We start from the raw sequence: 57,671 nt of genomic DNA, 5'->3' as shown, positions 1-57,671 counted from the left end.
AACCCAGCGGCGATGGAAGATCCAAATAGCCCAATCGCGGGAATGCCAGTGTTGGAAGTATGGAAAGCACAAAATGTGATAGTGTTCAAACGTTCAATGGCAGTGGGTTACGCTGGCGTACAAAACCCATTATTCTTCAAAGAGAATACGCAAATGCTCTTTGGTGATGCAAAAGATCGCGTTGAAGATATCTTAAAAGCATTATAAAAAACACGCATAAAAATAACCGCACTTTGGGTTGCTTAAGTGCGGTATTTTTATTTATAGCATTTAAATATTATCTTCATGATTTTCCAAAATTTCTGAACACAAGCCCAATCCAGATAAAAATTCAATAAATGCCCGTACTTTTATTGGTAAATGTCTTCTGTTTGGATAGACCACATGAATTTCTAATTTTTGTTGTTTATATTCTGGCAATATTTCAATAAGCTCGCCTTTTTCAAAGGCTCTACCTAAAATAAATTTTGGTAAATTAGCAATACCGAGTCCCGCTTTTGCCATATTTAATAAGGCAAAACCGCTATTACTTACCACTTTGGATTGGATTTTGAAACGTTGGGTTTGATTTATACGTGAACCAACCCAATTTACCTGATTCATTGCATTTTTATAAAGTAAGCCATTGTGATGTTCTAAATCATCAGGCGTTTGTGGAATACCATTCGTTTCAAGATAATTAGGCGACGCTGCAAAATGAACAGTAGTAGTTCCTATTTTACGTGAAACCAACGAGCTATCTTCCATATAACCAATACGAAGAGCAAGATCATAGCCTTCGGATAATAAATCGATTTTCTTATCATTAAATTCAACTTCAATATGCAAATGAGGATGCTTAGCCATAAAAGTGGGTAAATTTGGTGCAATAAAAAGTAAACCAAAATCACGAGGAACGGAAATCAGTAAATTTCCTTGTAATGAACTGGTAAGCTGAGTAATGCTGGAATCTGCTTCATCTAAATCAAGCAAAATGCCTTGACAGCGTTGGTAATACATCATTCCAGCTTCAGTAGGCATAATTTTTCTGGTGGTACGTTGTAACAATCGTGTTTTTAAATGTTCTTCTAATTGTGAAACTAATTTGCTTGCCATCGCCACAGAAATATTTTGTTGCTTTGCTGCCAATGTAAAACTTTGGGTTTCAATGACTTTGCAGAAAATAGAAATCGCGTTGAGTTTATCCATTTATAGACCTTTTTTGAAAAAATGCTTGATTTTGCCAACATAACTTTGCACTATACCGCCAATTTTACAAAATTCTAGTAATATTAGGTAATCAAATGAGTAAATCCTTGGTGATTGTGGAGTCGCCAGCAAAAGCAAAAACTATTAATAAGTATTTAGGTAGCCAATATGTCGTGAAATCGAGCGTGGGACATATTCGTGATTTGCCGACGGTTGGTTCTAGTACAGGTGAAAAAGCTAAACCAATTTCAACCAAAGGTATGGATGCCGAAGAAAAAGCAAAAATTAAGGCAGAAAAGGAACGTAACGCCTTAGTTAAACGTATGGGGATTGATCCTTATCACGATTGGAAAGCAAATTATCAGATTCTGCCTGGTAAAGAAAAAGTGGTTTCCGAATTAAAGTCGCTTGCTAAAAAAGCAGATCACATTTATCTCGCAACCGACTTGGATAGAGAAGGGGAAGCGATTGCGTGGCATTTACGTGAAGTGATTGGTGGTAACGATGATCGTTTTAGTCGCGTGGTGTTTAACGAAATCACTAAAAATGCCATTAAACAGGCTTTTGAAAAGCCTGAACAATTAAATATGGATCGTGTTAATGCTCAACAAACTCGTCGTTTTTTAGATAGAGTAGTGGGCTTTATGGTGTCGCCATTACTTTGGAAAAAAGTGGCACGCGGGCTTTCTGCTGGTCGAGTTCAATCAGTTGCGGTTAAATTATTAGTCGAACGCGAGCGTGAAATTAAAGCTTTCCAGCCTGAAGAATATTGGGAAGTTGCCGTCCTTACGAATAATCAAAATAAACAAGCTATACGCTTGGATGTTACGGATTATAAAGGCAAGAAATTTGATCCAAAAAATCAAAAAGAAGCACAAAGTGCGGTAGATTTTCTGAATGTTTCAGATTACGTTGTCACAGATTTAGAAACTAAGCCAACAAGTTCTCGCCCTCGCGCACCATTTATTACATCAACACTTCAACAAACTGCAAGTACTCGTTTGGGATTTGGCGTTAAGAAGACAATGATGTTAGCCCAACGTTTATATGAAGCGGGTTACATTACTTATATGCGTACGGATTCAACCAATTTGAGTCAAGATGCGCTTAATATGGCGCGTAGCTATATTGAAAATCATTTTGGTGCACAATATTTACCAGAAAAACCAAATTTCTATTCTAGTAAAGAAAATGCGCAAGAGGCTCATGAGGCTATTCGTCCATCAGATATTCGAGCATTGCCTGAATCCTTAGAGGGAATGGAAAAAGACGCAGTACGCCTTTATGATTTAATTTGGCGTCAATTTTTAGCATGTCAAATGCCGCCAGCACAATATGATAGTAGTACATTGACAGTTACCGCTGGCGATTATACCTTGAAAGCAAAGGGAAGAATTTTACGTTTTGATGGTTGGACAAAAGTATTGCCACAGATAGGTAAAAATCCTGAAGATCAAGAATTGCCTTCAGTTACTGTGTCAGAAAAACTTGCTTTAAAAGAAGTGCAACCAACACAACACTTTACCAAACCACCTGCTCGTTTTACTGAAGCGGCTTTAGTAAAAGAATTGGAAAAACGTGGTATTGGCAGACCTTCCACTTATGCGGCAATTATTTCCACCATTCAAGAACGTGGTTATGTTCGTACTGAAAATCGTCGTTTCTATGCAGAAAAGATGGGCGAAATTGTGACTGATCGCCTCAATGAGTCTTTTGGCGAATTAATGAATTACGATTTCACCGCGAATATGGAAGATACTTTAGATAAAATTGCCTCTGGTTCAGTAAATTGGAAAACTGAATTGAATCAATTCTTTAAGGATTTTTCTAGCCAGCTTTCTAAAGCTGAATTAGATGAACTTGAAGGCGGTATGCGTCCGAATAATCTCGTGGAAACCGATATTAAATGCCCAACCTGTGACAGAAATATGGCCATTCGTACGGCAAGTACGGGGGTATTTTTAGGATGCTCGGGTTATGCATTGCCGCCAAAAGAGCGGTGCAAAACAACGATTAATTTAATTCCTGAAGCGGAATTATTAAATGTTTTAGATGAATCTTCAGAAACTAAAGCATTAATGGATCGTAAACGTTGCACAAAATGTGGAACGGCAATGGACAGCTATGTAATCGATGCACATCGTAAAATCCATATTTGCGGTAATAATCCAAATTGTGATGGATATTTAATTGAAGAAGGCTCATTCAAAATTAAAGGTTATGATGGCCCTGTTGTTGAGTGTGATAAATGCGGTGCGGATATGCATTTAAAACTTGGTCGTTTTGGCAAGTATATGGGATGTACAAATTGTGATAACACGCGCAAAATTTTGAAAAGTGGCGAGGTCGCACCACCGAAAGAAGAGCCAGTACATTTCCCTGAGTTAAAATGCGAAAAATCTGATGCATATTTTGTATTGCGTGATGGTGCGAGTGGGGTATTTATGTCAGCACATAACTTCCCAAAATCCCGCGAAACACGCCCAGTTAAAATCGCTGAACTTGTGCAATATCGCGAGCGTTTACCTGAAAAATTAGCTTATTTAGCCGATGCTCCACAAAAAGACCCAGAAGAGAATGAAGCGATTGTTCGTTTTAGTCGCAAAGAGAAAAAACAATATGTCACTTCTGAAAAAGAGGGAAAAGCGACTAAATGGATTGTTGATTTCACCAATGGAAAATGGGTTGAACGAAAGAAATAAGAAGAAAAGTGCGGTAAAATCACCGCACTTTTTTGTTTTTAATACATTTTCTTATATTTTTTAGATTATCTGAGGATTAAAGGGCTGCTACAATTTCATTAATTTTATTTTTTGCGGACGCTTGGGCTTTTTCAATCGCCTCTGGCCCGAATCCAATGCCTTGTGCATAAACAAATTGCACATCTGTGATACCGATAAAACCTAAAATTGATTTCATATATTGTGTTACTAAATTTTCTTCATCATACAACCCACCAAATGCACATAACACAATGACTTTTTTGCCTTTCAACAAACCTTCAGGACCCTTTGCTGTATATTGGAAAGTAACGCGCGGACGTGCGATAAAATCAAAATAGCTTTTTAATTGTGTTGGAATGTTTAAATTATACATTGGCGCACCAATTATTAATGTCTGTGCGTTTTTTAATTCTTCGATTAATTCATCAGACAACGCCAGAAGTTGTTTTTCTTCTATTGTTTTTGGTTCCCCACGCACAGCAATTGCAGCTGCGGTATCAAAATATGGAAGCGGTTGTTGAGATAAATCGCGTACGATAATGTTATTACCTTGTAATTTTTCGACAGCATAATCAACTAATTGATTAGTCTGAGAGTTATTTCCTGAAATGCTAGATTTTAATACTAATACGTTGCTCATTTTTATTCCTTAACAGTGTATCTAAAAGTGCGGTTATTCTAGCCTTTATTTTTAGAATATAAAGCCCCTAGTCAGAAAAACATTATTTCCTTTCTGTAAAATATGGGCATTTATTTAACAATACTTCAAGAAAGTGATAGAATTCGCCACGCATTTTTTGCCTAATTTCGCTCGTTCAATGGTAGGAATGAAGCCAAGTAGGGCAAAAGTGCGGTTAATTTTTATAGAATTTTAAATGAACACGTCACCTTTCGTATGGGTGACCACTGTATAAGGAAAAAACAATGCCAATTATTACTTTACCTGACGGTTCCCAACGTCAATTCGATCGTCCTGTTTCTGTTCTTGAAGTCGCACAAGATATTGGTGCGGGTCTTGCTAAAGCCACTATCGCAGGTCGTGTAAACGGAGAACGTCGCGATGCGTGCGATGTTATCGAGCAAGATGCAACGTTAGAAATTATTACTGCAAAAGATGAAGATGGTTTAGAGATTATCCGCCATTCTTGCGCTCACTTGCTCGGACACGCTATTAAACAATTATTCCCAGATGTAAAAATGGCAATTGGTCCAACTATTGAAAACGGCTTCTATTATGATGTAGATTTAGATCGCTCTTTAACCCAAGAAGATATTGATGCAATCGAAAAACGTATGTTGGAATTGGCAAAAACAAATTATGACGTCGTGAAAAAACGTGTTACTTGGCAAGAAGCGCGTGATACCTTTGAAAAACGCGGCGAGCCATATAAAATGGCAATTTTAGATGAAAACATTGAACGTACTGCAACGCCTGCGTTATATCATCACTTAGAATATATTGATATGTGCCGTGGACCACATGTGCCAAATATGCGTTTCTGTCAGCATTTCAAATTACAAAAAGTCGCTGGTGCGTACTGGCGTGGCGACAGCAAAAACAAAATGTTACAACGTATCTATGGTACGGCTTGGGCGGATAAAAAACAACTTGCTGAATATTTAACACGCTTAGAAGAAGCGGCAAAACGTGACCACCGTAAAATTGGTAAAGCATTAGATTTATATCATATGCAAGAAGAAGCACCAGGTATGGTGTTCTGGCACAATGATGGCTGGACAATTTTCCGTGAGCTTGAAACCTTCGTGCGTACTAAATTAAAACAATACGATTATCAAGAAGTAAAAGGCCCATTTATGATGGATCGCGTATTGTGGGAAAAAACAGGTCACTGGCAAAATTACGCAGATTTAATGTTCACAACTCAATCTGAAAACCGTGAATATGCAATTAAACCGATGAACTGCCCAGGCCACGTTCAAATTTTTAATCAAGGTTTAAAATCTTACCGTGACTTACCAATCCGTATGGCGGAATTTGGTTCTTGCCATCGTAATGAACCATCAGGTTCTTTACACGGTTTAATGCGTGTTCGTGGCTTTACTCAAGATGATGCTCACATTTTCTGTACTGAAGATCAAATTGAGAGCGAAGTAACTAGCTGTATCAAAATGGTGTACGACATTTATAGCACCTTTGGTTTCACTAATATCGCAGTAAAACTTTCTACTCGCCCTGAAAATCGTATCGGTTCAGATGAAATGTGGGATCGTGCGGAAGCAGGTCTTGCAGCAGCATTAGCACACAACGGTCTTGAATATGAAATTCAAGAAGGTGAAGGCGCATTCTATGGTCCGAAAATTGAATTTGCATTACGTGATAGCATTGGCCGTGAATGGCAATGTGGTACCGTGCAATTAGACTTCGCATTACCAGGTCGTTTAGATGCAACTTATGTGGCAGAAGATAATAGCCGTAAAACCCCTGTCATGATTCATCGTGCAATTTTAGGTTCTATTGAGCGCTTTATTGGTATCATTACCGAAGAATATGCAGGTTTCTTCCCTGCATGGTTAGCCCCAACCCAAGCAGTTGTAATGAATATCACTGATAGCCAAGCAGACTATGTACAGAAAGTCGCAAAACAGCTTTCTGATGTAGGTTTACGCGTGAAAACTGATTTACGTAACGAAAAAGTGGGCTTCAAAATTCGCGAGCATACTTTACGCCGTGTGCCTTATATGCTTGTTTGTGGTGATAAAGAAATCGCAGAAGGTAAAGTGGCAGTACGTACCCGTAAAGGTGCTGATTTAGGCACATTTACTGTGGAAGAATTTGCGGAAATCTTAAAAAATCAAGTAAGAAGCCGTGAATTAAAGTTATTGAATGAAGAATAATACTTCTCGAAAATAACCAATATAATTTACTGTTTAGACAGTAATTTCAATTTAACGGTGATCGTTTAAGCAATCACCGTTATTTTTATCTGTTTCAGATCTGTTGAGATTTCATTTATTTTCTAATAAGCAGCTGCTTTTAATACGCTGACAAATCTGCCTGATTTTTTTAGAGCTTTTTGCGCCAACGCATCTATTGTGGCTTTTGTCGCTAACTGATCTAAATGTTGATAGGTATAAATGGCATCTGGATTATCTTGTTGCCAGTAACTTTCTTCAATAATTGAAGCAATTGAAACTAAAGAATCAAATTCACGTCGAATCTGAGTATGTTGTTCCGCTAGTTTTTTACGTAATAAGTTTTCATCAATGCCATTTTTTACAATGTCATCTAGTACCTGATTTGTAAGATGCGTAAGTTCCTCCACGCGCTTAGGGTCGCAACTAAATTCAATTTTCCCCTCAATTTGTGGTGCATAAACATCTTGCATAAACCAACTATTTACAGAATAAATACCAGAAACTTTTTCACGTAGAATTAAGCGTAATTTTTCTTGCACAATATCCGCAAGAATATTGAATAAATATTTTTGTTCTGTTCGCCAAGTATTATCTGCGGTAAGGTATATTTCTACATCAGCTCTCGGTTCTTTCAAACCATTCATAATAAATGATTGAGTTGGTGTATGAATAATAGTCGGGACAAAATGGCGGATCTGAGTTTTTGATTCAATAGAAGCTAAATAACGTTCTGCCAATTTCTTTACTTGATTAAGTTCAATATCGCCAATAATAAAATAGGTAAAATCTGTTTTATCTAAAATATAATGTTGATAAGCGTTACTTAATTGGTTTTTATCAAATGCTAATTGCTGTGCTTGTTTTTGAGTATAGACAGTTTCAATATTTGGAAAACGTAGTTTTGAAACGGCTTGCATAAATTGTGTTTCTAAATCAATCTGTTTGAAATAATCACGGGTTTCACGTCGATATTTTTCTAAGGCAAGATCGGATATAGGAGAAGAACGTAATTTTAAGCGGAACAATGTCAGTAAATTTTCCAAATCCTTAGGTTTAGATACACCAGTAAAACCTTGTTTATCATCATCAATCACAGTTGCAATCACCAATGGATCGCGCGAAAAAATTTGATTAACCGCAGAAAGAGAAAGTTCTCCAACACCTGTTTCATCAACTACACTAACGGCAGCACGTAATAAGTGATAGTCCTTATTTGGGATAGAACGTAAACCACCTTGAGTAACAGCACGAAAATGTACTTGATTTGGAGTTTTGTCACTATAGTGATAGATCAATTTACTTCCATTACTTAAACGAAATTCATAAATATCGCCTCGATCCCAATATTTTTCTTGAGAAAGTGAGCCTGTATTAAATGTTAAGTGCGGTAATTTTTCGATTTGTTTTTTTTCATCCCATTGGTGTTGTTGCATTTCCATTGCATTGTTCCAACGAGTTTCTATTTCTGCTACATCAAAAGGCAAGGCTTTTTGTGGCAAAGGTTGAGTGATTAATAATAATTTTGCTTTTAATGCTAAGGTTTGATTTAACGTGCGTTGTAAATCAGCTAATGTAATTTGAGATAAAAAACGTTTATTGAGTTCATAACGATCATTTACGCTCAATACCACTTGCTTATTTGCCACATAAGTAATGAGATCATCGGCAATTTTTAAGCTACCAGAACGAATATTTAATTGTTTTTCATTGAGTTGAGTTAAGCGTTTAATTTCGCCGTTTAATTCATTTTGAGTAAAACCTTGTTGTTTTATACTGGCAATAAAGGCAAATAATTTATCTATCGTTTTTGAATATTGTGTATCTATAAGCTGGAGAGAAAAAATGCTTTGCAGTGTTTCTTTACCTAAATGAGTGCGATAAAAATTTGCAGAATCTACGCCATTTTCTGTTTCCTTTTCCCATTGCTGTAAACGTAAGTTAAGCAATCGAGTGGTAATTTGCTGAATTAATTCCTGTTTATAACTCGCTAATGTATTGGTTTCAATTGTATTTTCAAAAAAACTTAATTCAATACTCGGAATTGTTGTGCCTTGTTCTGAAATAGAATCTAATCGCCATTTGTTGATAAGAGGAATATTAAAATCAATTTTTTCCAATGTTGTTTTAGTAATTGGGTTTTCTTGAGATAGGTTTTGTTTTAATAGTTTTACTACTTGTTTTGTATCAATATCGCCTACAATAATTACTGACATATTATCTGGTCGATACCATTTGTGGTAAAAATCAGCGACGCGTTTAGCTGAAATTGTTTTAATAATATCCATATCTCCAATAGGATCACGCAACACATAACGAGAACCCGCCATTTCAATAGCACTTTTCTTATTGCCAATACGTAGCATTGGGCTTAAACGTCTCCGCCATTCTTCTTGTACTACGCCACGTTCGCCATCCACATCTTTAGGCAAAAAAGTAATATTATTCATCCATTCATTGATGACATCAAACGCCAATTCTAATTTTTGCTGATTGTTGCTATCTAAATTTAAAGTATAGACTGTATTTTCAAAATCGGTGAAAGCATTAATATCTCGTGCAAACTTCATTCCAAGTTTTTCTAACGCATTAATAATTTGATTTTCTGGATATTTCTTTGAGCCATTAAATGCCATATGTTCAACTAAATGAGCAATGCCTTTTTGATCGTCATCTTCGTGCATAGATCCAGCATTGATCACTAATCGAATATAAACGCGTTCTTTGGGTTCAGTATTTTTTAATACAAAATATTGCAGACCATTTGATAGTTTACCGTGCTGAATATTTGGATCAAAAGGTAAATTATTATTGGGCGATAGTTCCAATGATTGACAAGCAATTAGTGAAAAGATAAGCAAAAAAAGTGCGGTTGTTTTTTTCATTATTTTACCTAGAAAAAAGAAAACGCTACGCTAAGTAAAAATAAGCGTAGAGTAGGGCTAGTGGATGTTTCAAAAGCCCACAAGCCCTATACATTGAAGAATATTAGAATTGATAGCCAACTTCTAGCCAAAATTCACGCCCAGGCGTATAAACACCGTATTCATCGCTAGTGGAAATAGTAGTGACTTTATTTTTACGTGTTTTATTGAGCACATTTAAAATATCTACTTGCATATAAACGCTATGTTTACCGCGAATGGTGGGTTGCCAACGGATACTACTGTCCCATTGTGTATGTCTGCCATAGTGATAGCTACGGAAGCGTGAAATGCCATCACCGTTATCGCCATCAAGTTCCTCATAGCTACGAATTGGGGCTTTCATATACACTTTATTAGACCAAGTGATATTGTAATCTGGTATCGTCATATCAATACCTAAACGAGCAATCCAATCTTCTGTACTGCTATTAACTTGTTGTAGCATTTGACTACGAGTCATTAATTTTCCGTCTAAATAGACGGGTTCATTTGGATTAAATTCATTACTTACATCTGCTCGTTTTGTATTTAACCAATCAAAACCAAGTGACGTAGTCCAATAAGTTTTACCTAATTTCCAAGGTTCAATATTATTGAGTTGGAAAGTATAAATATCAACACCAAAGTTATGACCATTAATATAGAAACTTTTTGCCCTTTCTTTCTTCAACATAATGCGATTCTTATTATCACGATGAATATAACCGAGTTTAAGTGCGAAATTACCCATATTTTGATCAAAACTTAAACTTAATTCATCTGCATAAGGGCTTTTTAGGGATGAAAAATTTTGATGCTGACGTGTTGAATCATTATTGAGCTTTAAAATACCATTCGCTAATTTTAACGAAGCAAAAGAACGACCGTAATAACGATTTAAACCTACTGTAAATCCTGTATTATCCCAAGGGTGATAACGTGCAACAAAACGCGGAGCAATATTATTGTTTTTTAAATAATCATCACGTTCAATACGAATACCAGGACGCAATTCAAATTTACGCCATTTAATTAAATCTTCAGCATAAATAGCGATATTTTGATAACTGGTTTTAACACGACCTTTTGATGTTGTGCTATCCGACAATTCTGTTGGCTTACTTCCATTTGCACCTAAAATCACTTGAACCACTTTTGAATGAACATCTTGTGGACGATAGAATTGATATTTAGTTGCCTGATAAATTCCACCAATAGAAATAGAATGCTCCGTAGAAGCTAAATAAAAAGGATCCATTACATATTCAGTTGAAAAATGCAAATTATCTTGGGTTAAATGGCTATTACCATAGCCACCTTTTTCGAAATTATAAAGTGAATCATAATCTTCATTTAACACCGATGTTGTTTCAACACTATTAGAGGATGATTTACGCTTATCCTGAAAACGATCGTATGCTAAGGTATTTGTCCAAACGCCAGAGTTGAATGAATGTACCCAAGCAAGCGTTGATCCCAATGCTTGATGATAATCGCTTACGTTGTTATTTATATTTTCCTTGAAATATTTCAATTCCTTATAATTTGAATAACGTAAACCAAATTCAATTCGTTCTTTTTCTTGCGGTGTCCAATTGAAATTTAATAAAAGATTATCGGAAAGTCGTTGATGATTTTGTTTGTCTAACTGTGCTTTATTATTGGCATCTTTATCAAAGCCAATTAAACGATTTTGTTCAATAGATGATGTTCTACGGCTATAGCCAAAAACCATTCCTAAATTATCATTTAGCCTTTTTTCAGCCAAAATATTGAATGTTTGTTTATTGTATTTAGGTTGTAACTCTGCCACTCCGACATCATCTGGACGTACCAACTTCAGTATTTTTTGTACTGAGTCTCCAGCTTCCATTTTTGCCCAAGAGGAATTTGTCGTGCGATATTTAAGTTTTATGCTATCAGTGCCACTATATTGTTTCGTTTTAGCGATAACTGCCCCTCCCATAAATCCCCCTAAGCTAGCAGAAATATTACTATCTTGTACTTCCACTTTAGAAAGCATAGTTGCATCAAAAAAATAAGCTTGAGTGTGACTAATTCCTGGCACAACTTGCATAGCACCGTCAAAAATACTGCTATCAATAGCAAGATCATTATTTATATTGACATTATCAACAAAGTAGGCGGTTTGATTTGGATCGGCGCCGTTAATTGAAATATTTTCAGGCTTGATTTCACCACGTTGAAAACCATTTTGGTCGCTATTTTCATAACGAATATGGGGATTGGAACGAAGATAATCAGTGATGTTACCGTTTGATGTTGGTGTTTTACTTATCTCATCAGAAGAAAGCGTTTTAACAGAAGAAAGCGATTTATTATTGTCACCATAAACAACAATTTCGGGCAATATATTTTTATTGGTTGTTTCAATAGTTTTCCCCATAACAAATGGACTGACAAATGTTGAGCAGAATAACAACATTAATGGCTTTTTTTGATACATAGTATAGTTCCCTAAAATAAAAATACAAATAAGAATGATTATCATTGTATTTTTAAAATTTATGAATGCAAGGGGAATTCGACTTAAAATAGGTATCAAATAAATAAAAACCGCACTTTAAAAGTGCGGTTATATTCAATTCTGTTTGTATGGAAGAAATTATTCTACGCCAACCATTACAGAAGTTGCTTTGATGATTGCGTATGCTTCTTTACCAACTTCTAAGTTTAATTCTTTAACTGCTGCTAAAGATACAGTAGAAGAAAGCACGTTACCGCCACCGATATCAATGTGAACGATTGCATTTACTGAACCGTTTTCGATTGAAACAACTTTACCTTTTAATTGGTTTCTAGCACTAATTTTCATAACATTTCCTTGTTAGTTAGGGTTTAACAGAGCCTGTATTTTATCTTACAAAAAACAAGTCGTAAATAAACTAAGCGTTTAAAACTTTTAAAAAATTGACCGCACTTTTATAGGCATTTTGCAGGTTTCGGCAAACCTGCTAATTTTGTGGCTTGTTTTGCAGGGCCTTCAGGAAATAAGCGTTGCAAATAACGACTGTTACCTTTATCTGCACCCAGTTTTTCAGCCATGGCTTTTACCAACATACGGATGGCTGGGGAGGTGTTATATTCTTGATAAAAGTCTCGTACAAAGTAAATCACTTCCCAATGGGCATCTGTTAATTCGATACTTTCCAGCTGTGCAATAGAGCGAGCGACATCTTCGTTCCATTGTTGGCTATTAAGCAAATAACCGTCTTTGTCAGTTTCAACTTCAATTCCATTGATATTCAACATATTAATTCACTTCTTTAAAGTTAATCATTTCGTTGTTTGAAAAATCAGTTTGATCTTCCTCCTCAAATTGCATTGGCGTGATTTGTTCTTCATCAAATGCGGTATCGCCTTCAATCCCATTAATCATTTGTCCGTGTTTGATTCCTTTGAAATCAAATAATTTTGGATCACACATATGTGACAATGTAATGTTTTGCATTGCGCTGAACATAGTTTCTAAGCGTCCTGGGTATTGGCGATCCCAAGTATTGAGCATTTCTTTTACAACTTGGCGTTGAAGATTTGGTTGTGAGCCACATAGGTTACAAGGAATAATCGGAAATTCTTTCGCGATAGCATATTTTTCAATGTCTTTTTCTTTGCAGTAAGCAAGCGGACGAATCACAATTTGTTTACCATCATCAGAAATTAATTTAGGTGGCATTGATTTCATTTTGCCGCCATAAAACATATTTAAAAATAGTGTCGCTAACATGTCGTCTCGGTGGTGCCCTAAAGCGATTTTGGTTGCACCAAGTTCTGTGGCAGTACGATATAAAATTCCACGGCGTAGGCGAGAGCAGAGCGAACAAGTGGTTTTTCCCTCTGGAATTTTTTCTTTCACAATGCCGTAAGTATTTTCTTGTACAATTTTGTAATCTACGCCAATACTTTCCAAATATTCAGGCAATACGTGTTCTGGAAACCCTGGTTGTTTTTGATCAAGGTTCACCGCAACAATATCAAATTTAATCGGCGCACTTTGCTGTAAATTCAACAAAATATCGAGAAGCGTATAACTGTCTTTGCCTCCGGATAAACACACCATGACTTTATCGCCATCTTCAATCATCCCAAAATCCGAAATAGCGTTGCCTACGTTACGGCGAAGACGTTTTTGTAATTTATTGAAATTATAGCTTTGTTTTTTCTCTTGTTGGGCTAACTGGGTTAATTCGCTCATTCTGTTATCTTTGGTTATTCATGAAAGGCGCACATTATACGTGAAAAATAGGAAAAGTGCGGTCAATTCAAAAGAAGATTTTTAAGATCCGTAAAAAATCCTGTATAATCTTTCCAATTTTTTGTTCAATTTTAACGCTTTGCAATTCAATGATTGAAACATCCCAAACTATTCCTGAACTCGTCTCTTGGGCAAAAGATCGCGAGTTTTCTTTGAATTTACCTACCGAGCGCTTGGTTTTCCTGCTGGCGATTGCAATTTATAACAACGAACGTTTAGACGGCGAAATGTTAGAAGCCGATCTTGTGGATATTTTCCGCCACACGATGAATGCTTTTGAGCAATCCACGGATGCCATTGCAACACGAGCGAATAATGCAATTAATGAATTAGTGAAACAACGTTTGTTAAACCGTTTTAGTAGCGAATTTACTGAGGGCTTGGCGATTTATCGTTTAACGCCATTAGGTGTTGGCGTATCTGATTATTACATTCGTCAGCGTGAATTTTCCGCATTGCGTCTTTCTGTACAACTTTCCATTGTGGCAGATGAAATTCAACGCGCTTCTGATTCAGCAGAAGAGGGCGTGGAGAATAACGAAAGCGAACATTTTTGGCGTCGTAATGTGTTTGCACCATTAAAATATTCCGTTGCAGAGATTTTTGATAGCATCGATCTTTCACAACGCATTATGGATGAAAACCAGCAAAGTATTAAAGATGAAATTGCAGAGCTTCTTACTAAAGATTGGCAAGCGGCAATTTCAAGCTGTGAACGTTTATTAGATGAAACATCTGGGAATTTGCGCGAATTGCAAGATACGCTAAATGCGGCAGGGGATAAACTTCAAGCGCAATTATTGCGTATTCAAGATTGTGTGATTGGGCGTGATGACTTGTACTTTATCGATCAGTTGATTACGGATTTACAATCTAAACTTGACCGTATTATCAGCTGGGGGCAACAAGCCATTGATTTATGGATTGGTTATGACCGCCATGTGCATAAATTTATTCGTACTGCCATTGATATGGATAAAAATCGCGTGTTCTCACAACGTTTACGTAATTCTATTCATCATTATTTTGATCATCCTTGGTTCTTGTGGACGGCGCAAGCCGAGCGTTTAGTTGATCTGCGCGATGAAGAAATGGTGTTGCGTGAAGATGATGCTTTAGGTGAATTACCAGAAGAATTGCAATACGAATCCCTTTCTGATTTACACGATCAAATTGTAGAGCATATGCAAGGCTTACTGATTGCTTATCGTGAAAATAACCGTCCGATTGATTTGAGTTTAGTGTTAAAAGAACAACTGGAAAATTATCCACTTTCTCGTCATTTTGATGTGGCTCGAATCATTGTTGATCAAGCAGTACGCCTTGGTATGGCGAATGATGATTTATCGGGTATTTATCCAGATTGGCAAGCAATTAATAAACGTGGTGCTGAAGTGCAAGCGCATGTGATTGATAAGTATTAATTAGTAATAAGTATGAAAGAATATAAAACAATAGATTTGTTTGCTGGAATTGGTGGCATTCGTCTAGGTTTTGAAGCATTTGGATGTAAAAACGTATTTTCATCAGAATGGGATAAGTATGCTCAAAGTATGTATGAAGTAAATTTTGGCGAAAAACCTTTTGGAGATATTAATGATATATCTCCTAGCGATATACCAGATCATGATATTTTACTTGCTGGATTTCCTTGCCAACCATTTAGTATTGCTGGTAAAGGATTGGGCTTTGCTGATACTAGAGGAACATTATTTTTTAATATAGAAGCAATTTTGAAAGCTAAAAAACCAAAAGCTTTTTTGCTGGAAAATGTAAAAAGATTAACAACACATGATAATGGTAATACATTTAAAGTTATTAACGATAAATTAAATAAGTTAGGATATACGGTATATCATAAAGTATTAAATACCCTTGATTTTGGATTACCACAAAAAAGAGAGCGAATTTACATTGTGGGTTTTTTAGATAAATTGCATTTTGAATTTCCAAAGCCTATAGGAAAGTATGAAGAACTTTCTAATATATTAGAGAGTGATGATGTTGTTCCTAATAATTATTTTCTTTCAGATGAACTAAAACGGAAAAGATTAAGTTCAATTACTAAAGATGTGCCTTATCCTTCAATTTGGCATGAAAATATTTCAGGAAATGTTTCTGCTCTTCCATACTCTTGTGCATTAAGAGCTGGGGGAAGTTATAATTATCTAGTTGTAAATGGGGTACGTCGATTAACTGGGCGAGAAATGCTAAGATTGCAAGGATTTCCAGATACTTTTGAAATTAATATACCTTATTCTCAGGTACGTAAAGTTGCTGGCAATTCAGTTAGTATTCCTGTAATTAGGGCTATTGCTGGTTCAATGATTAATAGTTTAAATATGGCAACGCCTAAAATAAATCAAGCAATTCAACTTTCATTATTGGACTAAAAATGAACGATATTCAAGTAGCAAAAGAATCTTTAGATAAAATTATAAAGAAAGCAAGAGTACATTTATACAAGCCTATACAAATTGCTGAAATTCTTTATCAAGATAGAGTTAATAAAAATATTAATTTATTAGATAAAGAAACATATCGAAATATTTCTAAAAAATGGCGGGATGTTATTTGTATCCGTTTTTTAGGAAGAGTATCAACATCGTCAGCTAAATATCAAGACGATTTATTTAATGATAACGCTATGCCTCCCAAACATTTAAATATATTAGGAGAAATGAATAGAAAAACAAATGGTGGAGTAGAAAGTTATATTTATAAAAAGTTTTTTGAACGCTTTAATCAGATGTCATCAGCCTTAGAGTATAGTTATTCTCGTACTCCAGATAATTTTCATCTAAGTGAATTTCTTGCTCTTTTTTGGTTAGAACCCGGTTTAAAACGAAGTATTGATAAAGTTTATGAAATAGTTGTTTATGCGTTGTTTTCATCTTTAATAGAGGCTTTAGGCGTTAAAGTAAAAATTGATTTAGATTTATCGAATATTGATTTGTTAAAGGAGTTTGAAGATTTTACTCGTCAAATTATTTCTCTTGATAGTGAGAATACTAGTTTGGAACTTAATGCAAAAATTAATAGAGTTGGTGTAACAAATGCTTCAGATCGGGGTTTGGATATGTGGGCTAATTTTGGTATGGCAATTCAAATAAAACATTTATCATTAACTGAAGAATTAGCTGAAAACATTGTATCTTCAGTTTCATCTGACCGAATAGTTATTGTATGTAAAGAGAGTGAAGAAAAACTTATTTTGTCTTTATTAAATCAAATTGGTTGGCGTTCTAAGATTCAGAGTATTATCACTGAGGCAGATCTAATAAAATGGTACGATAAAGCATTGCGCGGGAAATCTGCATATTTAGTGGGAAGCAAGATATTAGAACATATCAGAAATGAAATAAGTTTAGAATTTCCTGCAACCGATATAGTAGATTTCAATCACTTTTTTCATGAATGTGAATACAATAAAGCATTAGATATTGAGAAATAACCTATGACAGACAACCTTCAAGATGTAATTTCCCCAAAACTCGCTGTGGCGATTGCAAATCCAATATTTCCAGCGGTAGATAGTCTATTGCGCTCGGGTCGCCATATCAGCACGGAGCATTTAGATAATCACGCATTTTTAATGGATTTCCAAAATGAATTAGACGGATTTTATCGTCGCTATAACGTGGAACTAATTCGTGCGCCAGAAGGATTCTTCTATCTTCGCCCGAAAGCAACGACATTAATTGCACGTTCAGTACTTTCTGAGTTGGAAATGCTTGTTGGTAAAGTGCTTTGTTATCTTTATTTAAGCCCAGAACGTTTAGCCCAACAAGGTATTTTTAGCACGCAAGAAGTGTATGATGAATTATTAAATCTTGCTGATGAAGGAAAATTATTAAAAGCAGTTAATCAGCGTTCAAGTGGTTCTGACTTAGATAAACAAAAATTGGCAGAAAAAGTGCGAGCTGCAATTGGTCGTTTACGTCGTTTAGGTATGATTCAAACCGTTGGCGAACAAAATAGTGGGAAATTTACTATTTCTGAATCTGTATTTCGTTTTGGGGCGGAAGTGCGTAGCGGAGATGATCCATTAGAGGCCCAAGCTAGACTCATTCGTGATGGGGAAGCGGCAACACCTGAATCCTTATCGTTGGAAAAACAAGCACAATTAGTGGAAAACGATACAGAAAGTGCGGATGAAATTGACGAAGAATTTGACGGAGAACAAGAATAATGTCTGATGTTTTTGAATTAGAAAATGAAATCGAATTAGAGAGCGATGAAGTCATTATGGAAAATGAAAACGTCGAAGAAATCGTTGACGCACCTATGCCTTTTAGCATGACGACAAATAATGGTGTAGAGCGTGGTAAATTCCGTTCTTTAACCTTAATTAACTGGAATGGTTTTTTTGCCCGTACTTTCGATTTAGATGAATTAGTTACCACGCTTTCTGGTGGTAACGGTGCAGGTAAATCAACCACAATGGCTGGATTTGTGACCGCATTAATTCCCGATTTAACCCTTTTACATTTCCGTAATACAACAGAGGCTGGCTCCACAGGCGGTTCTCGCGATAAAGGTTTACATGGTAAATTGCGTCCAGGTGTTTGTTACGCGGTATTAGATACCATTAACTCACGTCATCAACGTATTCTTGTCGGTGTGCGTCTGCAGCAAATTGCGGGTCGTGATAAAAAGGTTGATTTAAAAACGTTTTCAATTCAAGGTGTAGAATTATCTCAAAATCCGACCGCACTTTTCACAGAAACCGTGGGCGAACGTCAAGCTCGCGTCCTTAATTTAAACGAACTCAAAGATAAAATTGAAAATATCGGTGCACAATTTAAACAATATCATTCCATCACCGATTATCACGGCATGATGTTCGATTTAGGTATTATTCCGAAACGTTTACGTTCAGCATCAGACCGAAGCAAATTCTATAAACTTATCGAAGCATCTTTATACGGCGGTATTTCCAGTGCAATCACACGCTCTTTACGTGACTATTTATTGCCAGAAAATTTAGGTGTGCGCAAAGCTTTCCAAGATATGGAAAGTGCATTGCGTGAGAACCGTATGACTTTAGAGGCGATTAAGGTCACGCAATCAGATCGCAATTTATTTAAACATTTAATTACTGAAACCACTAATTATGTTGCTTCGGATTATATGCGTAATGCGAATGAACGCCGTGGCAATATTGAGGCTGCATTAGAATCTCGTCGCGAGTGGTATAAAGCAAAAGCAGAGCAGAATTTATCTCAACATCGTTTAGTTGATTTAAGTCGAGAAGCGGCTGAATTGGCAGAAAATGAACGTACTTTAGAAGTTGATCACCAAAGTGCGGTTGATCATCTTAACTTAGTGTTAAACGCTTTGCGTCACCAAGAAAAAATCACGCGCTATCAAGAAGATATTGCAGAACTCACCGAGCGTTTAGAAGAACAAAAAATAGTGGTTGAAGATGCGAATGATGCGTTAGAAGAAAGCCAAGCCCAATTTGAGCAAACTGAAATTGAAATTGACGCTGTACGAGCGCAATTAGCAGATTATCAACAAGCATTAGATGCCCAACAAACTCGCGCACTTCAATATCAACAAGCCATTACTGCACTCGAAAAGGCTAAAACCTTGTGTGGCTTAGCTGATTTAAGTGTTAAAAATGTAGAAGATTATCACGCAGAATTTGAAGCCCATGCTGAAAGTTTAACGGAAACTGTGCTTGAACTTGAGCACAAAATGTCTATTTCTGAAGCGGCAAAATCTCAGTTCGATAAAGCGTACCAATTAGTATGCAAAATTGCCGGCGAAATTCCACGCTCGAGCGCGTGGGAAAGTGCGAAAGAATTATTACGTGAATATCCAAGCCAAAAATTGCAGGCACAACAAACGCCACAACTTCGCACAAAATTACATGAACTTGAGCAACGTTATGCACAACAACAAAGTGCGGTCAAATTACTTAATGATTTTAATCAACGTGCTAATTTAAGTTTACAAACGGCAGAAGAATTAGAGGATTATCACGCAGAGCAAGAAGCGTTGATTGAAGATATTTCAGCAAGACTTTCAGAACAAGTGGAAAACCGTTCTACGCTTCGTCAAAAACGTGAAAATTTAACCGCACTTTATGATGAAAATGCGCGTAAAGCACCAGCATGGCTGACAGCTCAAGCTGCATTAGAACGTTTAGAGCAACAAAGTGGCGAGACGTTTGAACATAGCCAAGATGTGATGAACTTTATGCAATCACAACTTGTGAAAGAACGTGAACTCACGATGCAACGTGATCAACTTGAACAAAAACGTTTGCAATTAGATGAGCAAATTTCTCGTTTAAGTCAGCCAGATGGTTCAGAAGATCCGCGTTTAAATATGCTGGCAGAACGTTTTGGTGGTGTACTGCTTTCAGAGCTTTACGATGACGTAACCATTGAAGATGCGCCTTATTTCTCCGCACTTTACGGACCTGCACGTCATGCTATTGTTGTGCGTGATCTCAATGCAGTGCGTGAACAACTTGCGCAATTAGAAGATTGCCCTGATGATTTATATTTAATTGAAGGCGATCCTACCGCATTTGACGACAGCGTATTATCCGCACAAGAACTTGAGCTAGGTGTTGTCGTGCAAGTTTCAGATCGTGAATTACGCTATTCAAGATTCCCTGAAATCCCGTTATTTGGACGCGCAGCACGTGAAAAACGTTTAGAAGAATTACAAATTGAACGTGATGAAGTGGCAGAACAACATGCCCAAATTGCATTTGATGTACAAAAATGCCAACGTTTACACGAACATTTCAGCCAATTTGTTGGGTTGCATTTGTCACTTGCGTTCCAGCCAAATCCAGAAGCGTTAATGTCTGAAATTAATCGCGAACGCAATGAAATTGATCGTGAATTAAATCAATTCAATAACGGCGAACAACAATTACGCATTCAATTAGATAATGCAAAAGAAAAACTACAGTTACTCAACAAGTTAATTCCACAGCTCAATGTATTGACTGATGAAGATTTAATTGATCGTATTGAAGAATGTCGCGAGCAATTAGATATTGCAGAGCAAGATGAATATTTTATTCGTCAGTATGGCGTAACGTTGTCACAATTAGAGCCGATTGCCAATAGTTTACAAAGTGATCCAGAAAATTACGAAGGCTTAAAAAATGAATTAACTCAAGCGATTGAGCGTCAAAAACAAGTTCAACAACGTGTATTTGCGTTAGCTGATGTTGTACAACGTAAACCGCATTTTGGTTATGAAGATGCAGGGCAGGCTGAAACTTCTGAACTTAACGAAAAACTTCGCCAACGTTTAGAACAAATGCAGGCTCAGCGAGATATGCAACGTGAGCAAGTTCGCCAAAAACAAAGCCAATTTGCTGAATATAACCGCATATTAATTCAGTTACAAAGTTCTTACGATAGTAAATATCAGCTTTTAAATGAATTGATTGGTGAGATTAGCGATCTTGGCGTGAGAGCTGATGATGGTGCTGAAGAACGCGCGCGTATCCGTCGTGATGAATTACATCAACAACTTTCAACGAGCCGTCAGCGTCGGTCTTATGTAGAAAAACAACTGACATTAATTGAAAGCGAAGCGGACAACTTAAATCGTCTAATCCGCAAAACTGAACGCGATTATAAGACTCAACGTGAATTAGTGGTGGCAACGAAAGTGAGTTGGTGTGTAGTTTTACGTCTATCACGTAATTCTGATATGGAAAAACGCCTCAATCGTCGAGAGCTCGCTTATTTATCTGCAGATGAATTACGTTCAATGTCGGATAAAGCCTTAGGGGCATTGCGTACAGCGGTGGCAGATAATGAATATCTACGTGATAGTCTAAGAGTGTCTGAAGATAGTCGTAAACCTGAAAATAAAGTGCGGTTCTTTATTGCGGTGTATCAGCATCTACGTGAACGTATTCGTCAAGACATCATTAAAACCGATGATCCAATTGATGCCATTGAACAAATGGAAATTGAGCTTTCTCGTTTAACGGCTGAATTAACTGGCCGTGAGAAAAAATTGGCTATCAGTTCTGAAAGTGTTGCAAATATTATGCGTAAAACGATTCAGCGTGAACAAAATCGTATTCGTATGCTCAATCAAGGTTTGCAAAACATCTCGTTTGGTCAAGTAAAATCTGTTCGTTTGGTAGTGAATATTCGTGATACCCATGCCATGTTGTTGGACGCACTTTCTGGTCAGCAAGATGAATATCAAGACTTATTTAACGACAACTGCATCACCTTTTCTGAAGCTATGGCGAAGCTCTATCAACGTATCAATCCACATATTGATATGGGACAACGCACAGCACAAACAATCGGCGAAGAATTGTTAGATTACCGTAATTATCTTGAACTTGAAGTGGAAGTATTCCGTGGCGCTGATGGTTGGTTACGCGCTGAAAGTGGCGCTCTTTCTACTGGTGAAGCTATCGGTACAGGTATGTCAATTCTCTTAATGGTTGTTCAAAGCTGGGAAGAAGAAAGTCGTCGAATTCGAGGCAAAGATATTGTGCCTTGTCGCTTGTTGTTCTTAGATGAAGCAGCGCGTTTAGACGGTAAATCTATTTCTACCTTATTCGAACTTTGCGAACGTTTGGATATGCAGTTGCTTATTGCTGCGCCAGAAAACATTAGCCCGGAAAAAGGAACAACCTATAAACTCGTGCGTAAAATCGCAGGCAACCAAGAGCATGTACACGTTGTTGGTTTACGAGGATTCGGTGCGACAGAATAAAAAATAGAAGGGAAGTGCGGTTAAAATTTTAAGATTTTTGACCGCACTTAAGCCTTTAAGGAAGGAATAATGAAAATCTTTACATCAAAAAAAGGACAATTATCACAGCTGAAGCAGCAAAAATTTAAGCTGGAAAAGGATATTCAGCGTTTATTTGAAGAAAATCTTACCTTATTAAGTGGCTATATTTTTATTCGCTCAGAATTTTCTATTAAAAATTCGCGTATTGATACCTTAGCTTTTGATCCTGAAACTCAAGCCTTTGTCATTATTGAATATAAAAGACAACAAAATTCTAGTGTGGTTGATCAAGGGATTTCTTATCTTAATTTGATGCTTGAATATAAAGCTGATTTTATTGTGGAATATAATGAAAAGCAAAAAGCCCCACTTAAAAGAAATGATGTGGATTGGTCACAATCTAAGGTGATTTTTGTTTCACCTACTTTTAATGATTTCCAAATTCAAGCCACAAATTTTAAAGATTTACCTATTGAATTATGGGAAGTTAATCGCTTTGATAATGATATTATTACGCTCAATATTATTAATAAATCAAAATCAGCACCGAATATTAAAGCTGTTTCTATTGAAAAAAATGAAGAATTTTCTACATTAAAAGAAATAAAAGTTTATCAAGAATCTGATCACTTAAGTGATAAATCAGATTTTATTCAAGAACTATACGAAGATTTTAAACAAGGCATTTTAAATTTAGATCCTAATATCGAAATTAATACTAGAAAACTTTACATTGCATTCAAAAAAGATCGAAATATTGCAGATATTCGTATCCAACAAAAGAATTTAAAAATTTGGATTAATCTTCCTTATGGAGAGTTAGACGATCCTAAAAATTTAGCAAAAAATGTATCTAATACTGGTCACTGGGGGAATGGAGATTATGAAATCACCATTGAAAGCACCCAATATCTTGAATACATTATGAGTTTAATTAAACAAGCTATTAAGGATTAATAAATGCACAATCTTATTTTTGCCATTCTTTGCAGCGTAGCAGTTTCAGTTTTACTGAAAATTGCCCGTAAAAAAAATATCATTATTGAACAAGCTATCGCATTCAACTACATTACAGCCATCACTTTCAGTTATTTCTTACTTAAACCTGATTTTAAAGGCTTAGAGTTTACTGATTACATTGCACAAAGCGAAAATTCACCCATTTTTTTAGCACTAGGTTTATTGCTACCTAGCGTATTTATTATTATGTCAAAAGCAGTGGAGTTTGCTGGAATTGTACGTTCAGATGCAGCGCAACGTCTTTCGTTATTTCTTCCCATTTTAGCAGCGTTTTTAATTTTTCATGAAACACTAAGCCAATCTAAAATCATTGGCGTTGTATTAGCCTTTATTGGTTTATTTTGTTTATTAACTAAGCCAACTCAAGGGCAAAGTGCGGTCAATTTTAAAGGTGTTTTAGGATTAATCGGCGTCTGGTTTGGTTACGGCATCATTGATATTTTATTCAAACAAGTAGCGAAAAGCGGTGGTGCATTTCCTGCAACATTGTTTATTTCTTTCTCGCTTGCAGCTTGCGTTATGTTTATCTATTTATTCTTAAAACGTGCGCAATGGACATCATCAAGTGTAATTGGCGGCATCGTTTTAGGTGTATTGAATTTCTTTAATATTTTATTCTATATAAAAGCACATCAAAGTTTTGCTGGAAATCCGACGCTTGTTTTCGCGGGAATGAATATCGGGGTAATTTGCCTAGGTACGATAACTGGCGCATTAGTTTTTAAAGAAAAAATCAGTAAGCTAAATTGGCTAGGTATTATTTTTAGTTTATCGGCTATTTTCTGCCTATATTATTTAGATAAACTTATCGCGTAAAAGAGAGTAGTCATGGCAAAAGATTTCAGCTTTTTTATTTACGATTATGAAAGTTTTGGTGTAAATCCAGCAACAGATCGCCCTGCGCAATTTGCGGGTATTCGTACAGATGCTGATTTTAATATCATTGGTAAACCAATAATGTTTTATTGTAAACAAACCAACGATTATTTACCGGCTCCTGAAGCCGTAATGGTCACAGGAATTACGCCTCAAGAATGTAATGAAAAGGGGCTTTCAGAGCCTGAATTCGCCGCAAATATCTTAGCAGAATTTTCCCAACCCAATACTTGTGTCATGGGTTATAACAATATTCGCTATGATGATGAAATGACGCGTTATACGTTTTATCGTAATTTTATTGATCCTTATGAATACAGCTGGAAAAATGGGAATTCACGCTGGGATTTGTTAGATTTAGTGCGAGCCTGTTATGCCTTGCGTCCAGAAGGAATTAATTGGGCTTATGACGATGATGGAATGCCAAGTTTCCGCTTAGAAAAACTCACTAAAGCAAATGGTATTGAGCATGAAAATGCTCACGATGCCATGGCGGATGTATATGCAACTATTGCTATGGCGAAATTAATTAAAGAAAAACAGCCTAAATTATTCCAATATTTCTTTGAAAATCGCGGTAAAAAAGAAATCGAAAAATTAGTTGATACAGGCGCAATGACACCTTTAGTGCATGTTTCTGGAATGCTAGGGAATTATCGTGGAAATTGCACTTGGGTTGCACCTTTAGCTTGGCATCCGACAAATCAAAATGCACTCATTGTTTGTGATTTAACTGGCGATATCGATAATTTATTAGCCAAAAGTGCGGATGAATTACGGACAGATTTATATACCAAAAAATCTAAATTAGAAGAAAGAGGAGTTTCATCTGTTCCGTTAAAGCTTGTGCATATCAATAAATGTCCTATTTTAGCACCAGCTAAAACTTTGTTACCAGAAACAGCAAATCGATTGGGTATTGATCGACAATTATGCTTGGATAATCTTGCAAAATTACGAGCATCTTTTGATATTCGTGAAAAAGTGGCGGATATTTTTAATGAAGAACGTCAATTTGCATCGAATGATAATGTAGAAACTGAGTTATACAATGGCTTTTTTAGCAATGCTGATAAAAATAATATGGCTATTTTACGTAGTTTACCTGCAGAAAAATTATCTGAACATGGTTTAGCTTTTGAAGATAAACGTATCCTTGAATTATTATTCCATTATCGCGCTCGTCATTTTTATAAAACCCTCACACGCGCTGAACAAATTAAATGGAAAAAATACCGACAGAATAAACTTGAAAAAAGTGCGGTAGAGTTTGAATCAAGTTTACAACGTTTAGCTGAGGAACATTCAGATAATTCTGAAAAACTATCTTTGCTACAACAAGTATATGAATATGGTATAAAATTACTAGGTTAGTCGATACGTTGTCACATTTTGTCAAAAAGCACGTTTTAATAAAAACGTGCTTTTTTTTGTTGTTTTTCAGGGAAGAAAATATCCAAGAAATTCTCCAGATTTCACTTTACATTTTCTTTACATTTAAATTCATCCGTTCAATAACTCTATAAAATGACTCGTTACAACGTGTTATCTAGCCTTATTTTGTCTTGTTTTGCTAGTGCCTGTGACTTGTGTATAACTCTGTGATTTATTTAGTCCGTAGTTTTTGCTAACCCGATAACTAATTTCGCATAATGTATATTATGTTAAATTGTAAAAATGCAAAGTAACTTTAATTATAGGTTATAAAGAGATTATTTCTCCTCTCTTAATTAGTTATACTTAATCAAATAAGATGAACGAGTAAATTAATTTAGAGCCATACTATGATGTTTATTTACAGTGTTCGATTCATGGGTGTGAAAGTACTGCAGCATTTAAAGATTTATGCTTGATTGATAAAGATTTAGGTGATTTAGCAACTGCTACATAATCTAAATAATATAAGTTTAGATGGGTGAAAAACTACCAAGCTGTGTTTTTTATGTATCTAAGCTCTCCACTAGCCCGCTATTTTCGATTTTCTGATGTGTTATTTACTACCGTGTCAGCTAATACTTGCAACGCGTATTATCATTGAATTTCTTTATTATTTTTTGATATGACAAAGCGTTTAGGTATGATAAACGAAAAACTACTCCCCTTCGTTTCAGTACTTTCAATATTTAAATGAGAATGATATTGTAATAAAGTATGCTTCACAATAGCTAGTCCTAAACCACTTCCACCAGTTAAATGGCTACGAGATTCATCAACTCTATAAAAACGTTCTGTTAAATGTGGAATATGCTGTGGTGATATGCCAACACCATTATCTATCACGTTAAATTTAATACCCTGTTCACAAGTTTCCCATTGAATTTGAATATGACACTGTTTACCAGAATGCTTAATAGCATTATAAATTAAATTTGAAACGGCACTTCTTAGTTGAGATTCATTTCCAAAAATAATGATATTAGGCTGAATAATAAATTCAATATGATGATTATAAGTATTTAATATATCTGTATCTTTTCTTAAAGAATTTATCATGGCTGACATATCAAATTTACGAAAATCCTTATCTGAAGTTGTTTCTATTTTTGCTAAAAAATTAAATTGTTGTAATAGATGTTCCATTCGTTGGCTTTGCTCTTGCATTGCAAAAATAGCCTTTTTTTGTAGAGGGTTCTGAATATTATTATCTGCAAGAATTTCTAAGTAACCTTGTAATACGGTTAATGGAGTACGTAGCTCGTGATTAATATTACTCAAGAATTTTTGGCGTGAATTAAGTAAATGAATCATATCTGTAATATCTCGAGCGATAACTAAAATCATATGAGAATTATAAGCGTGCGACTGCACCTCAATATAACGTTGATTATAAGTTAATAGTACTAACGGTCGTCTTTTTTTTTGACTGAAAAAATAATGTTTAAATTGTTCATAAAAAATAACATCAAAAATATTTTTCTGGACTTTTTTATTCCAACAAAAATCAAACATCTGTTGCGCAATTGAATTACACCAAGAAATATTACCATTATGCTGACAGATAATAATTGCATCTGGTAAATACTTAATATTTTTATTTATTTGAGATAACAAACGTAAACTTGCACATTTTTCTTTGTAAATTTGATGACGATGGTAGGCTTCAGTTTGAGAGAATGTTCCTAATTGTAATAAAGAGAATTTATTATCTTGCTTTAAATTGAGATATTTGAGTAAACGATATTCATTAATATGATGCCAAGCTAAAATTAATAAAAGTATTATTGCAAACCAAAGAATAAAATCAGAAGTAAATAAGGAAATAATGATTGCCAAATTTATTTCAACAATAAAATTCAATATTTTTTTCATTGTTTATCTCGTAAATAACTAGAAAATCGATAACCAGATCCTCGAACTGTTTGGATATAATGTTCACATTGAAAAGGAGCTAAATTACGGCGTAAACGGCGAATATAGCTATCAACAGTGCGATATTCAACTTCTAGATCATTATGCCAAATACGATTTAACAATTGTTCTCTAGAATAAACTTTTTCAGGGTGCCTCATAAAAAAATGTAACAATTTAAATTCTGTACTACTTAAATTAATTTCCTGCTGTTGGAAAAACACTCTCTGAGCATTTTCATCAATGGAAAGTTCATCGATTTGTATAAATTGACTTTGTTGTTCATAAATTCTCCTCCATACTGCCTCAATGCGAGCTAATAAAATTTGAGGTGAAAAGGGTTTAGTGATGTAGTCATCAGCCCCTGCATTTAAACAGGCAATACAATCTTCTTCTGTACTTTTAGCTGTAAGCATAATAATGGGAATCGCAGCATAGCTTTCTTGCTTTTTAATATACTGTATAAATTGTATACCTGAACGACCAGGTAGCATCCAATCCAATAATATTAGTTTAGGATTTTCTTTTATCTTGTTTATCGCTGTTTTGAAATCGCTCGCTTCAATCACATCATAGTATTTTTGAGATAAAAACAGTGCGATCATTTCACGGATTGCACATTCATCTTCAACTATCAGAATTTTTCTCGTCATAATACTCCTTCATTTGATTTATGGCATAAAAGTGAAGTGAGAAATAATACATTCTCACCAAACTTTTACTTTTTAATAAGAGTGAGCTCAAAATAACTACCCCATTTTACCGCGAATATAATCTTCTGTACGTTGTATCTTGGGTCTATCAAAAATTTGTTGTGTTTGACCAAATTCAACTAATTCACCCAAATACATGAATGCCGTATAGTCGGAGCAACGTGTAGCTTGTTGCATATTATGAGTTACTATAACCACAGTATAATCTTGTTTTAACTCCGTAATGAGTTCTTCAATTTTCATAGTCGAAATAGGATCTAATGCCGAACAAGGTTCATCTAACAACAACACACTAGGTTTAATAGCAATCCCTCGAGCAATGCACAAGCGTTGCTGTTGTCCGCCAGATAAACTATCTCCGCTTTTATGTAATTTATCTTTCACTTCATTCCAAAGAGCGGCCTTAGTCAATGCCCATTCTACTCGTTCATTCATCTTTTCTTTTGATAATTTTTCAAACAAACGAACACCGAATGCAATATTATCATAAATCGACATTGGAAATGGCGTTGGTTTTTGGAAAACCATACCAACCTTAGCACGAATCAGAGAAATATCCATCTTTGTTGTGAGTAAATTTTCACCGTCTAAATTAATTTCACCAGTAGCTTTTTGATTTGGATATAGTTCAAACATCCGATTAAAACTCCGCAATAAAGTAGATTTACCGCAACCTGAAGGACCAATAAAGGCGGTCACTTTATTCTTAGCGATACGTAAATTAATGTTTTTTAATGCATGAAAATCCTCATAGTAGAAATTTAGATTTTGCACAGCTATTTTGGTTTCTTGTAGACTAATCATATTGCCTCATTATTTTTTATGTTGAAAGAAGAGTCGAGTGAAAATGTTTAAGCAAAGCACAAATAATGTTATTAGAGCTGCACCTGCCCAAGCTAGATTATTCCAATCTGTAAAAGGACTTGCTGCATATTGATAAATAACTACAGGTAAATTTGCGATAGGTTCATTCATATTCCAAGATAGAAATTGATTAGACAGAGCGGTAAATAATAGCGGTGCAGTTTCTCCTGAAATTCGGGCAACTGCTAATAGCACGCCAGTTAAAATCCCTGATTTAGCTGCTCGATAACAAATCATCATAATAACTTGCCATTGAGAGCAACCAAGAGCTGCCGCTGCTTCACGTAAATTATTTGGTACAAGTAATAACATATTGTCCGTAGTGCGTACCACGATAGGAATAAGCAATAAAGCTAATGCGAATGCTCCAGCCCACCCTGAAAAATGCTCGATTTTTGATACATATAAGCTGTAAACAAACAAACCAATAATAATAGAAGGGGCAGAAAGAAGAATATCATTAAGAAAACGGGTAATTTGTGCGAAACGGCTATAACGACCATATTCTGCCAAATACGTTCCTGCCAATACCCCTATAGGCGTGCCTATCAATGTACCCGCACCGACAATAAAAAACGAACCAATCAGTGCATTTAACAATCCCCCTTTTTCATTAGGGGCAGGGGTAGATTGTGTGAATAAATCAATTGATAAAGCTGGAATGCCTTTGGTAATTAGAGTGAATAATATCCAACACAACCAAAATAAGCCGATAATGACTGAAATATAGGAAAGCCCTAACATTAATTTATTGTGTGTTTTACGCCAATAAAAACGCAAGTTTTGATTAGTTTTCATCTTATTTCCCTTTTGTTTGTTGCATTTTTGTAATCATTAATCTTGATAAAATCAATACCATAGTTGTGATAACAAAGAGAAGTAATCCTAATTCCATCAATGCAGATTTTTGTAATCCACCTGCTTCATTAAATTCGTTAGCAATAGCAGATGCGATTGAGGTAGAAGGTGAAAATAAGGAATTAGGCAATTGAAACGAATTACCTATAATAAAAGTGATAGCCATTGTTTCGCCCAATGCTCTTCCCAATCCTAGCATCACACTCCCAACAAGCCCTATTCTAGTGTGTGGTACAATCACTTGTCGAACCACTTCCCAAGTGGTTGCACCTAATCCATAAGCACCTTCTTTTAACATTGGTGGTACTATACTAAAGACATCCCGCATTACGGATGCAATAAAAGGAATGATCATTATGGCAAGCACTAATCCTGCCGTAAATAAACCAACACCAAAAGGTACGCCAGAAAAAAATAATTCTAATCCAGGTAAATTCCCCAAATTGTCAATTAGTACTGGCTGAATATGTTCTTGAAATAATGGAACGAAAACAAACAACCCCCACATTCCGTAAATAATAGAAGGAATTGCAGCTAGCATTTCAATTGCAATGCTTATAGGACGTTTTAGCCAATTGGGAGCTAGCTCCGTTAAAAAAATAGCAATACCAAATGAAATGGGTACTGCGATAAATAATGCGATACCCGCCGTAATAAGCGTACCTAAAATAGGAATAATTGCCCCATATTGTTCTTGTACAGGATCCCAATATGTTTCTAATAGAAAACTCCCACCAAAACGTTTAATACTTTCCCAGCTTCCTATGACTAAAGAAATTAAAATAGCAGCAAGTAAAATAAACACAAGCAAAGCAAACAATGCCGTAGTCTGTTTGAATAATGATTCAATCCATGTTTGATTAAAATATTTCCGACTTTTTGTGAGCATAAGTATTTTCCAAAATTATTTAAGATAACCGCACTTTATTAATGTTAAGTGCTAGGTTTTGTATAAAGTGCGGTATAAAATAAAGAGATTTTTATTGTTTTAGCTCTGTTTTCCATTGACTTTTAATGGTAGACACCACATCAGCTGGAATTGGCACATAATCTAATTCAGTTGCCGCATCTTGCCCTCTTGAGAATGCCCAATCAAAAAAGGCTAATACATTTTTAGTTGTTTCAGGATTGTCAGAATATTTATTTAATAAAATAAAACTCGCCGCCGTAATTGGCCAAGATTTTTCCCCCGTTTCATTGGTTAATATAACACCCATTCCTGCCTTTTCGTGCCATTTTGCGTGACTTGCAGCTGCCATGAAACTTTCATTAGAAGGCTGTACAAATTGCCCTGCTTGATTTTGTAATGAAATCCAAGCAAGCTGATTTTGTTTGGCATAGGCATACTCTACATAACCAATGCTGTATTTCATTTGGCGAACATAAGAAGCAACTCCCTCATTCCCCTTTCCACCTTGACCTGTTAACCACTTCACTGATTTACCTTCACCAACTTGATTTTTCCAATCGTTCGAAACTTTAGATAGATAATTAGTGAAGCCAAATGTTGTTCCAGAGCCGTCTGAACGATGAATCACAATAATGTTTTTATTTGGTAAAGGAAGCGTTGGATTTAATGCAACTAAGTCAGGATCGTTCCATTTTTTAATCTTACCAAGGAAGATTTCTGCTAACAGCTTACCTGATAACTTTAATTTACCAGGTTTAATTTCAGGCAAATTAACAACAGGCACTATACCACCGATAACCGCAGGGAATTGGACTAGTTGGTGTTGTTGTAATAATTCGGATTTCATTGGATCGTCAGAGGCACCAAAATCAACCGTTTTTGCAATAATTTGCTGTTGTCCGCCGCCCGAACCGATGGATTGATAATTAACTTTATTCCCAGTTTCTTTCTCATATAAAGATGCCCACTTCGCATAAATTGGATAAGGGAAAGACGCTCCAGCACCAGTGATGCTATTAGCTTGAGCAAAAGGTAACGTACCTAAGGTTAAAACGATAATAAGATTTTTTTTCATTTTATGCATAAACATAACAAATTCTCCTTGAGTGTTATTTAGATTGCGTAGCGAAGTGTAGAAAATAATTGTGACAGTTTGATGACAATATGAAAAATTTTAAATGGATAATCAAAAGAAAGTAGTTATAAGAAAAGTACAGGTAAATTTGACCGTGTTTTTCTAGCAGAATGATATTACATTTGTCAATTAATTGATAACGATCTTTAGGTTTAATAAAAGTTGGTAAGTTTTCATGTTTACTCGATAATCTAAATTTTCATCCAAATCTAAGGAGGAAAGTAAAGACATATCTAATACTAATTTAAAATTTGTTAGTTTTATTGTGACAACGTCATATTTAATTTATAGAATTATGTAAATGATAATAATTGTTTTTTATTTTTCTTTTTAAAATTAATTAGTTATATCAAAATTTTTGATAAAAAAACTTGCAATTATCATTTGTGAATTTAAAATGATTGCCGCAAATTACGCTTTATTGCATTTTATCAATCAAAATGGAAAGGAATTAGTTATGCTTAATCAAATAATCATAAACAAGCTGAACGACCAAATTAACTTAGAGTTCTACTCTTCTAATGTTTATTTACAAATGAGTGCATGGTGTTCAAAACACGGTTATGAGGGGGCTGCTACCTTCTTACTTCGTCATGCTGATGAAGAATTAGAACATATGCAAAAACTGTTTAATTATGTAAGTGAAACTAGTGGTATGCCTATTTTAGGAAAAATTGATGCACCTAAACATGATTATTCTTCATTAAGAGAAGTTTTTGAAATAACTTTAGAACATGAAAAATTAGTCACGTCAAAAATCAATGAATTAGTTGAAGTTACTTTTGAAAGCAAAGACTACTCTACTTTTAACTTCCTACAGTGGTATGTAGCAGAACAGCATGAAGAAGAAAAATTATTTAGTGGAATTATTGATAGATTTAATCTTGTTGGCGAAGATGGTAAAGGATTATTCTTTATTGATCGTGAACTCGCAACTTTGGAATAGATAGGAGAAAATAGTATGTTATCAGAAAATGTAGTAAAACTATTAAACGATCAAATGAATTTAGAGTTTTATTCTTCTAATTTATATTTACAAATGAGTGCTTGGTGCGATCAGCAAGGCTTTGAAGGCACTGCAAAATTCTTATCAGTTCATGCTGCTGAAGAAATGCAACATATGCGTAAATTATTTACTTATTTAAATGAAACTGGCTCACTTGCTGTAATTTCTGCAATTGAAGCACCTGCACATGAATATAAATCATTAAAAGAAGTAATTGAAGCTACCTATGAGCATGAAAAATTAATTACCAGTAAAATCAATGAATTAGTAGGTAAAACCTTTGAAGAAAAAGACTACTCTGCATTTAATTTCTTACAATGGTATGTGGAAGAACAACATGAAGAAGAAAAATTATTTAGTAGTATTTTAGATAAATTAAATTTTCTTGGAGAAGATGGCAAAGGCTTGTTCCTAATTGATAAGGATTTAGGTAATCTCTCTACTAAAGCCTAATTATAGATTATCAAATCTGGCAGATCTTTTATTTAAAATAATGTGTCTGCCAGATTATTTTATTCCAAATTTTCCAAAATATTTTCTATTGCATATTTTGAGTTAATCAAGGTATTATAAAAATGAAAAGGATTTATACTGATGAACCAACCAACCAACCAACCAACCAACCAACCAAAATAATAAAACCGTTGCGGTAGTAACTTCAACAATAGGTCGTCCAGAATTATCTTTGGCTATTAAAAGCGTACAAAATCAAACTTATCCATGTAAGCATTATGTATTTGTTGATGGCAATATTTTCTGGGATAAAGCCAAATCTATATTGGAACAATTTCCTGATGTAATTCCTATTTATTTGCCAATGAATACAGGAAAAAATGGAATACTTAACGGTGCAATTAACGCAGTAGCAGCTTTTCTTGTTGAAGAAGACATTATTTGTTATTTAGATGATGACAATCAGCTACGAGAAGATCACGTGGAAAGCTTAGTAAACGTGATTGAGCAAGGTGCTGATTTTGCTTATTCCTTGCGATCTTTTTACGATTCAAATCATCAATTTATTTGCAATGATGATTTTGACTCTCTCGGAAATTGGAATACAAAAAGCGATATTTTCGTAGATGTTAAAATAGAAGATATTCAGAAACAAATACATTTTACTTTTAATGAAGTTAATGGACATATTGATACTAATTGTTACGCCGTACCTCGTGAGATTGCACAAAAAACTTCATATAGTTGGAACACACCATTAATTGGTGATCGCAGCTTTTTATCTGCCTTAAAAAGTTTGGGGTTAATAGGTCAAACTTCAGGAAAATATACCGTTAAATACAGAGCTGATTTCAATAAACTAATTGCTGTTCGTCGTGTTTTTCCTCAATTATCCTTGTCAGATGAAGATAACAATAATATTTCTGCAAAAATATTAGAAGTGATAAATCAGCAAAATATAGAATATTATGGAGGTCGCCCTTGGGCAAAGGAATAAAAAATACAATTTTTAATCAAAAAGTATAAAAAATAAAAATCAGGCTTGACTTATTTCTTTTGTACTAGTTTAATAGTACAAAATTTTCCAAAAGGATAAATATGAACATTCAAACTCAAGCCTTTATTGCGGTGACAGCTCAATCAATTCCCTATTATGCTGATACCACCGCTATTTTTAATACACTTTGCCAACCTAATTCAAATTCTCTTCTACTCGACTCTGCCGAAATAGGGAGTAAAAATAGTTTACAAAGTCTTATTTTAGTTAATGCTGCGGTTAAAATAACGTGCTTAGGTCACAACGTCACATTTAAAGCTTTAAATAAGAATGGAAAACAAGTTTTAAAAGAAATTCATCCAAAATTAACCGCACTTGGAAAAATAAGTGCGGTCAATTTTGAAGACGAATTTTCTGTACAATTTTCGCCACTTGATAATCAACTCGATGAAGATAATAAATTACAGTCTGCTACTATTTTTGATGGGTTGCGTGTTGTTTCTACTCTTTATCAACATAGCCAAACGCCTATTTTTTTAGGCGGATTATTTGCTTACGATCTCGTCGCAAATTTCATTCCAATGGATGGCATTACATTAAAAAATGATGGTATCAACTGCCCTGATTACAGTTTCTATCTTGCCGAACACTTAATTACTATCGACCATCAAAATCAACAAGCGACACTTAAAAGTTTCTGTTTTGCTCAAGAAGAACAAGTCAATATTGCGAAAACCTCGCTTTCTATCGCACAAAAACTAAAAAATATTGATCACGTTCTTTCTATTAAATCGGCAAGTGATGAAGTTAAAACAAACTTTGACGATCCTGAATTTACTGGTATCGTAAAAGCCTTAAAACACCATATTAATATTGGAGATGTTTTCCAAATTGTGCCTTCTCGTCGTTTTTCCCTTGCTTGCCCTAATACATTAGCCAGTTATGCTCAACTCAAACAAAATAATCCAAGCCCTTATATGTTCTATATGAATGATGAAGACTTTATTTTGTTTGGTGCATCGCCAGAAAGTGCGCTGAAATATGCGCCAGAAAATCGTCAGTTAGAAATTTACCCAATCGCAGGTTCACGCCCTCGTGGTTTTGATGCTCACGGCAACATTGATCCTGAATTAGATGCACGTTTAGAACTGGAACTTCGTCTTGATCATAAAGAACAAGCGGAACATTTAATGTTAGTTGATTTAGCGCGTAACGACATTGCTCGAGTTTGCCAAAATGGTACCCGTAAAGTGGCAGAATTAATGCAAGTGGATCGCTATTCTCACATTATGCATTTAGTGTCTCGTGTGGTGGGTAAATTACGCCCTGAATTAGATGCACTTCACGCCTATCAAGCCTGTATGAATATGGGCACATTAACTGGTGCACCAAAAATTAAAGCGATGCAGCTTATTTATCAATTTGAGCAACAAAAACGCCATAGTTACGGTGGTGCGGTGGGTTATCTCACGTCTGATGGACATTTTGATACCTGTATCGTGATTCGTTCTGCTTTCGTACAAAATGGGATAGCCCATGTACAAGCAGGTTGCGGTGAAGTATTGGATTCTGATCCACAAATGGAAGCCGATGAAACACGCCATAAAGCAGCGGCTGTCTTAAAAGCAATTCGTCAAGTTAATACACAAGCAAAATAAGGAAGAATTATTATGGCTAATATTTTATTTTTAGATAACTTCGATTCCTTCACTTACAATCTTGTGGATCAATTTCGTGTATTAGGTCACAACGTCACAATTTATCGTAATGACTGCGACTTAGAAAAACTGGTAGAAACCGCACTCAATATCAATACACTTGATACCATTCTTGCACTTTCTCCAGGGCCAGGAACACCATCAGAAGCGGGGATTTTACTGCCATTGATCGAACGCTTAAAAAATCAAGTGCCGATTATTGGAATTTGTTTAGGCCATCAAGCGTTGATTCAAGCCTTTGGTGGTAAGGTTGTTCACGCTGGCGAAGTGTTGCATGGTAAAGTTTCTCGTATATCCCATGATAACGAAGCTATGTTTAAAGATCTTGCTAATCCAATGCCTGCGGCGCGTTATCATTCTTTAATGGGACAAGATTTACCAAAAGAATTTATCGTCAATGCGGAATATAATGGCATTATCATGGCAATTCGTCATCGTGATTTACCCATTTGCGCATTCCAATTTCACCCTGAAAGTATTTTAACTGTGCAAGGTTCGCAATTATTACAACAATCAATTGAATGGTTGTTAAATAGATAAGACAGAAAAAAGTGCGGTGATTTTTAACCGCACTTTAAAGGAGAAAAAATGATCACCGTATTCGGACTTAAATCCAAACTCGCACCACGTCGTGAACAACTCGCGGAAGTAATTTATAACAGTCTTCATCTCGGATTAGACATTCCAAAAGGCAAGCACGCGATTCGCTTTTTGTGTTTAGAAAAAGAAGATTTTTACTACCCTTTTGATCGTAGCGATGATTACACCGTCATCGAAATTAACCTGATGGCTGGTCGTATGGAAGGTACAAAAAAACGCTTGATAAAAATGCTATTTAGCGAATTAGAGTACAAACTCGGTATTCGAGCTCACGATGTGGAAATTACGATTAAAGAACAACCGGCACATTGCTGGGGTTTCCGAGGAATGACAGGCGATGAGGCACGCGATTTAGATTACGATATTTATGTTTAATAAAATATAGAAAATTAACAAATCCATATACAAAGAAAAACAGGAATAAACTATGCAACACAACCAATTATTAGAGCAACTTTATAGCGGACATTCACTTTCAACCTCAGAAAGCACCGCACTTTTTAATGCAGTCATCCAAGGTGAGCTTTCCAATGAACAAATTGCTGCAATGCTTATTGCTTTAAAAGTGCGGGAAGCAAATACTGAGGAAATTACGGGTGCGGTTGCCGCCTCATTACAAAATGCCAAAGTATTTCCACGTCCAGATTATCCTTTTGCGGATATTGTAGGAACGGGTGGTGATGGACAAAACACCATTAATATTTCCACAGCCAGTGCGATTGTTGCGGCATCAATGGGAGCAAAAGTGGCAAAACATGGCAATCGTAGCGTGTCGAGTAAATCAGGTGCTAGCGATGTGCTTACCGCACTTGGCGTTAATGTGAACGTCACACCAGAGCAAGCTCGACAAGCATTAGATGAAATTGGTGTCTGTTTTTTATTTGCTCAACAATATCATTCTGGCTTCCGTCATGTTGCGCCAGTCCGTGCATCTTTAAAAACGTGCACTATCTTTAATATTTTAGGGCCGCTTATCAATCCTGCTCGCCCAACTTATCATTTACTTGGCGTATATGTGCCTGAATTAGTGAAAACCTATGCTGAAACCGCAGTCGCCTTAGGGCATCAACATTCCTTTGTTGTACATGGTTCTGGCTTAGATGAAGTCGCATTGCACGGCGAAACACAAGTGGCAGAAATTAAAAATGGCAAAATTGAATATTTCACTTTAACGCCTGAAGATTTTGGCTTAAAAACGCAATCCCTCGAAAGTCTTCGCGGTGGTGAACCACAAGAAAATACCCAATATCTGACCGCACTTTTACAAGGCAAAGGAAAGGCTGAACATGCTAATGCGGTGGCTGCAAATACGGCATTATTATTGAAATTATTCGGTTACGATGATTTAAAACAAAATGTGCAAAATGTATTGGCGCATCTTGCATCAGGTAACGCCTTTAAAACATTACAGAAATTAACCACATATTAATAAAAAGCTAATTTGATACACCACAATAAGAAGAAAAATGATGATCACTCAAGATTTTACCAAACCCATTGATTCCGCTACGGTGCTACAAAAAATCGTGCTTGATAAAGCACAATGGGTTAAAGCAAAAGAAAAGGAATTTCCCCTTTCACAATTTAAACAAAACATTCAAAACTCTGACCGCTCTTTTTATGATGCGTTAGCAAAAGGTACGCATCAAAAGCCCGCTTACATTTTGGAATGTAAAAAAGCCTCCCCTTCCAAAGGATTAATTCGTGCTGAATTTAATTTAGAAGAAATCGCCAATGTCTATAAACATTATGCGTCCGCTATATCTGTGCTGACAGATGAAAAATACTTCCAAGGGAATTTTGAGTTCTTGCCTTTAGTTCGCAATATCGTGAGCCAACCTGTTCTTTGCAAAGATTTTATGATCAGCGAATATCAGGTTTACCTTGCTCGCTACTATCAAGCTGATGCGATTTTATTAATGCTTTCCGTGGTAAATGATGAAACTTATCGTGTGCTGGCAGATCTTGCACATTCTCTTGGTATGGGCGTATTGACAGAAACCAGCAATGAAGAAGAATTTGAACGTGCTCTTAGGCTTGGTGCGAAAATTATCGGTGTCAATAACCGTAATTTGCACGATTTAACTGTGGATTTAAATCGTGTTGTTGAACTCACTGAAAAATACGCCGACCGAATCCCTGCTGATGTACGTATTATTAGCGAATCAGGCATTTACAATCACAATCAAATTCGTCAATTACAAAAAGTGGTGCATGGTTTCTTAATTGGGAGCAGCTTAATGGGCAACCAAGATTTGAATAATGCGGTTCGCTCAGTGATTTTTGGAGAAAATAAAGTATGCGGTTTAACGCGTGCACAAGATGTCAAAATCGTTTACAAAAACGGTGCGCTTTACGGCGGATTAATCTTCGTAGAACATTCAAAACGTTGTGTGAGTTTACGCCAAGCGCAAGAATTGGTAACCGCTGCTCCACTTCGATTTGTTGGTGTTTTTCAGAATCAAGAAATTGACTTTATCATAAAAATAGCCAGCCAGTTGCAGCTTTATGCGGTGCAATTACATGGTGCAGAAAATGAGGCATTTATTACCGCACTTCGCCAGCAGCTACCAAAAAACACGCAAATCTGGAAAGCGATTTCTGTCAATATTGAAACCCAAAGTGCGATCGATTTTACCGATGATTTGAATGTGGATCGTTATATTTTTGATAGCCAAACAGCGAACCAGCAAGGTGGCACAGGAAAAACCTTTGATTGGTCATTAATTCCCGAACATCTTAAGCACAAGATTATTTTAGCTGGCGGTATCTCGCCAAATAACGTAGAACAAGCCATTCAACAAAATTGCTTAGGCTTGGATATTAATTCTGGAGTAGAAAGTTCTGCGGGCGTCAAAGATCAAGAAAAAGTGCGGTTAGTTTTTAATAATATTTATTAATTTTAATAACATAGAAATCACTAAATAACCCGAAATGAGCAACTGTTGATCCAGATCGTAATAATTTATTCTACCTAATAGTAAAATAAATCTATATTTCAGCTTAAATGCCAATAGGAATAAAAATATTATGTGTTTAGGCGTTCCAGGTCAAATTGTCAAAATTGATGAAAATTATCTTCAACTTGCCACAGTGGATGTATGTGGCGTACAACGTGAAGTAAATATTTCACTAGTCTGTACGGGAAATCTAGCCGATTTACTTGGCAAATGGGTGCTCGTTCATGTCTGCTTTGCAATGAGTGTTATTGATGAAGATGAAGCTAAGAAAACCCAAGAGGCTCTGCTCGCAATGAGCCAACTTGAACACGAAGTTGGAGATTTTTTAGGATTAAATCAAAAATAAAAAAGTAGGCATAATGCCTACTTTTTATATTTAGCTATAACCCCTCAATCGCTTTATACTGCTCTTGGATTTTCTCTAATCCAGATTGGTATTCCGCTTGTTTTTCGCGTTCTTTCGCAATCACTGCTTCAGGTGCTTTAGCCACAAAAGATTCATTGCTAAGTTTATTCTCGATGCGTTTAACTTCGTTTTGATATTTTTCAATCTCTTTGGTTAAACGGGCAAGCTCTGCTTCTTTATTGATAAAGCCAGCCATTGGCACAAGCAATTCAGCATTGCCAACAAGTTTCGCTACCGCAAGCGGTGCAGTTTCGTTTGCGGCTAACACTTGAACGTTGTCTAACTTCGCCATAGCTTTTAAAAGAGCGGTCTGTTTTTCGAGAATTTTTGCGTTTTCTGCGCTTAAATTACGGAATAACAGATCTAAGCCTTTGCTTGGTGCGATGTTGCTTTCTGCACGAATATTACGCACCGCAACGATCACTTCTTTTAACCACTCAATTTCAGCTTCTGCTTCTGGAGCAAAGCCGTTTTCTTCCACTTGTGGGAAAGGTTGTAACATAATGCTGTCAGCCGTAATGCCGACAAAGCCTTTCACTTTTTGCCAAATTTCTTCGGTAATAAATGGAATCAGCGGATGCGCTAAACGTAATAATTTTTCTAGCACATGAACCAAAGTTTGGCTTGCTGCACGGATTTGTGCTGCATTACCGTTTGCAAATACTGGTTTAGTCAATTCTAAATACCAGTCGCAGAATTGGTTCCAGGTAAATTCATAAATCGCATTGGCACAAAGGTCAAAACGATATTGGCTTAATGAATTACGGAAAGTTTCCACTGTGCGATTGAATTCCGATTGAATCCAACGATCCGCTAATGAAAATTCGATCTCGCCTTCGCTTAAATCTAATTTGTCATTCGTTAATACGAAACGGCTTGCATTCCATAATTTATTACAGAAGTTGCGGTAGCCTTCTAAACGTTTCATATCCCAGTTGATATCACGACCGTTTGAAGCCAACGCAGCTAATGTGAAACGCAATGCGTCTGTACCGTGAGCAGCAATACCGTCCGTAAATTCTTTACGGGTTGCTTTAGCAATTTTCTCTGCTAATTGCGGCTGCATCATGTTGGCAGTACGTTTCTCAAGTAAATCTTCAAGGCTGATACCGTCAATCATATCGATTGGATCAAGTACGTTACCTTTCGATTTCGACATTTTTTGACCTTGCTCATCACGGATCAAGCCTGTTACGTACACCGTTTTGAATGGCACTTGTGGTTTGCCATTTTCATCTTTCACAAAATGCATCGTAAACATAATCATACGCGCAACCCAGAAGAAGATGATATCGAAGCCGGTAATCAACACATCCGTTGGGTGGAACATTTTGAGCTCTTTGGTTTGCTCTGGCCAGCCTAAGGTAGAGAACGTCCATAAGCCTGATGAGAACCATGTGTCTAACACATCTTCATCTTGCTTGAGTTCAACCGCAGAATCTAAATTGTATTTTGACCGCACTTCTTCTTCGTTACGCGCGACATAAACATTACCTTCCGCGTCATACCACGCTGGAATACGGTGTCCCCACCAAAGTTGGCGAGAGATACACCAATCTTGAATATCACGCATCCAAGAGAAGTAAAGATTTTCATATTGTTTCGGCACAAATTGGATTTCGCCATCTTCCACTGCTTTAATCGCTACATCAGCAAGCGGTTTTACGCTCACATACCATTGGTCTGTAAGCATTGGCTCGATTGGCACACCACCACGGTCGCCATAAGGCACTTTCAAATCGTGTGGTTTAATTTCATCTAAAAGCCCTAACGCTTCAAAATCTGCCACGATTTTTTTACGTGCAGCAAAACGCTCTAAGCCACGGTAATCCGCAGGAATAATCGCTTCATAGTCTGCAAGTGGTTTTCCGTCAGTACCGATAATTTCCGCTTCATCACGAATATCTGCGTTTAAGGTTAATACATTGACCATCGGCAAGCTGTGACGTTTACCCACTTCATAGTCGTTAAAGTCGTGCGCAGGCGTAATTTTCACCACACCAGTACCGAATTCACGATCCACATATTCATCCGCAATAATCGGAATTTCACGGTTTGCAAGCGGTAGAATTACCGTCTTACCTTGCAAATCTTTGTAGCGTTCATCTTCAGGATGCACAGCCACCGCCGTATCGCCCAACATAGTTTCTGGACGCGTGGTTGCCACCACTAAATAATCTTTACCATCTGCCGTTTTTGCACCGTTTGCTAACGGATAACGGAAATGCCAAAGAGAACCTTTGCTCTCTTTGTTTTCTACTTCTAAATCAGAAATCGCGGTGTGAAGTTTTGGGTCCCAGTTTACTAAGCGTTTGCCACGGTAAATCAAACCTTCTTCGTGCAAACGAACAAACACTTCTTTTACCGCATTGGATAACCCCTCGTCCATAGTAAAACGCTCACGTTCCCAGTCGATTGAGTTACCTAAACGACGCATTTGTTGGCTGATTGTGCCGCCTGAATAAGCTTTCCAGTCCCAAATTTTGTTGATGAATGCTTCACGACCATAATCGTGGCGAGTTTTGCCTTCTTCTGCAGCGATTTTACGCTCCACCACCATTTGGGTTGCAATACCCGCGTGGTCTGTCCCCGCTTGCCATAAGGTGTTATGCCCTTCCATACGGTTAAAACGGATTAAGGTATCCATTAAGGTTTGTTGGAAAGCATGCCCCATATGCAAAGAACCCGTGACGTTCGGCGGCGGAATCGCAATGCAATAGCTCGGCACATTTTCATTTTCAGACGGTTTAAAATAACCGCTCTCTTCCCAATGTTGATAAAGGGCTTGTTCTACCGCAGACGGATTAAAACGATCTGCCATTTGGAGGTTTTTTGTCATTGTTTACTCTTTTACTTATTTTACTAATTTCTAAATATCAAATAACTCTGTTGGATCAATTTTGAATTGCAACATATTTGCGGTTTCTCTAGCATTATCTCCCCCTTTTCTTTGAATAGTTACTCGACCAAAGTTAATAGAGCCTCTTGGGGAAAGAGAAATATCACCTGAACCATAGTGTTGTAAAACCTCATTAATATTTCTCAATATCCATCTTGCATTATTACTTACTTTTTGTGCTACAAGTACCCATTCAGCGGCAAAATCGCCTCTTCCTCTTAATATATCGGTTAGCACAAGAACTCTGTTCTTTTCTAGCCAATCAAGAACGATATTTTGCTCTTCTTGAGAAAATTCTGTCATAAACATTCTTCGCTTATCTTTTGTATTTGAATGATATGGAGGAAGTTCACCCGTAAAATGTTTTAATATTCTTAATAGATTATCATCAAATTTCCACATTTCCTGATAATGAGCAAGCCAGCGTTTATCTATCTGATTAAAACCACGTTTATTACTAACGAGCTTAACTTGAATATTATGAATATCTAACGCGTCTTTATAAAAAACTAAAACTTGAACATTTATATCTGATTTATATCCACTTAATACAACAGCTTTAACAGATTTGATTTCATCTAAGTTATGTCCCATTGTAACTAACCAATCTTGGGCTTCTGAATTCTCTTTCCAATTTTCAAATCTATCTGCAATATCTTTTTCGTTTTTAAAACCATCTTTAGCTGTTTTAGATCCTAATTCTACCAGATTCATTTTATTTACCTTTATTTATAGAGATTAGTAATTTTTCTGCGATTTTCTGTATTACATTAACCGTCATCGCATTTCCAGCTTGGGATAAAATCTTACTATCGGGTAATTTATAATCAATGGCTTTTTGAGCAATCTCTTTCGGAAATCCTTGTAATAATAAAGCCTCGTAACCACTTAACTTATATAATTGATTATCCTTGACATATAAAATCCCGTGCCTACCTGTTCTAAGCGTTGGTATTTTATTTTCATAGATCCGTAAATCTGACTGTCTCCAATCTATTACCTGATAATTTTTCTCATATATTTGATCTAAACTTATTCTATCCTTATTGTATTTATTATTAATATAATTTTCAAAAGTTTTATTTATCAAAAATTTATATTTACCATCCCCAATTAAATAATTTGACAACTCATTTTCATTATTGCTTTTAGGCTCAGGAAAGACATAATCAGAATGATGTATATCTTTTCTTATTCCAACAAAATAGATCCTTTCTCTCATTTGTGGCGTACCATAAAATTGACTATCTAATACTTTATAATACACATCATAGTTACAACTTTCTAATATTTCTAAGATTGATTTTAAAGTTTCACCTTGGTTATGATTTACTAATCCCTTAACATTTTCTAAAATAAAAAATGGTACTTTTTTCACTTTCAAAATATTGCTTAAATAATATATTATTTGCCCTCTATTATCTAGAAAACCATCTCTTTTCCCAATGATAGAAAATGTTTGGCAAGGAAATCCTGCAATCATTAAATCAAAATCAGGTAAAGATTTTGGAGCAAGTTGAGTTAAATCACCTAAATTACGACTATCATTAAAAAATATTTCATATGTTTTTGCAGGATTAAGATCGACTTCGCTATGAGCAATACATTCCATTCCGTTAAACTCTAAGCCTAATCGCCCCCCACCAATACCTGCACAAAAATCAATAAACCTTAGTTTTTCCATTAAAAATCTCCTGAACTAAAAAATAGTTTTATTTTGCATACCTATAATTTTTCTGAATTACCAAGGCTGATGTTCAATAATAATCTCATCTTACTTTTGAAAAGTTACTACCTTATCTTTTATTTTTCTTTCAAAGAACTATTTAATAAAATTTTATTCGTGTAGTTTGCATAAAATGAAATCTCTTTACTCACTAATTTTAAACCCTAACAATAAAATCTCATCAATAACAATTTATACCACTCAACTAATTCCTCAGCAATTTGCGTAATTCTCTTATCATAAAAATGAAAAATAACTCCAGGCATTTCACCCGAGTTATCATAAATTAACGCTTCATCACAAGATAAAAGGGCTGTTATTAAATTCTCTCGACTGATATTAAAACGTTGTCGAATGGTTTGCTCATCAATAAAATGACCACCTGTTTTAACCCTTGCTTTTACACGATCTAAATTAATAGAAACTTTATTAAAGCCAATATAATTTAAATGCACATAAAAGCCACTTTATTTCGCCGTTTTCATTCTTTGAATAATTTAATTACCTGAAAGTGTCGATTTCATGGAAAAATCAATATGTTGCTTAATAGCAAAACGAAATAGCCCTATCGCTTTTCTGCCTGCATCAATATCAGCAAGTCTTGGATTTTGAGGATTAATCTGCATTGCAATATGATCAGAATCAATCACAATTTGCACAGCATCTTGGTTAAAAGAACGTAAAGTACTTTTTCCCGAACCATTTGTTCCACAATAAAAAATCGCTTTATTTTGCATAACCCACAATTTTTTCCGAACCATCAGGATAATGCTCGACTATCTTGCCATCAGTTTTTTGAAAGGTAACCACCTCGTGATTCATTTTTTCTTTCATCCAAACTGAAAATAACGCTTTAAGTTGTTTCTGTTGTTGAATAATTTTCTCACGTTCAGTCATCAATTATCCTCTTTAATTAATTCAAAACCTACTGCTCAATACTCAAAATTGAAAGCGTTGATAAAAGGCAATATCGTTCATTTATTAACCCACGTTTTCAGTAGAAAGATTCCAACCTTGCAGACGTAATTGTTTATAACGTTCTCGAGCTTGTGTTTTTAAGACGTCATCTTTCGGTACAAAATCAATAATTTGGGTAAAACTATGGCTAAAATCTGGAATTTCTTGTTGCAAATTAATTAACACATCACGGCGTTGTAAATTTCGTTTCTCAAGCCATGAAATTTCAATTGGTGTGGGATATTGTGTTGCCTCACCTGATAAATTATGCGGAACAAATTCATTGGGATCTCGTTGCCACAAAAGTTCATCAATTTCTAATGCTTGGCTCTCACTTTCGCAACTAATTAGTACTTTTTTCCCTGAACGCCATATTGAAGCAGCAAGATTACAGGCTATTTCTTCGACAGTTAAAGTACAATTTTCCGTAAGAATATAAAATTGTGCAGTTTTTGCCATTTTAGCCCCGTTATTTTCTCAATCTTGCCCCATATAAAACTGAGAATTTTAACGAAAAAACCTTAGAAGATAAATAATTAAATAGATATTATTAAAAATAATTCATTGTAATTGATTAGATAAACAGGGTGTTTGATGCGGATAGACATCAAATGCAAAGCGAGTATCTTCTTCGTCTAATGGAATACTGTTTAATAAATGGGCTGTTTGTCCAGCAAGTTTAGTTACGGTTTCCACACCTGTATAAGACGCTGGCAATAAAGAGGTAACAAACATTTGATTAAGATTAGTCCCTTGTAAAATAGGGGCAAGGGTTAAAGCAAGTTGGCTTATTTATGGATAAGGCAAACTAACAATGTTACGTTGTCTTAGTTCTAAAAGCTGTGATTCATTTACCGTTGGGACAACAACTGGCATATCCGAAAGCGCACTACAAACGCCTAACACATAAATGACAATTCTACTGATATCACAAATAAGGTTACTTTATTTTCTCTATGCTATAAAATAACCTGCATTATTTTGTTTTAACCAAAACCAAGAACGAAATAATTACACCAGCAATTATTGATTTACTGAAAAAACAAAAGATTGCTTTTACTTGTATACTTATAATCACGATCCGAATAATCAACATTAAAATTGAGGAGTAATAATGAACATTGTATTTACACTAGATTGTAATTTTGCTAGTCACTTAGACACCGTACTAAAATCCCTTTGCTACCATCATAATAACATCAATATTTATGTAATACACGATGGTATTCCTGCTGAAAGTTTAGAAAAATTAAAAATGCATTGTGCTAAATTTGATAACACACTGTACGATATTCAATTTAATATTAATCAATTCTCATTTCCAACTGTAATATCTCCTGCTCACATCCAAAGCACTGCTTCATTATTCCGTTTATATCTTCATCAAATTTTACCTCAGCATATTGAACGAGTTATTTATCTTGATATGGATCTTATTATTCATCAGGCTATAGACGAATTATGGGATATTAATTTAGAAGATAGCTTAATTGCGGGTGTGAGTGACTTTTTTTCTGAATATTTATGGGAACATCCATTTTATGAAAAACAGCAATATATTAATACGGGAGTGATGTTAATTAATCTAAATAAATGGCGAGAAAATAACATTGAGCAGTATTTTATTGAGTACGCTGCCAAATATGGTGAATTTTTTGTGTATGGAGATCAAGATGTTATTAATTTTAGCATACCTACGAATTTGATTAAATTATTACCTGTAAAATTTAATATTCAGGTTAAATTTATTGAATATTTATGGATGGAACATAAAGAGAAAATAAAATTTACTCCGCATATTATTCACTACATTGGTAGCAACAAACCTTGGTTAAAGGAACATTCAGCTAACTCTCCTCGTTTTTATAATGAAGAATACTTGTTTTATCATCATCTTTCTTGGGATAATCTTAGACAGACAGACAGACAGACAGACAGACAGACAGAAAAATATAACCCAATTGCCTTGTATGTCAAAGTGCGGTTAATTTTGACCGCATTTTTTCTTTTGGAAGGAAAATTACATTGAGTTTATTTTATATTTAATCCATATCTTACCTAGCATTTTGTGATCTACATCATAAAACCAACATAAAATTATCGCTTGAACAAAACAAAATCGCTACTATATACCCTAAATTTTGTTATTCCACCTTTTCAAAACTAACGGAGTATTTTATGGCATTTCGTATTGAAAAAGACACAATGGGTGAAGTTCAAGTTCCAGCAGATAAATACTGGGCTGCACAAACTGAACGTTCACGCAATAACTTTAAAATTGGCCCAGCCGCATCAATGCCACATGAAATTATCGAAGCTTTTGGCTATTTGAAAAAAGCAGCCGCATTTGCTAATCATGATTTAGGTGTATTACCTCTTGAAAAACGTGATTTAATTGCTCTGGCTTGTGACGAAATTTTAGCAAATAAATTAGATGATCAATTCCCACTTGTTATTTGGCAAACTGGTTCTGGTACACAATCTAATATGAATGTGAACGAAGTAGTTGCCAATCGTGCACATGTGATAAACGGTGGAAAATTAGGTGAAAAATCTATTATTCACCCAAATGACGATGTGAACAAATCACAATCTTCAAATGATACTTTCCCAACGGCAATGCACATTGCGGCATATAAAAAAGTAGTTGAGCACACCATTCCTTGTGTTGAACGTTTACAAAAAACTTTTGCGGCAAAATCTGAAGCCTTCAAAAACGTGGTAAAAATTGGCCGCACTCACTTAATGGATGCAACGCCACTCACATTAGGTCAAGAATTTTCGGCTTATGCAGCTCAATTAGATTTCGGCTTAAAAGCATTAAAAAATACGCTGCCACATTTAAGCCAATTAGCATTGGGTGGAACTGCGGTTGGCACAGGTTTGAATACGCCGAAAGGCTATGATGTTAAAGTGGCAGATTACATTGCAAAATTCACCACACTTCCGTTTGTCACTGCAGATAATAAATTTGAAGCATTAGCCGCTCATGATGCGATTGTTGAAACTCACGGTGCATTACGTCAATTAGCAATGAGTTTATTTAAAATTGCGAACGATATTCGTCTATTAGCATCAGGCCCTCGTTCGGGAATTGGCGAAATTTTAATTCCTGAAAATGAACCAGGTTCTTCAATTATGCCAGGTAAAGTAAACCCAACTCAATGCGAAGCGATGACAATGGTCTGTGCACAAGTATTTGGTAATGACACTACAATCGCATTTGTGGGTTCACAAGGTCACTTCCAATTAAATGTGTTCAACCCTGTGATGATTGCAAACTTCTTACAATCTGCTCAATTATTGGGCGATGCTTGCGTATCTTTCGATGAACACTGTGCAGTGGGTATTGAGCCAAACTATCCACGCATTAAACAACAACTTGAAAATTCATTGATGCTGGTGACCGCACTTAATACGAATATCGGTTATGAAAATGCAGCTAAAATTGCAAAAACCGCACACAAAAATGGCACCACATTACGTGAAGAAGCGATTAATTTAGGTTTAGTGTCTGCCGAAGATTTTGATAAATGGGTTCGCCCAGAAGATATGGTGGGTAGCTTAAAATAATTCATCGCACAAATTAACATTACAACGATCAAAGGCGAGTAAAATTACTCGCCTTTTTACTGATTTCTAATTTGCTTTTTGATGCGGTTTGTTATAATCAACAAAATTTTATTCACGGCTATTTATTATGAAAATGAAATCCCTTTTTGTGGCAATGATAACGTTTTTTTCTGCCGCACCTTTTGCTCATTGGCAACCCATCGGAAATGCCGAATACACTTGGGGGCCGTTCCATGTTTATACCATTGGTTTGTTTTCTGAAACTGGCACTTATCAAGAAAATGAACGTCCATTAATGCTCTCTTTCAAATATGAAAAACCCATTGAAGGAAAAAATTTTGCGATTACGCTCATTAAAGAAATCGAAACCTTAAAACTTAATGATGGCGATACTCAAAGCTGGCTTAAAGAAATGCAAGCGACCTTTCCTGATTTCTCACCAAACGATATTTTGAACTATATTGCCTTACCCGATAGAGGCTACTTCGTCTTAAATGATACAGTTTTAGAACACGATTTTGATGCTAAATTTAATCAAGCATTTATCGGCATTTGGCTTGCACCGAATAGTACTTTTGTAAAACTTCAGCCACAATTATTAGGCAAAACGAAAAGCAATCATGAAGCGACAGAGTTTTATCTCAAACCTGAAATTGAATCCTTTGATGAACAAGATTCTACACCTGAATTACCGCCAAATTATTTATTAGATAGTCAGAAAAAATCTCAAGGATAAATTCAGTTTTTTATATTTTGTGCCATAAAAAATACCTGTTTCCCAATAAATTATTATCAAGAAAACCGGTATTTATTATTTGAACATTCTCTATCTGACTAAAATTTTTCCCAAACTGGGATAACGCTATCAACTAAATCTAAATTTTTTCCTAACTCAATCCAGCCACAAGGGAAATGAAAATCGGAGCCAACGGATCCCAGCAGATTAAATTCTTTTGCCCAACGAGCAAGCATTTGACGCTGATCTTTTGTTTGACCACAATCCGCCATTTCCATTCCATCACCGCCCCAAGCCTTAAAATCGACTATCAGCTTACGCACCCATTTCCCCGTCATGTTATAACGTAATGGATGCGCAATAACGGCTACACCGCCTGCGGCATGGATTGTCTCAATCGCTGTGGGAATATCAGCCCATTCAGCTTTAACAAATGCCGATTTTCCTTGCCCTAAATAGCGTTTAAAAGCCTGACCATCATTAGATACCTTACCAATCTGCACCAAATAACGTGCGTAATGAGCACGCGTAACTTCACCATCAGCTAAGGCTTTTGCCCCGTCATAAGCATTAGGAATCCCTGCTTTTTCTAATTTATCGCCAATTTCCACCGCTCTTTTTTCCCGTAATGCTTTTTGACTTTGCAAAAGTGCGGTCATTTTTGGATGAGTTTTATCGAAGTTTAATCCTACAATATGGATCCCTCGCCCTTCCCAATTTGTCGAAATTTCTACTCCAGTAATCAATTCAATGCCTACTTCTTTCGCTGCAATCTCAGCTTCATCAATGCCCGCAATCGTATCGTGATCGCATAATGCCAACACGTTCACGCCTTGCGCATAAGCACGATGCACTAATTCGGTTGGACTCAACACTCCATCTGATTCGGTGCTGTGGCAATGTAAATCGTATTTTTTTGCCATTATTTAATATTTTTTACTAATTCTTTTACTAATTTTGGACCGTGATAAATCAATCCTGAATAAACTTGCAACAACTCGGCGCCAGCCTCAATTTTCTCTTGCGCATTTTGCAAACCATCAATGCCACCGCTACCAATAATGGGAATCTGACCTTTCAGTTCTTGATGTAATCGCTTAATAATCTCTGTGCTTTTATGCTGCAACGGCTTTCCACTTAATCCGCCTTGCTGTTCGGCATTTTTCATCCCCATCACAGTATCACGAGAAATTGTAGTATTCGTTGCAATAACGCCATCCATTTTATGACGAACCAACGTATCCGCAATTTGCACTAATTCACTTTCCGTTAAATCTGGTGCAATTTTTACCGCAATCGGCACATATTTATTGTATTGGTTTGCCAAAATAGTCTGACGATCCTTGATGCTTCGCAATAAATCATCGAAATAATCACCATATTGTAATTGACGCAAATCTGGTGTATTGGGAGATGAAATATTCACCGTAATATAACCTGCGTAGTTATAGGCTTTGTTCAAACAGAAAATATAATCATCTTTGCCTTGTTCCAAAGGTGTGAATTTATTCTTACCAATATTGATGCCTATCACACCTTTATAACGGGCGTTTTTCACATTTTCTATAAGATAGTCAATACCATTATTATTAAAACCATTACGGTTAATAATGCCTTCAGCTTCAATCAAGCGAAACTGACGTGGCTTTGCATTCCCATCTTGTGCAACGGGCGTGACAGTTCCCAGTTCTAAAAAACCAAAACCCAATGCACCAAAGCCCTCAATCGCATCGCCATTTTTATCTGCCCCTGCCGCCAATCCAATGGGATTAGGGAAATTCACACCCATTACCGTTTTCGGAAAGCCTTTTGGAGCATGAATAAGAGATTTTAAGATCGGTTGAAATAAAGGATTACCTGCTAATTTCAAGCATTGAATCGTGAAATCATGAGCCTTTTCAGCATCCATTTGGAAAATGCCGTGACGGAATAATTGATACATACTCGTTTATCTCTCAGGATAGTTTACTGTAAGAAAAGTGCGGTCAATTTTCACCGCACTTTAAAGGTAAGGTTGCTCGTATTCTACGAGGAACAAAAATGATGTGCAAATAATAAAGAAATAATTAATGGAAAATATTGTAAAATTAAGCTCTACACGAGCATTACAACGATTTCTCTGTGCGAGCGACCTTTTTAATGCCGTCTTCTTTTAAGCCTAGTTCTGTAGCAAGGTAATCAAATACCCCAACTTTAGAAATGGTTGCGGGCACAACTAAAAAACCATCTTTAGTGATGGTTCTTTGTGTAGCTGCTTGAGTGGTTTTGTCTGTAAATTTCATTTATTTACCCCAATAAAAAACTCGGCAATTTCAGGCCGAGTTGAATTTAGTATCTTAAGAGTGATAAAATAAGCCAAGCCACAGGCAATAGGGCATAGCACGTTTCGGACGTTAAGCAGACGCCATTTGTGAGTCAAGCACTATGCGGAGCTTGTGGCTTTCTTTTTCCTTTTAATCCACATTGTTTTAACTGCAATCTTCTTGTGTCTCTTCCTAACTTCCTGCACGCTGAATATTTCGTCATCAATCTCTTTTTTAATCAAAAACGTTTCATTCCCTGAATCGCTTGTCCCAGTGTACTCAATGCTATCAAATGCGGAGACAACCAAAGGCAATAATAAAATGTCTTTTTTTGTAACGGCTCTTTGCCCTCGTTTATTTTCCGCTTTTTCGTTTCCATGTTGTTTCAATATGTGTCGGATGCTTGATTCATCAATACTGTGTTGCCAATCTGTAATATCCAAACCAATACTCTCTTTCGCTAACGTAATTAATTCAGAATTAACCCCACCAAAGTTAGAAAATGACTTATTACCACCTCCACCGATAGAGCTTTCAAATAACTCATCGAGATCCATTTTCCCTGTCTTATTAGGTTCTGCGGCCTGGTAGCTTAATTCGGTTTCTTCTGATTTTAAGTTAACTACATCATCAAGCACTGGAATCTGAACGCATCGACAATTAACATCATGACCAGGGTGACCAGTATCGGCAGGCGGATTGGCATATTCGAATATCTGCCCATCTTTTTCCGCATGGCTTTCTCGCACACGCTCATCACCCGATGTTGACCACATGTATTTTTTTATACCAACCTCTTCATGTCTCGCTTGCGTTAAGGCGGCATTTAATTTTGAGGACTGGTCTCGAGCAATAAACATCGCTCGTTTTTCGGTTGTTTTACCTAAGTCTTTTACTTGTGCTGCAAGGTCTTTATTTAAAGAACCCCGAACCATTGCTTGCATGACGGTATTTTGCACTTTATCAAGATATTGCGAGCGAATAGACTTGATTAACTGGATATTACCAGCGGTCAATGCATTCACTCTTTCAGCAATATTTGGACTATTGCGTAAATAAGCGGATAAATCGATGCCAGTTTGGTTTTTCAAATTGGTTGATACTTCAGCATGGTTTTGTGCATCACCACGACCAACGAAGCCATTGGCGATATTTTCAGCTTGAGAAATGCGGTCAGATTTTTCGTACTTTTCTAATACTTTCATCAGCGCTTTCGCACTAATCGCCTGGAACCCTTTCGCATCATCCATAAAAAAAGAGCCTTGCGGTTGTTGCATAGCTCTTTCTACATCATCGGTCATCGTTTTGACGAACTGTTTAAGCTGTTGTCTATACCAAAGCTCCGTTCTCTTGCTCATCTTCACTGGCTTGAACTTGCGCATCTTCCGTGTTTTCTGGCTCTTCAAAATTTCCGGCAAATTCATTAACATTTTTCATTTCCTCAATGTCTTCAGCGGAGATATTGGCAAACAAGCCACTTTCGCGCAGTTCGTTTGCTACTTGATATTCATTTACTACGCCATTTTGAATTAACGTATTTGCCGCTGTAGCAAAGGTATTAAGCATATTGACTTGTTGTTCTTGTTTAACCACCGTCAATGGTAAAAACTCAAACCACCAGTCATCAGGTTGCCCACCAAATAATTCATTGCATAGTAATGTATCAAGCACTTCAAGCACAGGACGCAATCTTGTTTCTTGCAATCGATGAATGGATTCGTGGTAGTTTTGAATATCCTCATCTCCACTTGCCAATCCCGAAACAGATTGCCCAAACAAAATGGTGACTGGCATATCTGCCGCACCTGCCACCGCATTGCGAAACTCTGTCAATAAATCTTTTAACCCACCAAAAGATAATTCTTTTCGGTCGTACTCATTTTCCGCATCAAGCAACAGACTATTGGTTGCTGATTTAATCGACTGCACCGCTGAAATAACGTGAGCCACATCATTTTCTAACCCAGCTGAAATCTTGTCAGATAACCCTGCAATTTTGAAAATATCGATTTTACTTTCAAAAATAAGGTCGCCGACATTCGCTGAGGCACTATCAAAGCGTTTAAGTACATCAATAATCTTTTCAAAGTCTGACACACCCCAAACATCATTATCAGATAAAGGTGCATCATTGGCATTGATAATTAATAAACGTGAATGATGCACTAAAACAGATTGTGTGCCGCCAATAATGGTATATTCACTATATCGACCAAAGTTTGGCGAAAACACATCATCATCTCGTTGTCCTGTAGGTGAAATTTTCCATTTAGGTAAGATAATCAACCGCTTTAATCGTTCTGTAGGCTGCAATGGCGAAGTGATGTTAATTGTGTCAGTGACAAGTAATAAACCCACTGCCCCATACAAACTAGACCATTGCAACGCTTTAGTTAATGTCTCACGCAGTTTTAATCTGCGCTCGAGCTTAGTGAACTCGTCTAGCTGTTCAGATTTCAAGTCATTCGAGAAAATATCGCGCCAATTACGCACCATATCTTCCGAACGTTTAATACAAACCTTATTTGCAATCCAGTTATCACGCCATAATGCTTCGATTTGCATTAAGTCATCGGTTAAGCTAAGCCCACGAGCATAATATGTCTGGTCTTGTTTGCTGCCTAACTTTAACGCAAGTGATTTGATGCCATCTAAAATATTCATCTTATAAATCCAGTAGTGATTTAGGTTTTGTCGTGGCGTAGCACATGACTAAAGCATCCGCCATATTTGGAGAAGGTATGCCACGTTTTTTCATATCCTTTTTGCTTTCAACCTTTACCCGCCCGTTATTGTCATAATCAACACGAGGACGTGATAATTCTGCTTTCAAATACTCAAGCTCTTTGATATTGCTCGATAGGCTTATCAGTTCATCGTCAGGGTAAACATCCCCATGCTTTACTGCTCGATAGGTTTTATAGAATCTATCTCGCAACGCCCACCAAGATTGGGCTTTAATGTTCGAAAACATATCTTGATTCTTTTTTCCTTTGATATATTCACGCTCGGGATAAGCAACTGCACCACCAGCATTAAATCCTTCCACTTGTAAAGATTTTGGCAAGCGTTTAAAGTGAGCTTTTACTCCCGCCCCCACGCCAATACTATCGAATATAATCAAATCAGCTTTAAATTTGACCGCACTTTGATTTGTTCGGTTGGCGGAATCAATCACATCGCCATTCTTCCAAACTTCAATGTCAAGCACCACAGAACCGTGAACAAATGCATTATCGTTACTATCCGCACCCTCATCAGCCACATCAAAGCCAACTTTCTTCATTCCTTTAGCGGTAAAACCGAGCTTGAGATGCGCATCCACCGCACATTCAATCCATACAGGCTTAATAATGGCTAAATCGGAATCAGCCACAGGCTCGCCCTCATAAACGTGACGATAAAGTTCATAATCACGCTCACGCATCTGCTCCATATCTTCCATTAATTCTTTCGGAAAATATGGGTTGTCTTGCCAATTCACTAAGACCGATTTACACCGCTCAGGCGGATGAATCACAAAACGCTGATAGGTATCATCAAGAATATTCTTCGGGTTAAAGCTCACAATAATCTGAGAACCGTCTTCACGAATGGTTGGAATCAATATATCCCAACTTTCTTTTGAAACATTCTCGCCTTCTTCTACCCAAACTACATCAATGCCCGTCATTGACTTGATTGATGTGATGTTGGTTTTCAGCCCAGCAAACGTGAAGCGTGAACCGTTTTGCCCGATAATTTGCGTTTTCTGAACATCGAAGAAATTTTGTAGACCTAACATTTCAATCTGATCTGCCAACATCTGAATAACCGAATCAGAAATGGATTTTTGGATCTCACGGCAACACAAAACTCGAACAGGCGATTGATAGGCTCGCAATACTAATGCTCTAGCGATACTAAAACTTTTACCTGAACCTCGCCCACCGTAGAAAATAATAAACGGCCAAATAGATTCAAAGAGCGGTCGGAATTTCGTAGGAAATTGAATATTAAGCTGGCTCATCGCTAAATGTCACATTAATCACAGTAGGTAAGGGCTTGCCATCAGTTGTTACATCAACTTTATTGGTAAACATCCCTAAATGCTTCCCAAGCAATTCAAGGGCTTTATTTGCACCTGTCGGTTCAAAAACGAAACATTCGGTATTAACGCTTTGTGCCGTTCCTTCTTGAGCATTTTTTACCACAGTGGTAATAGTAAGTGGCTTTCTTCCCATACAAATATCACGATACTCTTGCAAGTCCGCAATGATATTATCTAGGGTAAGATTATGGCGTTGTCGGTGCTCTTGTTGAAGCACATCAACCCTTGATCTAATCTTGATCTTATCTAATTCTTTTTTAGCCAATCGGTTTATACTTTCGGACTTCATATCTTGGCAATCATAACTCTGCCGATATGCTTCACTGGCATTCCCCAGCTCAATATAAAGCTGGCAAAATTTTTCTTGTTTAGGTGTTAATCCACGACCAGACGTAGATTTTCCTTTCACGTCTGACATAGGAAATCCTTAAAATACTTGAATAAAACTTATAAAATAGAAAGATGAACCATTTATTAACATTTTATGAAAAAATCATCTTTACCAATCCACTTGAGACAGGTATTCCAGAAGCGGTTGCCAAATTAGCTTTATTGAACGATTATTCTGCATTGCGTGCTTGGCGTGAACACTTAGGTTTAACACAAGCGGAAGTGGCAAGCCGTTTAGGCATTTCTCAAGCTGCTTATTCACAACACGAAAATTCACAGACCTTGCGTAAAAGCACTCGCATTAAAATAGCGACAGCACTTGGCATTAATTCCGCTCAATTAGATTTTTAATCTATTTACCGCCTTTTGCTTGATTAATCCACTTATTAAGATGATCTACTTGGCTTGCGCACTTATCTCG

Annotated in this window: 50 protein-coding genes and 2 pseudogenes (1 of these 52 running past the window's edge); 24 read left to right on the top strand and 28 right to left on the bottom strand. The window is 36.1% G+C overall.

The genetic code is table 11. The features are described 5' to 3' along the window. Window positions 1-207 carry the final stretch of a Re/Si-specific NAD(P)(+) transhydrogenase subunit beta gene (gene pntB / locus HMPREF2644_RS03430; RefSeq protein WP_015702241.1) on the top strand. It extends 1,218 nt beyond the left edge of the window, so the window shows 207 of its 1,425 coding nt (coding positions 1,219-1,425); its start codon lies off the left edge, out of view; its stop codon occupies window positions 205-207. Window positions 208-270: 63 nt separating this feature from the next. Here pntB and HMPREF2644_RS03425 read toward each other — a convergent pair whose 3' ends face one another. Further along, window positions 271-1,188 carry a LysR family transcriptional regulator gene (locus HMPREF2644_RS03425; protein WP_005691976.1) on the bottom strand — a complete coding sequence of 306 codons (918 nt, stop codon included), beginning with the start codon at window positions 1,186-1,188 and terminating at the stop codon, window positions 271-273. A 95-nt stretch (window positions 1,189-1,283) separates the two neighbouring features. Between HMPREF2644_RS03425 and topA the strand changes: the two genes are divergently transcribed. Continuing rightward, complete coding sequence (gene topA / locus HMPREF2644_RS03420) at window positions 1,284-3,890, top strand: type I DNA topoisomerase (protein ID WP_038441141.1); 2,607 nt, start codon at window positions 1,284-1,286, stop codon at window positions 3,888-3,890. A 76-nt stretch (window positions 3,891-3,966) separates the two neighbouring features. Here the strand turns inward: topA and HMPREF2644_RS03415 are convergent, their stop codons facing one another. Beyond that, window positions 3,967-4,551 carry an FMN-dependent NADH-azoreductase gene (locus HMPREF2644_RS03415; protein ID WP_070828235.1) on the bottom strand — a complete coding sequence of 195 codons (585 nt, stop codon included), beginning with the start codon at window positions 4,549-4,551 and terminating at the stop codon, window positions 3,967-3,969. A 284-nt stretch (window positions 4,552-4,835) separates the two neighbouring features. Here HMPREF2644_RS03415 and thrS point away from each other — a divergent pair, with 284 nt between their 5' ends. After that, window positions 4,836-6,767 (top strand): threonine--tRNA ligase, encoded by a 1,932-nt coding sequence (thrS, locus tag HMPREF2644_RS03410; RefSeq protein ID WP_070828234.1) that lies wholly within the window; start codon window positions 4,836-4,838, stop codon window positions 6,765-6,767. Between the two features lie 122 nt (window positions 6,768-6,889). Here the strand turns inward: thrS and HMPREF2644_RS03405 are convergent, their stop codons facing one another. The 5 genes from HMPREF2644_RS03405 to ttcA all read right to left on the bottom strand — a co-directional run bounded on the left by HMPREF2644_RS03405 (window position 6,890) and on the right by ttcA (window position 13,907). Continuing rightward, window positions 6,890-9,670, bottom strand: coding sequence for a M16 family metallopeptidase (locus tag HMPREF2644_RS03405; RefSeq protein WP_070828233.1), 2,781 nt, complete (start codon window positions 9,668-9,670; stop codon window positions 6,890-6,892). 103 nt (window positions 9,671-9,773) lie between these two features. Continuing rightward, window positions 9,774-12,158: a TonB-dependent receptor plug domain-containing protein gene (locus tag HMPREF2644_RS03400; RefSeq protein WP_070828232.1), complete on the bottom strand. Its 2,385-nt coding sequence runs from the start codon at window positions 12,156-12,158 to the stop codon at window positions 9,774-9,776. 159 nt (window positions 12,159-12,317) lie between these two features. Continuing rightward, window positions 12,318-12,527 carry a TOBE domain-containing protein gene (locus tag HMPREF2644_RS03395; protein ID WP_005631673.1) on the bottom strand — a complete coding sequence of 70 codons (210 nt, stop codon included), beginning with the start codon at window positions 12,525-12,527 and terminating at the stop codon, window positions 12,318-12,320. A 107-nt stretch (window positions 12,528-12,634) separates the two neighbouring features. Further along, on the bottom strand, window positions 12,635-12,964 hold the full coding sequence (locus HMPREF2644_RS03390) for a TusE/DsrC/DsvC family sulfur relay protein (RefSeq protein ID WP_038441149.1): 330 nt from the start codon (window positions 12,962-12,964) through the stop codon (window positions 12,635-12,637). Between the two features lies 1 nt (window position 12,965). Beyond that, window positions 12,966-13,907, bottom strand: coding sequence for a tRNA 2-thiocytidine(32) synthetase TtcA (gene ttcA, locus HMPREF2644_RS03385; RefSeq protein ID WP_070828231.1), 942 nt, complete (start codon window positions 13,905-13,907; stop codon window positions 12,966-12,968). A 149-nt stretch (window positions 13,908-14,056) separates the two neighbouring features. On the opposite strand from ttcA, the gene mukF reads away from it, so the two are divergent. From mukF to sbcB, 8 genes are all read left to right on the top strand, one after another. Next, window positions 14,057-15,391 (top strand): chromosome partition protein MukF, encoded by a 1,335-nt coding sequence (mukF, locus tag HMPREF2644_RS03380; protein WP_005666957.1) that lies wholly within the window; start codon window positions 14,057-14,059, stop codon window positions 15,389-15,391. Between the two features lie 12 nt (window positions 15,392-15,403). After that, window positions 15,404-16,360, top strand: a complete 957-nt coding sequence (locus HMPREF2644_RS03375; RefSeq protein WP_011272632.1) for a DNA cytosine methyltransferase — start codon at window positions 15,404-15,406, stop codon at window positions 16,358-16,360. A 2-nt stretch (window positions 16,361-16,362) separates the two neighbouring features. Next, window positions 16,363-17,421: a HaeII family restriction endonuclease gene (locus HMPREF2644_RS03370; RefSeq protein WP_011272631.1), complete on the top strand. Its 1,059-nt coding sequence runs from the start codon at window positions 16,363-16,365 to the stop codon at window positions 17,419-17,421. Between the two features lie 3 nt (window positions 17,422-17,424). After that, window positions 17,425-18,159 carry a chromosome partition protein MukE gene (mukE, locus tag HMPREF2644_RS03365; protein ID WP_011272630.1) on the top strand — a complete coding sequence of 245 codons (735 nt, stop codon included), beginning with the start codon at window positions 17,425-17,427 and terminating at the stop codon, window positions 18,157-18,159. After that, the gene (gene mukB, locus HMPREF2644_RS03360; protein WP_038441154.1) at window positions 18,159-22,691 is read left to right on the top strand and encodes a chromosome partition protein MukB; all 4,533 of its coding nucleotides are present in this window, start codon (window positions 18,159-18,161) and stop codon (window positions 22,689-22,691) included. Before mukE ends, mukB begins: the two co-directional genes overlap by 1 nt. A 69-nt stretch (window positions 22,692-22,760) precedes the next feature. Next, complete coding sequence (locus HMPREF2644_RS03355) at window positions 22,761-23,669, top strand: DUF5655 domain-containing protein (protein ID WP_011272628.1); 909 nt, start codon at window positions 22,761-22,763, stop codon at window positions 23,667-23,669. Window positions 23,670-23,672: 3 nt separating this feature from the next. Then, entirely contained in the window at window positions 23,673-24,548 is an 876-nt protein-coding gene (locus HMPREF2644_RS03350) for a hypothetical protein (protein WP_011272627.1), read from the top strand. 12 nt (window positions 24,549-24,560) lie between these two features. After that, window positions 24,561-25,982, top strand: a complete 1,422-nt coding sequence (sbcB, locus tag HMPREF2644_RS03345) for an exodeoxyribonuclease I (protein ID WP_005687198.1) — start codon at window positions 24,561-24,563, stop codon at window positions 25,980-25,982. Between the two features lie 657 nt (window positions 25,983-26,639). Here sbcB and phoR read toward each other — a convergent pair. The 6 genes from phoR to pstS all read right to left on the bottom strand — a co-directional run bounded on the left by phoR (window position 26,640) and on the right by pstS (window position 32,376). Beyond that, complete coding sequence (phoR, locus tag HMPREF2644_RS03340; RefSeq protein ID WP_005653955.1) at window positions 26,640-27,917, bottom strand: phosphate regulon sensor histidine kinase PhoR; 1,278 nt, start codon at window positions 27,915-27,917, stop codon at window positions 26,640-26,642. Further along, the gene (gene phoB / locus HMPREF2644_RS03335; RefSeq protein ID WP_005650606.1) at window positions 27,914-28,609 is read right to left on the bottom strand and encodes a phosphate regulon transcriptional regulator PhoB; all 696 of its coding nucleotides are present in this window, start codon (window positions 28,607-28,609) and stop codon (window positions 27,914-27,916) included. Before phoB ends, phoR begins: the two co-directional genes overlap by 4 nt. Window positions 28,610-28,705: 96 nt before the next feature. After that, the gene (gene pstB, locus HMPREF2644_RS03330; protein WP_005650603.1) at window positions 28,706-29,473 is read right to left on the bottom strand and encodes a phosphate ABC transporter ATP-binding protein PstB; all 768 of its coding nucleotides are present in this window, start codon (window positions 29,471-29,473) and stop codon (window positions 28,706-28,708) included. A gap of 9 nt (window positions 29,474-29,482) precedes the next feature. Next, complete coding sequence (gene pstA / locus HMPREF2644_RS03325; protein WP_005650601.1) at window positions 29,483-30,331, bottom strand: phosphate ABC transporter permease PstA; 849 nt, start codon at window positions 30,329-30,331, stop codon at window positions 29,483-29,485. A 1-nt stretch (window position 30,332) separates the two neighbouring features. Beyond that, window positions 30,333-31,280 carry a phosphate ABC transporter permease subunit PstC gene (gene pstC / locus HMPREF2644_RS03320; RefSeq protein WP_005656744.1) on the bottom strand — a complete coding sequence of 316 codons (948 nt, stop codon included), beginning with the start codon at window positions 31,278-31,280 and terminating at the stop codon, window positions 30,333-30,335. 91 nt (window positions 31,281-31,371) lie between these two features. Further along, window positions 31,372-32,376 carry a phosphate ABC transporter substrate-binding protein PstS gene (gene pstS, locus HMPREF2644_RS03315; protein ID WP_074031221.1) on the bottom strand — a complete coding sequence of 335 codons (1,005 nt, stop codon included), beginning with the start codon at window positions 32,374-32,376 and terminating at the stop codon, window positions 31,372-31,374. Window positions 32,377-32,893: 517 nt separating this feature from the next. Between pstS and ftnA (HMPREF2644_RS03310) the strand changes: the two genes are divergently transcribed. The 9 genes from ftnA (HMPREF2644_RS03310) (at window position 32,894) to hybG (ending at window position 40,516) form a co-directional block, all read left to right on the top strand. After that, window positions 32,894-33,382 carry a non-heme ferritin gene (gene ftnA, locus HMPREF2644_RS03310; protein WP_005650594.1) on the top strand — a complete coding sequence of 163 codons (489 nt, stop codon included), beginning with the start codon at window positions 32,894-32,896 and terminating at the stop codon, window positions 33,380-33,382. A gap of 15 nt (window positions 33,383-33,397) precedes the next feature. Then, window positions 33,398-33,895, top strand: a complete 498-nt coding sequence (ftnA, locus tag HMPREF2644_RS03305; RefSeq protein WP_005656740.1) for a non-heme ferritin — start codon at window positions 33,398-33,400, stop codon at window positions 33,893-33,895. 232 nt (window positions 33,896-34,127) lie between these two features. Next, window positions 34,128-34,892 carry a glycosyltransferase family 2 protein gene (locus tag HMPREF2644_RS03300; RefSeq protein WP_005688459.1) on the top strand — a complete coding sequence of 255 codons (765 nt, stop codon included), beginning with the start codon at window positions 34,128-34,130 and terminating at the stop codon, window positions 34,890-34,892. 101 nt (window positions 34,893-34,993) lie between these two features. Beyond that, a complete protein-coding gene (trpE, locus tag HMPREF2644_RS03295) occupies window positions 34,994-36,550 on the top strand; it encodes an anthranilate synthase component I (protein ID WP_005687196.1) in 1,557 nt (518 codons plus the stop codon). Window positions 36,551-36,562: 12 nt separating this feature from the next. After that, window positions 36,563-37,150 carry an aminodeoxychorismate/anthranilate synthase component II gene (locus HMPREF2644_RS03290; protein WP_005687195.1) on the top strand — a complete coding sequence of 196 codons (588 nt, stop codon included), beginning with the start codon at window positions 36,563-36,565 and terminating at the stop codon, window positions 37,148-37,150. 48 nt (window positions 37,151-37,198) lie between these two features. Next, window positions 37,199-37,585 (top strand): tautomerase family protein, encoded by a 387-nt coding sequence (locus tag HMPREF2644_RS03285; protein WP_005662273.1) that lies wholly within the window; start codon window positions 37,199-37,201, stop codon window positions 37,583-37,585. A gap of 52 nt (window positions 37,586-37,637) precedes the next feature. Further along, window positions 37,638-38,639: an anthranilate phosphoribosyltransferase gene (gene trpD, locus HMPREF2644_RS03280; protein WP_070828230.1), complete on the top strand. Its 1,002-nt coding sequence runs from the start codon at window positions 37,638-37,640 to the stop codon at window positions 38,637-38,639. A gap of 40 nt (window positions 38,640-38,679) precedes the next feature. Next, the gene (gene trpCF, locus HMPREF2644_RS03275; RefSeq protein ID WP_070828229.1) at window positions 38,680-40,110 is read left to right on the top strand and encodes a bifunctional indole-3-glycerol-phosphate synthase TrpC/phosphoribosylanthranilate isomerase TrpF; all 1,431 of its coding nucleotides are present in this window, start codon (window positions 38,680-38,682) and stop codon (window positions 40,108-40,110) included. Window positions 40,111-40,240: 130 nt separating this feature from the next. Continuing rightward, window positions 40,241-40,516 (top strand): hydrogenase maturation factor HybG, encoded by a 276-nt coding sequence (hybG, locus tag HMPREF2644_RS03270; protein ID WP_050847109.1) that lies wholly within the window; start codon window positions 40,241-40,243, stop codon window positions 40,514-40,516. Between the two features lie 34 nt (window positions 40,517-40,550). On the opposite strand, the gene valS is transcribed toward hybG, so the two are convergent. The 8 genes and pseudogenes from valS to HMPREF2644_RS09375 all read right to left on the bottom strand — a co-directional run. After that, window positions 40,551-43,415 carry a valine--tRNA ligase gene (gene valS / locus HMPREF2644_RS03265; RefSeq protein ID WP_070828228.1) on the bottom strand — a complete coding sequence of 955 codons (2,865 nt, stop codon included), beginning with the start codon at window positions 43,413-43,415 and terminating at the stop codon, window positions 40,551-40,553. A 30-nt stretch (window positions 43,416-43,445) separates the two neighbouring features. Next, window positions 43,446-44,189, bottom strand: a complete 744-nt coding sequence (locus HMPREF2644_RS03260) for a PDDEXK family nuclease (protein WP_038441166.1) — start codon at window positions 44,187-44,189, stop codon at window positions 43,446-43,448. Between the two features lies 1 nt (window position 44,190). Next, the gene (dcm, locus tag HMPREF2644_RS03255; RefSeq protein WP_038441168.1) at window positions 44,191-45,159 is read right to left on the bottom strand and encodes a DNA (cytosine-5-)-methyltransferase; all 969 of its coding nucleotides are present in this window, start codon (window positions 45,157-45,159) and stop codon (window positions 44,191-44,193) included. Window positions 45,160-45,365: 206 nt separating this feature from the next. Next, entirely contained in the window at window positions 45,366-45,656 is a 291-nt protein-coding gene (locus HMPREF2644_RS09045) for a hypothetical protein (RefSeq protein ID WP_080291967.1), read from the bottom strand. Between the two features lie 42 nt (window positions 45,657-45,698). Then, window positions 45,699-45,938, bottom strand: a complete 240-nt coding sequence (locus tag HMPREF2644_RS09040) for a hypothetical protein (RefSeq protein ID WP_080358920.1) — start codon at window positions 45,936-45,938, stop codon at window positions 45,699-45,701. Further along, window positions 45,928-46,098, bottom strand: coding sequence for a hypothetical protein (locus HMPREF2644_RS09265; RefSeq protein ID WP_011961939.1), 171 nt, complete (start codon window positions 46,096-46,098; stop codon window positions 45,928-45,930). Before HMPREF2644_RS09265 ends, HMPREF2644_RS09040 begins: the two co-directional genes overlap by 11 nt. An 84-nt stretch (window positions 46,099-46,182) precedes the next feature. Further along, window positions 46,183-46,617, bottom strand: coding sequence for a DNA polymerase III subunit chi (locus HMPREF2644_RS03245; protein WP_070828227.1), 435 nt, complete (start codon window positions 46,615-46,617; stop codon window positions 46,183-46,185). 105 nt (window positions 46,618-46,722) lie between these two features. Further along, a pseudogene (locus HMPREF2644_RS09375) lies at window positions 46,723-47,076 on the bottom strand (oxidoreductase); the annotation flags it as partial. Window positions 47,077-47,272: 196 nt separating this feature from the next. Here HMPREF2644_RS09375 and HMPREF2644_RS03235 point away from each other — a divergent pair. The 3 genes from HMPREF2644_RS03235 to HMPREF2644_RS03225 all read left to right on the top strand — a co-directional run bounded on the left by HMPREF2644_RS03235 (window position 47,273) and on the right by HMPREF2644_RS03225 (window position 50,467). Next, a complete protein-coding gene (locus tag HMPREF2644_RS03235) occupies window positions 47,273-48,187 on the top strand; it encodes a glycosyltransferase family 8 protein (protein WP_044345675.1) in 915 nt (304 codons plus the stop codon). A gap of 149 nt (window positions 48,188-48,336) precedes the next feature. After that, complete coding sequence (gene fumC / locus HMPREF2644_RS03230) at window positions 48,337-49,731, top strand: class II fumarate hydratase (protein ID WP_005687184.1); 1,395 nt, start codon at window positions 48,337-48,339, stop codon at window positions 49,729-49,731. Window positions 49,732-49,858: 127 nt separating this feature from the next. Beyond that, entirely contained in the window at window positions 49,859-50,467 is a 609-nt protein-coding gene (locus tag HMPREF2644_RS03225) for a chalcone isomerase family protein (protein ID WP_005656697.1), read from the top strand. Window positions 50,468-50,565: 98 nt separating this feature from the next. Here the strand turns inward: HMPREF2644_RS03225 and HMPREF2644_RS03220 are convergent, their stop codons facing one another. The 7 genes and pseudogenes from HMPREF2644_RS03220 to HMPREF2644_RS03190 form a co-directional block, all read right to left on the bottom strand. After that, window positions 50,566-51,390 carry an RNase RNM gene (locus HMPREF2644_RS03220; protein WP_070828226.1) on the bottom strand — a complete coding sequence of 275 codons (825 nt, stop codon included), beginning with the start codon at window positions 51,388-51,390 and terminating at the stop codon, window positions 50,566-50,568. After that, entirely contained in the window at window positions 51,390-52,409 is a 1,020-nt protein-coding gene (pyrD, locus tag HMPREF2644_RS03215; RefSeq protein ID WP_005687177.1) for a quinone-dependent dihydroorotate dehydrogenase, read from the bottom strand. The genes HMPREF2644_RS03220 and pyrD overlap by 1 nt, the downstream gene beginning before the upstream one ends. Before the next feature lie 166 nt (window positions 52,410-52,575). Continuing rightward, window positions 52,576-52,749, bottom strand: a pseudogene (locus HMPREF2644_RS03210) (DUF2213 domain-containing protein); the annotation flags it as partial. A gap of 140 nt (window positions 52,750-52,889) precedes the next feature. After that, window positions 52,890-54,047, bottom strand: a complete 1,158-nt coding sequence (locus HMPREF2644_RS03205) for a phage minor head protein (protein ID WP_240323010.1) — start codon at window positions 54,045-54,047, stop codon at window positions 52,890-52,892. A 52-nt stretch (window positions 54,048-54,099) separates the two neighbouring features. Further along, entirely contained in the window at window positions 54,100-55,434 is a 1,335-nt protein-coding gene (locus HMPREF2644_RS03200) for a DUF1073 domain-containing protein (RefSeq protein WP_011272621.1), read from the bottom strand. A gap of 1 nt (window position 55,435) precedes the next feature. Next, a complete protein-coding gene (locus HMPREF2644_RS03195) occupies window positions 55,436-56,779 on the bottom strand; it encodes a PBSX family phage terminase large subunit (RefSeq protein ID WP_011272620.1) in 1,344 nt (447 codons plus the stop codon). Beyond that, window positions 56,766-57,278 (bottom strand): terminase small subunit, encoded by a 513-nt coding sequence (locus HMPREF2644_RS03190; RefSeq protein WP_011272619.1) that lies wholly within the window; start codon window positions 57,276-57,278, stop codon window positions 56,766-56,768. Before HMPREF2644_RS03190 ends, HMPREF2644_RS03195 begins: the two co-directional genes overlap by 14 nt. 44 nt (window positions 57,279-57,322) lie before the next feature. Between HMPREF2644_RS03190 and HMPREF2644_RS03185 the strand changes: the two genes are divergently transcribed. Continuing rightward, complete coding sequence (locus tag HMPREF2644_RS03185) at window positions 57,323-57,601, top strand: helix-turn-helix domain-containing protein (protein ID WP_011272618.1); 279 nt, start codon at window positions 57,323-57,325, stop codon at window positions 57,599-57,601. Window positions 57,602-57,671 lie beyond the last annotated feature (70 nt).

The organism is Haemophilus sp. HMSC071C11 (assembly GCF_001837655.1).
Lineage (GTDB): Bacteria > Pseudomonadota > Gammaproteobacteria > Enterobacterales > Pasteurellaceae > Haemophilus > Haemophilus influenzae.
The sequence above is the reverse complement of the archived record's forward strand: the minus strand, read 5'-3'. Positions and strand labels throughout refer to the sequence as shown.

What these genes read in the sequence shown, in the direction of transcription:
- hybG (WP_050847109.1), top strand. Translation starts at nt 40,241, where the DNA reads ATGTGTTTAGGCGTTCCAGGTCAAATTGTCAAAATTGATGAAAATTAT.
- pstS (WP_074031221.1), bottom strand. Translation starts at nt 32,376, where the DNA reads ATGAAAAAAAATCTTATTATCGTTTTAACCTTAGGTACGTTACCTTTT.
- HMPREF2644_RS03375 (WP_011272632.1), top strand. Translation starts at nt 15,404, where the DNA reads ATGAAAGAATATAAAACAATAGATTTGTTTGCTGGAATTGGTGGCATT.
- mukB (WP_038441154.1), top strand. Translation starts at nt 18,159, where the DNA reads ATGTCTGATGTTTTTGAATTAGAAAATGAAATCGAATTAGAGAGCGAT.
- HMPREF2644_RS03395 (WP_005631673.1), bottom strand. Translation starts at nt 12,527, where the DNA reads ATGAAAATTAGTGCTAGAAACCAATTAAAAGGTAAAGTTGTTTCAATC.
- trpCF (WP_070828229.1), top strand. Translation starts at nt 38,680, where the DNA reads ATGATCACTCAAGATTTTACCAAACCCATTGATTCCGCTACGGTGCTA.
- pstA (WP_005650601.1), bottom strand. Translation starts at nt 30,331, where the DNA reads ATGAAAACTAATCAAAACTTGCGTTTTTATTGGCGTAAAACACACAAT.
- HMPREF2644_RS03400 (WP_070828232.1), bottom strand. Translation starts at nt 12,158, where the DNA reads ATGTATCAAAAAAAGCCATTAATGTTGTTATTCTGCTCAACATTTGTC.
- HMPREF2644_RS03290 (WP_005687195.1), top strand. Translation starts at nt 36,563, where the DNA reads ATGGCTAATATTTTATTTTTAGATAACTTCGATTCCTTCACTTACAAT.
- HMPREF2644_RS03425 (WP_005691976.1), bottom strand. Translation starts at nt 1,188, where the DNA reads ATGGATAAACTCAACGCGATTTCTATTTTCTGCAAAGTCATTGAAACC.
- valS (WP_070828228.1), bottom strand. Translation starts at nt 43,415, where the DNA reads ATGACAAAAAACCTCCAAATGGCAGATCGTTTTAATCCGTCTGCGGTA.
- HMPREF2644_RS09040 (WP_080358920.1), bottom strand. Translation starts at nt 45,938, where the DNA reads ATGCAAAATAAAGCGATTTTTTATTGTGGAACAAATGGTTCGGGAAAA.
- trpE (WP_005687196.1), top strand. Translation starts at nt 34,994, where the DNA reads ATGAACATTCAAACTCAAGCCTTTATTGCGGTGACAGCTCAATCAATT.
- pstB (WP_005650603.1), bottom strand. Translation starts at nt 29,473, where the DNA reads ATGATTAGTCTACAAGAAACCAAAATAGCTGTGCAAAATCTAAATTTC.
- HMPREF2644_RS09265 (WP_011961939.1), bottom strand. Translation starts at nt 46,098, where the DNA reads ATGACTGAACGTGAGAAAATTATTCAACAACAGAAACAACTTAAAGCG.
- dcm (WP_038441168.1), bottom strand. Translation starts at nt 45,159, where the DNA reads ATGGAAAAACTAAGGTTTATTGATTTTTGTGCAGGTATTGGTGGGGGG.
- HMPREF2644_RS03220 (WP_070828226.1), bottom strand. Translation starts at nt 51,390, where the DNA reads ATGGCAAAAAAATACGATTTACATTGCCACAGCACCGAATCAGATGGA.
- ttcA (WP_070828231.1), bottom strand. Translation starts at nt 13,907, where the DNA reads ATGAGCGAATTAACCCAGTTAGCCCAACAAGAGAAAAAACAAAGCTAT.
- HMPREF2644_RS03200 (WP_011272621.1), bottom strand. Translation starts at nt 55,434, where the DNA reads ATGAATATTTTAGATGGCATCAAATCACTTGCGTTAAAGTTAGGCAGC.
- mukF (WP_005666957.1), top strand. Translation starts at nt 14,057, where the DNA reads ATGATTGAAACATCCCAAACTATTCCTGAACTCGTCTCTTGGGCAAAA.
- HMPREF2644_RS03245 (WP_070828227.1), bottom strand. Translation starts at nt 46,617, where the DNA reads ATGGCAAAAACTGCACAATTTTATATTCTTACGGAAAATTGTACTTTA.
- HMPREF2644_RS03235 (WP_044345675.1), top strand. Translation starts at nt 47,273, where the DNA reads ATGAACATTGTATTTACACTAGATTGTAATTTTGCTAGTCACTTAGAC.
- HMPREF2644_RS03355 (WP_011272628.1), top strand. Translation starts at nt 22,761, where the DNA reads ATGAAAATCTTTACATCAAAAAAAGGACAATTATCACAGCTGAAGCAG.
- mukE (WP_011272630.1), top strand. Translation starts at nt 17,425, where the DNA reads ATGACAGACAACCTTCAAGATGTAATTTCCCCAAAACTCGCTGTGGCG.
- HMPREF2644_RS03370 (WP_011272631.1), top strand. Translation starts at nt 16,363, where the DNA reads ATGAACGATATTCAAGTAGCAAAAGAATCTTTAGATAAAATTATAAAG.
- topA (WP_038441141.1), top strand. Translation starts at nt 1,284, where the DNA reads ATGAGTAAATCCTTGGTGATTGTGGAGTCGCCAGCAAAAGCAAAAACT.
- HMPREF2644_RS03185 (WP_011272618.1), top strand. Translation starts at nt 57,323, where the DNA reads ATGAACCATTTATTAACATTTTATGAAAAAATCATCTTTACCAATCCA.
- HMPREF2644_RS03195 (WP_011272620.1), bottom strand. Translation starts at nt 56,779, where the DNA reads ATGAGCCAGCTTAATATTCAATTTCCTACGAAATTCCGACCGCTCTTT.
- HMPREF2644_RS03205 (WP_240323010.1), bottom strand. Translation starts at nt 54,047, where the DNA reads ATGCAACAACCGCAAGGCTCTTTTTTTATGGATGATGCGAAAGGGTTC.
- fumC (WP_005687184.1), top strand. Translation starts at nt 48,337, where the DNA reads ATGGCATTTCGTATTGAAAAAGACACAATGGGTGAAGTTCAAGTTCCA.
- HMPREF2644_RS03260 (WP_038441166.1), bottom strand. Translation starts at nt 44,189, where the DNA reads ATGAATCTGGTAGAATTAGGATCTAAAACAGCTAAAGATGGTTTTAAA.
- thrS (WP_070828234.1), top strand. Translation starts at nt 4,836, where the DNA reads ATGCCAATTATTACTTTACCTGACGGTTCCCAACGTCAATTCGATCGT.
- HMPREF2644_RS03415 (WP_070828235.1), bottom strand. Translation starts at nt 4,551, where the DNA reads ATGAGCAACGTATTAGTATTAAAATCTAGCATTTCAGGAAATAACTCT.
- trpD (WP_070828230.1), top strand. Translation starts at nt 37,638, where the DNA reads ATGCAACACAACCAATTATTAGAGCAACTTTATAGCGGACATTCACTT.
- HMPREF2644_RS03350 (WP_011272627.1), top strand. Translation starts at nt 23,673, where the DNA reads ATGCACAATCTTATTTTTGCCATTCTTTGCAGCGTAGCAGTTTCAGTT.
- HMPREF2644_RS03285 (WP_005662273.1), top strand. Translation starts at nt 37,199, where the DNA reads ATGATCACCGTATTCGGACTTAAATCCAAACTCGCACCACGTCGTGAA.
- phoB (WP_005650606.1), bottom strand. Translation starts at nt 28,609, where the DNA reads ATGACGAGAAAAATTCTGATAGTTGAAGATGAATGTGCAATCCGTGAA.
- HMPREF2644_RS03390 (WP_038441149.1), bottom strand. Translation starts at nt 12,964, where the DNA reads ATGTTGAATATCAATGGAATTGAAGTTGAAACTGACAAAGACGGTTAT.
- pyrD (WP_005687177.1), bottom strand. Translation starts at nt 52,409, where the DNA reads ATGTATCAATTATTCCGTCACGGCATTTTCCAAATGGATGCTGAAAAG.
- HMPREF2644_RS03190 (WP_011272619.1), bottom strand. Translation starts at nt 57,278, where the DNA reads ATGTCAGACGTGAAAGGAAAATCTACGTCTGGTCGTGGATTAACACCT.
- ftnA (WP_005656740.1), top strand. Translation starts at nt 33,398, where the DNA reads ATGTTATCAGAAAATGTAGTAAAACTATTAAACGATCAAATGAATTTA.
- ftnA (WP_005650594.1), top strand. Translation starts at nt 32,894, where the DNA reads ATGCTTAATCAAATAATCATAAACAAGCTGAACGACCAAATTAACTTA.
- HMPREF2644_RS03405 (WP_070828233.1), bottom strand. Translation starts at nt 9,670, where the DNA reads ATGAAAAAAACAACCGCACTTTTTTTGCTTATCTTTTCACTAATTGCT.
- phoR (WP_005653955.1), bottom strand. Translation starts at nt 27,917, where the DNA reads ATGAAAAAAATATTGAATTTTATTGTTGAAATAAATTTGGCAATCATT.
- HMPREF2644_RS03225 (WP_005656697.1), top strand. Translation starts at nt 49,859, where the DNA reads ATGAAAATGAAATCCCTTTTTGTGGCAATGATAACGTTTTTTTCTGCC.
- pstC (WP_005656744.1), bottom strand. Translation starts at nt 31,280, where the DNA reads ATGCTCACAAAAAGTCGGAAATATTTTAATCAAACATGGATTGAATCA.
- sbcB (WP_005687198.1), top strand. Translation starts at nt 24,561, where the DNA reads ATGGCAAAAGATTTCAGCTTTTTTATTTACGATTATGAAAGTTTTGGT.